Raw genomic sequence first — 56,967 nt, 5'->3', positions numbered from 1 at the left:
CGGCGCTTCGGCGGCGCATGCCCAGACGTCCGCGGCTTCGGCCGCGAAGGGCAAGACCGCCGATTTCACCGTGCGCAGCGAGACTTCGACGTCCCCGCAAGGGAACAAGTCGCTGAAGTGGGATACGCGCAAGGGGCGCTGGGGGGTCACGCTCAACCTCGAACAACGGGGCGAGCGCGACACCCAGTGGAACGACGTCGAGGCGGGAGCCTACTTCCGCGTGACGCCGAGCCTTCGGGTCGGCGGCGCCGTCGCGCTCGGCGAAAAGGAAGCGCCGGCCTACAAGAAGACGGAGCCGCAGGAATCCGCTCCGCGCGTCCGGCTCGAGACCGCCTTCAAGTTCTAATGGCCTCTACGGCCGCCAGACCGACCAGGCCCGCAGGCAACAGCCGGCGGGCTGTTTTGTCGTTGATCCCGCCCAGCGCATAGATCGGTCCGCCCGCGGCGCGAACCAGGCGCGCCAGCCGCAGGGGCCCGATCGGCGCCCCCGCCGAGGGACTGTTCGACGGAAAGATCGCCGAAACCACTACTGCATCGGCGCCGGCCGCCAGTCCGCGCCGCGCCGCCGACAGGCTGTGCGCCGCCGCGGTGACGATCCAGCCCGGGCGCTTCAGCCGTCGGGCGCGCGCCGCCATCCGTTCCGGCAGGTGGACGCCGCCGGCCCCGACCCGTGCTGCCAGACCGGCGTCGGCCCCGATCAGCAGCACCAGGCCGCGTTTGGCCGCGATCTGCGCCAGACGCCGGGCGCGGGCCTCGGCGTCCGGGGCGCCGAACGCGCGGTAGACGATCGCCGATCCGCGCGGCAGCCGCCGGGCCGCCGCCTCGATGTCGGGGGTGCGGGCCGGGTCGGTGAAGAACAGAAGCGGCGGCAGCGGGGGGTTTCGCCCAGCCGCGCGGCGACCTATGGCTTGGGCCGCTCTCGTCACTGTCCAGAAGTTCGCCGCGATGACCGTTCCTCCCGCCCTCACCGACGTCCTATCCCGGATCGCGCGCGCGGCGAAGGCGTCCGGCCGGGCGGGCGCCGACGTCACCCTCGTGGCGGTCTCCAAGCAGCAGCCCTGGGAGAAGGTGGCGCCTATGCTGGCGGCCGGCCAGTCGGTGTTCGGCGAGAACCGGGTTCAGGAGGCGATGGAGCGCTGGGCTGGGCGCCATGAAGCGCTCGAACTGCGGCTGATCGGGCCGCTTCAGTCGAATAAGGCCAAGGAGGCGGTGGCGTTCTTCGAGGTGATCGAGAGCCTCGACCGCGAGAAGCTGGCCCGCGCCCTGGCCGACGAGATCCAGAAGCAGGGCCGCACGCCGCGGCTCTACGTCCAGGTCAACACCGGCGAGGAGCCGCAGAAGGCCGGCGTCGCGCCCGGCGAGGCTGACGCCTTCATCGCCGCCTGCCGGGCGACCTACGGCCTGCAGGTCGAGGGCCTGATGTGCATCCCGCCGGCCGCCGAGCCGCCGGGCCCGCATTTCGCGCTGCTGGCCAAGATCGCGGCCCGCAACGGGGTCGCGAAGCTCTCCATGGGCATGAGCGACGACTTCGAGACCGCCATCCGTTTCGGCGCGACCAGCGTGCGAGTCGGCTCGGCGCTGTTCGGCGCCCGCAGCTAGGCCTGCTCGATAGCCACCGCGTCGCCGAGCTTGGCCAGCGACAACAGTTCCAGCATATCTTCGCGCGACAGCGCCACACAGCCTTCGGTCGGCTCATAGCCGGGGCGGGCCAGGTGCATGAAGATCGCCGAGCCCAGGCCCGGAACCGGCGGGTCGTCGTTGTGGGCCAGGATGCAGACCAGATCGTAGACGTCGTCCTCGCGCCACATCTGCTCGGCGCTGGCCGGGTGCGGCAGCTTGACCGCCCGGTTGTAGGCCGGGTCGCCGGGCGCGTCGCACCAGCCGTCGTCGCGCTCCAGCGCCTTGGTCGGCAGCCGGGTCTCGGGGCGACCGCCCTTGTCGGGACGAAACAGCACCCGGCGGATCGCCCAGACGCCGAGCGGCGACTTGCCGTCGCCCTCGCGCTTGTCGGCGGCGGCGATCACGCCGCCTTTTCCCAAGGCGCAGCGGGTCGTACGACCGTCCAGCCGGAAGCTTCCATCTGACAACGCCGTGAAGATCATGACTTAAGGGAACTCCCGCGGTTGGCTCTTTCGCACGATACGGTGCATGTTCGGGTCCATGGCTCAACGCAAGACCCTGCTCGTCGTCGACGACAACGAAGAACTCCGCGGCGCGATCGCCGAACAACTCCAACTCTCCGAGGATTTCTCGGCCATCGAGGCGGCGACAGCCGGCGATGGGGTGAGGGCGGCGATCGAGAACCGCCCCGACCTCATCCTGCTCGACGTCGATCTACCGGACATGAACGGCCGCGAAGCCTGCCGTCAGATGCGTGAGAAGGGCGTCGTCGCCCCGATCATCATGCTGACCGCGGCCGCTGCCGACGACGACCAGATCTCCGGCCTGGAAGCCGGCGCCAACGACTATGTGACCAAGCCCTTCAAGTTCCAGGTTCTGCTCGCCCGCATCCGCGCCCAGCTGCGCAGCGCCGAACAGTCCGAAGGCGCGGTGTTCCACCTCGGCGCCTACGAGTTCCGTCCGTCCGCCAAGATGCTAGTCGACGCCAACCAGAAGAAGATCCGGCTCACCGAGAAAGAGACCAACATCCTCAAGTACCTCTATCGCGCCGGCGAAAAGCCGGTCTCGCGCGAGGAGCTGCTGGCCGAGGTCTGGGGCTACAACGCCGGCGTCACCACCCACACCCTGGAAACCCACGTCTATCGCCTGCGCCAGAAGATCGAGCCCGATCCGGGCAACGCCCGCTTGCTGCTGACCGAGGCCGGCGGCTATCGGTTGGCTCCGTAAAACGGACCCCCGGGGCGAGGCGTGGCGAAGAAGAAGTGGACGATCGCGCGCGCCTTTCCGCTGATGCTGATGGGCGCGGTGGGGGTGGGCGTGATCGTCCTGGCAGTCGGCAATCACCTGCGCCGCGCTACGATCATCGAGCAGTCCACGGCCAACCTTCCGGCCGGAGCGATGGAAGGCGAGCCGTGCGCGGTGATGACCAAGGCCGAGTACGAGGCGCGCGGCGCCAAGGCCGCGCACGCCTTCATCACCAACGACATCCGCTATGAGCGCCGCTACGGACATGCCGACTGCAGCATCGTCAAGGCCGGCGGGGCGGGGAACGACTTCGTCCCGGTCTGCCAGTTCAGTGGCCCGGCGCAGGTGGTGGTGACCACGGACAAGGGCGCCTTCTACTTCGCGCCGGGCGTCGGCCGTCCGGCGACCGTCGCCACGCGCGACGGCGTGCCGACCTGCGTGATCCCGAAGGTTCCGCCGAAGTTCTAGACCGCGAAGTCGGCGCTGACCGGCGCGTGGTCGCTGGGCCGCTCCCACTCGCGCACGTCGTCATGCACGCGCGAGGCGGCCTTCCCAGTGTGGAACGCTGCGTCCCTCAGGCCCGGGGTCACCAGGATATGGTCCAGCCGCAGCCCGCGGTTGGACTTCCGGAAATCGGCGGCGCGGTAGCTCCACCACGAGAACAGCTTCTCCGGCTCCGGGATCGCCTCGCGCGGCAGGTCGATGAAGTCGAGGCTGGCCTTCAGCTTGGCGAAGGCCTCCAGCTCGATCGGCGTGTGGCTGACGATCTTCGACATCTGCTTGTGGCTCCAGACGTCGAACTCGCCGGGGGCGACGTTCAGGTCGCCGACGATCGCCAGCGGCGCTTTCGGATCGCGGCGCGCCATCTCGGCGGTCAGTTTCTCGAAGAAGTCGAGCTTGTGGTCGAACTTCGGATTGAGCTCGCGGTCGGGAATGTCGCCGCCGGCCGGGATGTAGAAGTTCTGGATCTCGACCCCGGCCACCTTGCCGCCGACGCAGCGGGCGTGCTTCTCGCGGCAGACGTCCAGCGGCGCGGCGTCCTCGATCGGCAGCCGCGAGGCGATCGCCACCCCGTGCCACCCCTTCTGGCCGGCGATCTTGATGTACGGCAGGCCGGCGGCCTCGAATGCGGCGCGCGGAAACTCGCCCTCCTGGCACTTGATCTCCTGCATGCACAGCACGTCGGGCGCCTGCTCGTCGACGAAGCGGGCCACTTGCTCGGCCCGCAGGCGCACGGAGTTGACGTTCCAGGTCGAGAGGCGAAGGCGCATGGGGCGATGTCTAAGGGGGTTCGGGCAAAAAGAAACGCCCGGGCACTGGAGAAGCCCGGGCGTAAAGTGTGTCTCTCATGCCGCCGCCGGGAGGGGATAGGGTCCGGCACGGAAAGGGGTCGCGATCGCGCGATCCCAATAGTGTCATTAATGCCACTGGCGACGAGAAAAAGTCAATCACAAATCACACGGCATATTGCCTGTTGTGAATGTGTCACATTTTGGAACGGCCGACGTTCTTCGGCCTCGGGTCCTTCAGCACGAATAGCGACGGGGCAAGGCCGCTGGTCTTGGTCAGGCTGGTCAGGCGGATTCGGGTAGAGGACCCCTGCGCGTCGGTGACCGTCCAGCCGACCAGCGCCATTGGATTGTCGGAGAAGGTCAGGGTGATCTGGCCCTCGGCCTGCTTCTTGCCGTCGCGGGCGGTGATCGAGAAGCCGTCAGCCAGCCGCGCCACTCGGGTGACGTTGATGCCGCGGTCGAGGCGGATCTTGCGAGCCAGGAAGATCGACAGCGGCGTGGCCATCAGAGGGTACGCGTCGAAGGTCTTCAGCCGCGAGTCCGCGATCGAGACGTTGCCGCCGTCGGACACCACCAGCAGGCCGGAGGGCTTGTCGTATTCGAAACGGGCCTTGCCCGGCCGCTTCAGATAGAGCGAACCCTGGGTCATCGCGCCGCGGGCGTCGGTTTGCACGAACCGCCCCTTGGCCTCGGTCAGTCCCTCCAGGTAGGCCGCGGCGCGGTCGACCAACGCCTTGTCCGCGGGTGACAGCGGCGCGGCGGGCGCGCGCTGAGCAAGAGCGGGGAGGGGCAGGGCGGCCAGGCCCAGCGCCAGGGCGCGGCGGGTCAGTCGGGTCATGCGAGGGCGAACTCCAGTTTCGGCGACGTATATAAGGCGCCGTGGGCCTCATTAGGGCGCAAGAACGGCGAAGCTCGCCCTTAGTTGCGAAGCGCCGTTCGCCAGCCATCCGCAGACCCCAGCACGATGGAGCGGCCGACAGCGGGCGCCGCGCCACGCGATCGTTAAGCAAAACTTACCCCTGACGGGCGGCGTTTCACCCCCTGAGGGGCGATTCCGCAGTGCAGCAAGCTTGTGCGCGTCAAAAATCGTACATATCACCGGGCCGTCGACCGTCTGAGAGACCCCGACAGAGGGCTTCCGCGGCTGGCATGACGCGTGGGTAACATAAGGGGCGCAGCCTGATGGGCTTGGCCATTCCGGGTCTCGACGAGGCCCCTACCAAACATGCCGGACTTCTGGCCTGGGTACGTGAAGTCGCTGAACTCACCCAACCCGACCGGGTCCACTGGTGCGACGGTTCCGATGCGGAGTGGAACGTCCTGACCGCCGATTTGGTGAAGTCGGGCACCCTGAAGCCGCTCAATCCGCAGAAGAGGCCCAATAGCTTCTATGCGGCCTCCGATCCGCGCGACGTCGCCCGGGTCGAGAGCCGGACCTTCATCTGCTCGCAGGACCCGGCGGACGCCGGGCCGACCAACAACTGGCTCGACCCGCAGGAAATGCGGACCAAGCTGCAGGGTCTGTTCAAGGGCGCCATGCGCGGCCGCACCATGTACGTCGTGCCCTTCTGCATGGGTCCGCTCGGGTCGAAGATCTCCGCCCTGGGCGTTGAGATCACCGACAGCGCCTATGTCGCCATCTCCATGCGGGTGATGACCCGCATGGGCCAGGGCGCCCTGGACATGCTTGGCGACGACGGTTTCTTCGTCCCGGCTCTGCACACCGTCGGCGCGCCGCTGGAAGCGGGCCAAGCCGACGTGCCGTGGCCGTGCAACGAAGAGAAGTACATCGTCCACTTCCCTGAGAGCCGCGAGATCTGGTCCTACGGCTCGGGCTACGGCGGCAACGCCCTGCTGGGCAAGAAGTGCTACGCCCTGCGCATCGCCTCGGTGATGGCCCGCGACGAAGGCTGGCTGGCCGAGCATATGCTGATCCTCAAGCTGACCTCGCCGCAGGGCGCGGTCCGCTATGTCGCCGCCGCCTTCCCGAGCGCTTGCGGCAAGACCAACATGGCGATGCTGCAGCCGACCATTCCTGGCTGGAAGGCCGAGACCGTCGGCGACGATATCTGCTGGATGCGCTTCGGCGACGACGGCCGGCTGTATGCGATCAACCCCGAGGCCGGCTTCTTCGGCGTCGCGCCGGGCACCGGCATTGCGACCAATAAGAACGCGGTCGACGCCCTGCACGCCAACACCGTCTTCACAAACGTCGCCCTGACCGCCGACGGGGACGTCTGGTGGGAAGGCCTGACCGACGAGCCGCCGGAAGGGCTGACGGACTGGAAGGGCCGGCCCTGGTCGCCGGAGATGGGCGAACCCGCCGCGCACCCGAACGCGCGCTTCGCCGTGCCGGCCGACCAGTGCCCGGTGATCGCCGACGAGTGGGACGACCCGGCCGGCGTGCCGATCTCGGCCATCCTGTTCGGCGGCCGCCGCGCCAGCGCCGTGCCGCTGGTGACCGAAGCCTTCGACTGGGAACACGGCGTGTTCCTGGCCGCCAACGTCGCCTCGGAAGGCACCGCCGCGGCCGAGAACAAGGTCGGCGAGCTGCGCCGCGACCCGTTCGCGATGCTGCCGTTCTGCGGCTACAACATGGGCGACTACTTTGGCCACTGGCTGAAGGTCGGCGCGGGCGCCGACGCCGCTAAGCTGCCGCGCATCTACTTCGTCAACTGGTTCCGCAAGGGCGCCGACGGCAAGTTCCTGTGGCCGGGCTACGGCGAGAACGCCCGCGTCCTGAAGTGGATCTTCGGCCGGCTGGAAGGCGCCGCCGCCGCCGTCGACACCCCGATCGGCCGCGTACCGAGCAAGGAGTCGCTGGATCTCGACGGCGTGACAATCGACGCCGCGGCCCTCGACACCCTGCTCTCGGTCGACGCCGAGGTCTGGGCCGAGGAAGCCGCCCTGATCCCCGAGTTCTACAAGAAGTTCGGCGACCGCCTGCCAGCCGAGCTCTGGGACCAGCACGCCGCGCTCAGCCGCCGCCTCGGCGTCCAGGCTCAGGCCGCCGAATAACCCCGGCGCCAGGACCACGCGATCTTGGCCGGAGCGGCGAACCGCTCCGGCCTTTTTCTTTGGCCGTCTGACGAAGGCTGACGCGACGACAGGCTTGCGCCGCAAGCTCCGCCGTCCATCTGATCTGGAAACCGGACGGAGCGCGCCATGACCGACAGCCTCGACGCCCGCATAGACGACGTCATCGACCGCGCGCTGGCCGAGCGACGGATCGTCGGCACGGTGGTGCTGGTCGCCCGCGGAGGCGAGATCGTCTATGCCCGCGCCGCTGGCGACGCCGACCGCGAGCGCGGCCTGCCGATGGCGCAGAACACGGTCTTCCGTCTGGCGTCGGTGACCAAGCCGATCGTGGCCGCGGCCGCTCTGGCGATGATCGAGCGCGGTGACTTGGCCTTGGACGCGCCGGTGAGCCGCTGGCTGCCGGACTTCCGCCCTTCCGCCCCGGGAGGCGCGCCGGCCGAGATCGCCCGGCCAACTGCTGACCCATACCAGTGGGCTCAGCTATGGCTTCCTGCAGCCCGAGGGGGGCCCCTATCTGGAGGCGGGGGTCTCCGACGGTCTCGACCTGCCCGACCGCAGCATGGCCGACAACCTGGCGCGGCTCGGCCAGATCGAGCTGTTCTTCCCGCCGGGCGCGGCCTGGAACTATTCGGTCAGCCTCGACGTGCTGGGCGCGGCCATGGAGCAGGCGGCCGGCAAGCCGCTGCCGCAACTGATCGACGAGCTGATCCTACGCCCGCTGGGCATGGACGCCAGCGGCTTCTACGTCGCCAGCGCCGACCAGCTCGCCACCCCCTATATCGACGGCCAGCCCCCGCGCCCGATGCAGGATCCGGACGTCTCGCCATTCTTCGAGCTCTCGGGGATCCGCTATTCCCCGGCGCGGGCGACCCGGCCTGCCTCGTTCCCGTCCGGCGGCGCCGGCATGGTCGGCACGGCCGGCGACGTGCTGAAGCTGCTGGAGGCGGTGCGCACCGGCGGCGGGCCAATCCTGTCGCAGGCCTCGGCCGCTTCGATGCTCAGCAACCAGATCGGCGAGCTGGTGGTCACGACCCACGGTCCCGGCTGGGGCTTCGGCTATGCCGGCGCTGTCTTGAAGGATCCGGCCGTCGCCGGCTCGCCGCTGCGCCGGGGCACGGTGATGTGGGGCGGGGTCTACGGCCACTCCTGGCAGATCGTGCCGGATCGCGAGACCACGTTGGTCGCCCTGACCAACACCGCCATCGAGGGCATGAGCGGGGTGTTCCCCGGCGAGCTCGGCGCGGCGGTGGCCGCGGCGCTCGCCTAGGGCGCTGCGCCGACCAGCACTTCGCGCTTGCCGGCGTGGTTGGCGGGGCTGACCACGCCCTCGTTCTCCATGCGCTCGATCAGCGAGGCGGCGCGATTGTAGCCGATCTGCAGCCGGCGCTGGACGTAGCTGGTGGAGGCCTTTCGATCGCGGGTGACCACGGCCACGGCGCGGTCGTAGAGGTCGTCGCCTGAGCCGCCGCCCTCGTCGCCGAAGCTGTCGCCGCCGCCGTCCTCGTCATCGCCGCCGGCGGTGACGTCCTCAAGGTACTGCGGCTCGCCCTGGTCTCGCAGGAACTTGGCCACCGCCTCGACTTCGCCGTCCGACACGAACGGGCCGTGCAGGCGGGTGATGCGGCCGCCGCCGGCCATGTAGAGCATGTCGCCCTGCCCCAGCAGCTGCTCGGCGCCCTGCTCGCCCAGGATGGTGCGGCTGTCGATTTTCGAGGTGACCTGGAAGGAGATCCGGGTCGGGAAGTTGGCCTTGATGGTGCCGGTGATGACGTCGACCGACGGGCGCTGGGTGGCCATGACCAGGTGGATGCCGGCGGCGCGGGCCATCTGGGCCAGGCGCTGCACCGCGCCTTCCACGTCCTTGCCGGCGACCAGCATCAGGTCGGCGACCTCGTCGATGACCACCACCAGGTACGGCATCGGCTTGGGGTCGATCCGCTCGCTCTCGTAGATCGGCCGGCCGCTGTCGTCGAAGCCGGTCTGCACGGTGCGTTCGAAGTGCTCGCCCTTGGCGGCCGCCTCCTTGGCGCGTTCGTTGTACGAGGCGACGTTGCGCACCCCGATCTTCGACATCAGCCGATAACGGTCCTCCATCTCGCGGACCGTCCACTTCAGCGCGACGATGGCCTTCTTCGGGTCGGTGACCACCGGGGCCAGCAGGTGCGGGATGCCGTCATAGACCGACAGTTCCAGCATCTTCGGGTCGATCATGATGAACCGACACTGATCCGGCGGCAGCCGGTACAGGATCGACAGGATCATCGCGTTGACGCCGACCGACTTGCCCGAGCCGGTGGTGCCGGCGATCAGCAGGTGGGGCATCTTCGACAGGTCGGCGATGTAGGGCTCGCCGCCGATGTTTTCGCCCAGCGCCATCGGCAGGGCCTGGGTCGAGCGTTCGTACTCGGCGCTGGCCAGCAGGTCGCGCAGATAGACCGTCTCGCGCCGCGCGTTCGGCAGTTCGATGCCGATGGCGTTGCGGCCGGGCACCACGCTGACGCGACAGGCGGCGACCGACATCGAGCGGGCGATGTCGTCGGCCAGCGCCACGACCCGCGCCGATTTCACACCGGCGGCGGGAACCAGTTCGTAGAGGGTGACCACGGGACCCGGACGGATCTGGTCGATCGTGCCGCGCACGCCGAACTCGGCCAGCACGCTTTCCAGAAGCTGAGCGTTCTGGCGCAGGGCGCCTTCGTCGAACATCGAGGCGCGCGGCTTGGGCTTGGCCAGCATGGCCAGTTCGGGCAGGGCGAAACCGCCCGTCTTGACGAAGTCGAACGCGCCCTGGGCCTCGCGCTGCTCGCGGCCGGAGTCCTTGGGAGCCGGCTTCGGCTGCTTGATCGCCACCGGGCTGACGATGGTGTCGCCCGCCGCGTCTTCGTCGTCGTCTTGCTGGGCGTACGCGGCCGGTTCGACGGGGGGCGAGGGCGGGGCTTGGCGCTGCGGGGAGGTAGGGGCGGGCTCGGCGGCCTTCGCTCGGCGGGCGGCGGGAGCGCGCGCCGGCTTGGCCGGCTGGGCGGGCTCTTCGCGCATCTGCTGCAAGGTCGCACGCACCCACTCGATGCTGGCGGTCAGTTCGGAGCGACGCACGCCGATCGCAAAGCCCAGCCCGGCCGCGGCGCCGGCGAGCAACAGCAGCGCCGCGATCAGCACGCCGCCGGGAATGTGGGCGTAGGCGAAGAGGCCCGCGATCGCGTGCAGCAGCCCGTCGCCCCAGAAGCCGCCCAGGCCCTTGGCGAGCGGCCAGGAAGCGGGCGCCGGCGGGGCGCTCAGCAGGCCGGCCAGCGCCATCACGCCGAGCAGGCCGATGGCGGCGCGCAGGCGCACCTTGCGACGTGTCAGGTCCGGTTGCGGGGTGGTGGCGCGGCCGAGGCCGAACACCACCATCAGCAGGGCGCCGACGCCGGCGGCCAGGCCCAGCGACTGGATGCCGACATCCGCGGCGGTCGCCCCAGGCGCGCCCAGGGCGTTGGTCGGCGGCAGGGCCGAGGCTGCGTTCAGGCTGGGGTCGGCGGCGTTGTAGGTGGCGAGCGCGATGATCAAGGCGAGGCCCGCCGCCGCGACGATGCCGCCGCGCAGCCGCGCCGTCGCCGGATGCGACCAGGCCAGGCCGGCGATGTGAATCCCCAGCTCGACACCCGTCTTTCGCGCCGCCCGCGCCATTCCACGCTCCCGATTTCAGAGATCCCCTGTTTGCCCGGACGAGGGTTAAGAGGCGTTTACCAAGCCCGGCCTTAAGCGCGGCCGTACCCGCAAAATCCCGTTTCCGTTTTGGCCAAGCCCATCTAGGTTCGCCGCATGTGGAGCATGCCTCGAAGCGTCCTGCGGTTCGTCGCCGTCATTCTCGGTCTCTGCGCCGTGGGCGGGTTCATTCTCGGCGTGCGGGGCGCTCCGGAGCGCGCGCGGCTGCCCGGCGAAGCGGCAGGCGGCGGCGCCCCGCTCCAGGCCAGCGACGCCCGGCCGCTTGATGATCTGGTTCTGACCCCTTCCGAGCTGGCCCCCGAGCCGAAGAAGGAAGAGGAGGAAAAGCCCGCCGAGCCGACCGAGCAGGCGCCGCTCCCGATCGAAAAGGCGCCCGAACCCAAGGCCGCGCCCGCGCCCAAGGTTCCGACCACGCCGCCGCCTGAGGAAGACCGTGTCGGCGATCTGATCGACGGTCTCACTCCGCCGCCCGAACAGCCTCCCTACTAGGCCGCCGCCGCCCGCCGCAGGGTCAGGTTGATGCGCCCGCCGCCGGGGATCAGCCGCGACGATCCCGGCAGGATACGGTCGATCCCGTGGTGATAGAGCCGCGCCTCGCCGGCCAGCAGGCAGACGTCGCCCGATGACAGCCGCACCGAGGTCGTCGGATCGCTGCGCTTGAGGCCGCCGATGCGGAACACCGCCGTGTCGCCAAGCGAGACCGACAGGACTGGAAACCGGAAGTCGGCCTCGTCCTTGTCCTGGTGCAGGCCCATCTTCGCGTCGGCGTCATAAAAGTTGATCAGGCAGGCGTCGGGCGGAACCTCCGGGTCGGCGAGCTCGCGCCAGAGATCCGTCAGGATTGTGGGGATCTGCGGCCAGAACCTGCCGGTGATCGGGTGTCGCGGCTCGTAACGATAGCCCTTGGCGTCGGTGGTCCAGCCGAGGTCGCCGAAGCTGCTCATCGCCACGCTCATCAGCTTGCCGCCGGGGGTCGCCTGGCGGACCAGCGGCGCGTCGGCGAGGCCCGCCGCCACCTCTTCCAGCAGCGCGGCCTGGGCGGCGGGCGACAGCCGGCCGGGCAGCAGGCGAAATCCACTGGTCGTCGAAAGGCTCATCGATGCTCATATAGGCGCAATGACGTCCCGCGCCGCCAGCGACATGCGCATGCCGCCCCTGCGGGCGCGCCGGCTCACCGCCGGCGAGCACCACCTGTGCGCGCAGGTGTTCGGCGAGGATATCGACGCGGCGCGGGTGCGGATCCTCAGCCTCCCGGTCTGGCCGCGACCTTTCGTCCCGTCAGCCGGACTCGTGGTGTGGCCGGCGACCTCGGCCCTGGCCGACTTTTCGGTCGCCCCGCTCTGGTTGCGCTCGGTCCTGGTGCATGAGCTGGTGCACGTTTGGCAGGCGCAGCAAGGCGTTTTCCTGCCCTTCGCAAAGCTGCGCGCCGGCGACGGCCGGGCGACCTACGCATATGATTTGGCGGACGGTCGGTCATTTTCTCAGCTCAACATCGAGCAGCAGGCGATGGTCGTGCAGCACGCCTATCTGGCCGCTGGCGGCGGCGCGGCGCCTTACGACAGCACAGCTTATGCAGGGATTTTAGAGGCTTGGCCGCAGCCGCTGGGGCGAAGACCTCGCACGATCTAGGGTCATTACGCACTTGCGGCGGGTGTATGTGATCCCATATCGCGACTCGACGCTGGTTGCCCCATGGGTTAACCGGCCGAGCCCTTATTCGAACCGGGGATGCCGAGAAGAACCGGGGTGCTTCAAACGAAGGCCCTCAAACCGGCGTCCGCCATTCAGGAGCGAGCAAGACTCGATATGAGCAAGATCATCGGCATCGACCTGGGCACGACCAATTCGTGCGTGGCCATCATGGACGGCAAAGCGCCTAAAGTGATCGAGAACGCCGAAGGCGTACGGACCACTCCGTCGGTCGTCGCCATTCTCGACGACGGCGAGCGTCTCGTCGGCCAGCCGGCCAAGCGGCAGGCGGTCACCAACCCCGCCAACACCCTGTTCGCCATCAAGCGTCTGATCGGTCGCCAGTACAACGATCCGCTGGTGGAGAAGGACAAGGGCATGGTGCCCTACGAGATCGTCAAGGGTCCGAACGGCGACGCCTGGGTGAAGGCCCACGGCAAGGACTATTCGCCCCAACAGATCTCCGCCTTCATCCTGCAGAAGATGAAGGAAGCCGCCGAGCAGCACCTCGGCGAGAAGGTCGAGAAGGCGGTCATCACCGTCCCGGCCTACTTCAACGACGCGCAGCGTCAGGCGACGAAGGACGCCGGCAAGATCGCCGGCCTGGAAGTCCTGCGCATCATCAACGAACCGACCGCGGCGGCGCTCGCCTACGGTCTCGAGAAGAACGACGGCAAGAAGATCGCCGTCTACGACCTCGGCGGCGGCACCTTCGACGTCTCGATTCTGGAGATCGGCGACGGCGTGTTCGAGGTGAAGGCCACCAACGGCGACACCTTCCTCGGCGGTGAAGACTTCGACATGCGGGTGGTCGAGTACCTCGCCGACGAGTTCAAGAAGGAAACCGGCGTCGATCTGCGGAACGACAAGCTGGCCCTGCAGCGCCTGAAGGAAGAAGGCGAGAAAGCGAAGAAGGAGCTGTCCTCGGTCGCCCAGTACGAGGTCAACCTGCCCTTCATCTCGATGAACGCGTCGGGCCCGCTGCACCTGAACATCAAGCTGAGCCGCGCGAAGCTGGAAGCCCTGGTCGAAGACTTGGTCGCCCGCACCGTCGGCCCCTGCGAGCAGGCGCTGAAGGACGCCGGTCTGAAGAAGACCGATATCGACGAGGTGATCCTGGTCGGCGGCATGACCCGCATGCCCAAGGTCGTCGAGACCGTGAAGGAGTTCTTCGGCCGCGAGCCCCACAAGGGCGTGAACCCGGACGAAGTCGTCGCGCTCGGCGCGGCGGTGCAGGCCGGTGTTCTGCAGGGCGACGTCAAGGACGTGCTGCTTCTGGACGTAACCCCGCTGACCCTCGGCATCGAAACCCTGGGCGGCGTGTTCACCCCGCTGATCGAACGCAACACCACGATCCCGACCAAGCGCTCGCAGACCTTCTCGACCGCTGACGACAACCAATCGGCCGTGACGATCCGCGTGTTCCAGGGCGAACGCCCGATGGCGCACGACAACAAGATGCTGGGTCAGTTCGACCTGGTCGGCATTCCGCCGGCCCCGCGCGGCGTGCCGCAGGTCGAGGTCACCTTCGACATCGACGCCAACGGCATCGTCAACGTCTCGGCCCGCGACAAGGCGACCAGCAAGGAGCAGTCGATCCGCATCCAGGCCAACGGCGGCCTCTCGGACGCGGACATCGACAAGATGGTCCAGGAAGCCGAGGCCAACAAGGCCGAGGACGAAAAGCGCAAGGCGGCCGTCGAGGCGAAGAACCAAGCCGAGGCGGTGGTGCATTCCACCGAAAAGGCTCTCGCCGAGCACGGCGACAAGATCTCGGGCGACGACAAGACCGCCATCGAGACCGCGCTGGCCGATGTGAAGTCGGAACTTGAAGGGAACGACGCCGAGGCGATCTCGGCCAAGACCCAGACCCTCATCCAGGCTTCGATGAAGTTGGGCGAGGCGATGTATGCGGCCCAGCAAGGCGGCTCGGAAGAGCAGCCCCAGGGCGCGGCGGCGGCTGACGACGTGGTCGACGCCGAGTTCGAAGAAGTCTCCGACGACGACAAGAAGTCGGCGTGACGTTCCGCCCGATGGCGGTCATCCGCAAATTCTGCGAGACGACCGCCATCGGTTCGGGCGCCCCTCGGGAAAATCTCCGTCTGCTCCGGTTTGGAATAAGCCTTGCAGTCGGGCGGGGATCATCCCACCTCAATTCTCAGATCAATTTGAACCTCTGACATAGCATGCGGGATTATTACGAGATCCTCGGCGTGGAACGGAGCGCGGACGAAGCTGCGCTCAAGTCTTCGTTCCGTAAGCTCGCCATGGAGCACCACCCCGACCGCAATGGCGGGTGCGAGGAAGCGGCCGGCCGGTTCAAGGAGATCAACGAGGCTTACTCGGTCCTCTCCGATCCCCAGAAGCGCGCCGCCTATGACCGCTTCGGCCACGCCGGCGTCAACGGCGCTGCCGGCGGCGGCGGAGGGGCCCAGTTCCATGACGTGAACGACATCTTCAATGAGGTGTTCGGCGACGTCTTTGGCGACATGTTCGGCGGCCGCGGTCGCCAGCGCTCGGGCCCGGCCCGCGGCCAGGACCTGCGCTACGACCTGGAGATCACCCTCGAGCAGGCCTATGCCGGATCCGAGGTCGAGATCACCGTGCCGGCCTCGATCAACTGCGAAACCTGCGACGGCTCGGGCGCGCGTCCGGGCACCAGCCCGACCGTCTGCGGCGGTTGCGGCGGCGCCGGCCGCGTGCGCGCCAGCCAAGGCTTCTTCTCGATCGAGCGGGCCTGTCCGCGCTGCGGCGGCTCGGGCCGCCTGGTGCTCGACCCCTGCGAGGACTGCAGCGGCCATGGCCAGGTGCGCAGGCAGCGCACCCTGCAGGTCCGCATCCCGGCCGGCGTCGACGACGGCGCGCGCATCCGCCTGGCGGGCGAGGGCGACGCCGGCGCGCGCGGCGGGCCTCGTGGCGACCTCTACATCTTCCTCTCGGTGCGGCCGCACGACCTGTTCGACCGCGACGGCCTTGACCTGCTTTGCACCGTGCCGGTGCCGATGGCGGTGGCGGCGCTGGGCGGCGAGATCGAAGCCCCATGCCTGATGGGCGGCGACAACTGCGACGGCGAGTGCCGCATCGAGGTCAAGGTGCCGGAAGGCGCTCAGACGGGCCGCACCGTGCGGCTGAAGGGCAAGGGCATGCCGTCGCTGCGCTCGCGCGACCGCGGCGACTTGGTGGTCGAACTGTTCGTCGAGACCCCGACTAAGCTCACCGCCCGCCAGAAGGAGCTGATGCGCGAGTTCGCCGAAATCTGCGGAGAGCAACAGCATCCGAAATCGGCCACCTTCATCGGCAAGGCCAAACAGTTCTGGGACGACGTCACCGGCGGCTGACGCCGTCGCTGCGTCCCGCTCGGGCTATCAACGGCAGATGAGCGTCACAGTCGAAGCCATCGAGAAACGTGACGGCCGCCGCGAGCGGGCCGTCGCCAGCCGCGCGCGCATCCTCGAGGCGATGGTCGACCTGATCCAGGCCGGCGAGGTGCAGCCTTCGGCAGAGGCGGTGGCGGTCCGCGCCGGCGTCGGCGTGCGCACCGTCTTCCGCCTGTTCAACGACGTCGAAGGCCTGCACCGCGGTTTGCAACAGGTCATGGACGAGCGCCTGGCCCCGATCTACGACGAGCCGGTCCGCGGAACGCTGGCCGAGCGTCTCGACCAGTTGGTCGCCCGCCGGGCCGTGGTGTTTGAGAAGCTCGCCCGCCCTAAGGCCTTCGCCGACGCCAACCGCTCGCGTTCTCCCAGCCTCACGGCCGGCCATCAGGCCTTCGTCGCCCGGCAGCGCGAACTGTTGCTGCGACATCTGGATGGGCTCGGCCCGTTCGGCGGCGATCTGCTCGAAGCGCTCGACCTGGCGCTCAGCTTTGACGCCTGGCGACGCCTGCGGGAGGACCAGGGGCTGTCGGTGGAGGCCGCCCAGCGCGTCGTCGCCGCGATGGCCCGGGCCGTCGTTGCGACGATGGCCGACTAGCCGCCGGTCAGACTGCGGATGTCTGGCCAGCGATAGCTGACCTCGTGAGTGACGCCGCCCGGGCCCGGCTCGCGCCGCGGCGCGTCGGCCAGCCCGCCGAGGTGTTCGTAGAACCGCCGCGCGGGGATGTTGTCGCGCAGCACCGACAGCATCAGGCTGGTCGCCCCGTTGGCGGCGAACACCCGCGCCATGCCGGCCATCAGGCCGCGGCCGAGGCCATGCCCCTGGGCCGCCTTCAACACGTAGAGCGTCATCACCTCGGCTTCTCCTGGCCGCTGTGATCGGGACGGACCGCCTGAGGCGTAGCCGACCAGCCGCGATCGGTCGGCCGCGACCAGCGTCGCTTCCTGCTCGCGCGGACGCAGCAGTCCGGCCCGGAAGCGCCGCGTATAGACCGGGACGGACATGCGCGCGAGGTAGGAGTCCGGCAGCAGCCCGGGATAGGTCTCGCGCCAGGCGGCGATATGCACACGCGCCAGGTCCTCCGCGTCGTCCGGCCCAGCGGGGAAGATTACGTGCGGCAAGTGCGGCTCCTCACTTAGACACAGCTTGGAAGTCGCTGGCGGCGGTTCAAGGGTCTCTACGCGCCTGCCAGGGGTGACGGATCGCGCGGGCCTCACTCGCGCCACAGCCGAAAGTGGAAGCCGGTTTCGGCGACCGTCGCGCTCAAAATCTATGGATAAGAGCCCTTTCAGACACCTTGGGTGATTCCACCCAAGGCTAAAGGGCTCTAGCTTCCGCTGACCCATGAACGCCCCAACCTCCGCCATTCCCGACCCGACCGGCGCCACGCCGGTCATGGCCCAGTTTTTCGAGGCCAAGGCGCGCCAGCCGGACGCGCTGGTGTTCTTCCGCATGGGCGACTTCTACGAGCTGTTCTTCGAGGACGCCGAGAAGGCCGCCGCAGCCCTGAGCATCACCCTGACCGCGCGCGGCAACCACGGCGGCGCGCCGATCCCGATGTGCGGCGTGCCGGTGCACGCAGCCGAGGCCTATCTCGCCAAGCTCGTCCGCTCGGGCTTCAAGGTCGCGCTTTGCGAGCAGATGGAGGATCCCGCCGAGGCGAAGAAGCGCGGCTCCAAGTCTGTGGTTCGCCGCGACGTGGTGCGCGTGGTCACGCCCGGCACCCTGACGGAGGACGGGCTCCTGGACGCCCGCGGCGCCAACCGCCTGGCCGCGGTCGCCGTGCGCGCTGGAGCAGCGGCGGTGGCCAGCGTCGAGCTCTCCACCGGCGAGGTCGAGTGCATGGCGCTCTCGCGCGACAGCCTGGCCTCGGCCCTGGCCGCCCTCGGCCCGTCCGAGACCCTGGTGCCCGACCGCCTGTTCGCCGACGAAACCTTGGCGTCGACCTTTAAGTCGGCTGGCGGCCTGATCCAGCCGATGCCCTCGGCGCTGTCCGAGCCTTCGGCCTCCGAGGCGCGGCTGAAGAGGCTCTACGGCGTCGAGACTCTCGACGGCTTCGGCGAGCTGACCGGCGCCGAGATTTCGGCCCTCGGTCTGATCGCCGCGCACCTGGAAACCACCCAGGCCGGTCGGCTGCCGGCGCTTACCGCCCCGCGGCGCGCGGGCGAGGCCGACGTCATGGCCATCGATCCGGCCACCCGTTCCAGCCTCGAGATCGAAAAATCGACTTCCGGCTCGCGCGACGGCTCGCTGCTGGGCGCCATCGACCGCACGATCACCGCGCCCGGCGCGCGCCTGCTGGCCTCGCGCCTGGCCCGCCCGCTGCTCGATCCGGCCGCCATCGACGCGCGCCTCGACGCCATCCAGTGGTTCTGCGAGCGCCGTCCGTTGCGCGCCAAGCTGCGCGATCAGCTGCGGGGCATGGGCGACATGGCCCGCGCCTTGTCGCGGCTGGCGCTCGGCCGCGGCGGACCGCGCGATCTCGGCTCCCTGAAAGCCGGCCTTGCGGGGGGCGAAACGATCTTCGGCCTGTTCGCCGCGCCCGAGCCGCTGGATCCGGCCCCCGCAGAGATAGCCGGCGCCCTGGCCGCGTTGCATCCGAGCGCTGATCTGGACCTTGCCGAGTTCCGCCGCATGCTGGCCGACGGTCTGGGCGAGGACCTGCCCGCCCAGGCCCGCGACGGGGGCTTCGTCGCCGCCGGCGTCCGCGCCGAGCTCGATCAGGCCCGCGCTCTGCGCGATGACAGCCGCAAGGTGATCCTGCAGCTGGAAGCCAAGCTGGCGGCCGAGAGCGGCGTGGCGCTGAAGATCCGCCACAACGCCGTGCTCGGCTACTTCGTGGAGGCCACCGCCAAGGCGGCCGAGCCGTTGATGAGCGCGCCGCTCAACACCACCTTCATCCACCGCCAGACCCTGGCCAACCAAGTCCGCTTCACCACCGTCGAACTGGCCGAGCTGGACGCCCGCATCGCCCAGGCCGCCGAGCGTGCCCTGGCCATGGAGGTTGCGACGTTCGAGGCCTGGCGAGAGGCGGCGATCCGCGTCGCCCCGGCCATCCAGGCCGCGGCCGAGGGCGCCGCGCGCCTCGACGTCGCCGCGGGGCTGGCCGAATGGGCCGAAGACGTCGGCGCGGCCCGGCCGGTGGTCGACCGCTCGACGGTGTTCGAGGCCCAAGCCGCCCGCCACCCGGTCGTGGAGGCCGCGGTCAAGCGCGCCGGCGATCCCTATACGCCCAACGACTGCGCGCTGGATGGTGCGGGGGCGGCGGCGGCGCGGCTGTCCATCGTCACCGGCCCGAACATGGCCGGTAAATCGACCTTCCTGCGCCAGAACGCCCTGCTGGCGGTGCTGGCCCAGGCCGGCTGCTACGTCCCGGCCAAGGCGCTGCGCATCGGCGTCGTCGACCGGCTGTTCAGCCGCGTGGGCGCCGGCGACGACCTTGCGCGCGGCCGCTCGACCTTCATGGCCGAGATGGTCGAGACCGCTGCGATCCTCACTCAGGCGACGCCGCGCTCGCTGGTCATCCTCGACGAGATCGGCCGCGGCACCGCGACCTATGACGGCCTGGCGATCGCCTGGGCCTGCGCCGAGGCGCTGCACGAGACCAACCGCTGCCGCGGCCTGTTCGCCACCCACTATCACGAGCTGGCGGTGCTCGAGGATCGACTGGCGCACGTGTCCAACCTGTCGCTCAAGGCCAAGGAGTGGAACGGCGATCTGATCTTCCTGCACGAGGCCGGTCCCGGCCCGGCCGACCGCTCCTACGGCGTGCAGGTCGCCAAGCTTGCCGGCGTGCCGCCGGCGGTGGTGGTCCGTGCGCGTGAAGTCCTCGACCGGCTGGAGCGCGAGGCTGGCGCGCCGGCGCACCTCGAAGACCTGCCGCTGTTCGCCGCCCACGCGGCCGAGCCCGAGGCGCCCGCCTTCGGACCGAGCGAGGTGGAGGCGCAGCTCAAGACGCTCGACCTCGACGGCATGAGCCCTCGTGAGGCGATGGCCGCGCTCTACCGCCTGAAGGAACTGATGCGGTGAAGGCGCTGATGGTCGATGTGGACGGGGTTATCGTCGTGCATCCGGATCCGAAGGGCTGGTCGGCCAATCTGGAGCGCGATCTCGGCCTCAAGATCGAGGACCTCCAAGCTCAATTCTTCGAACCGAACTTTCACGACATCGTCCATGGCCGCGCGGCTCTGCGCGATCGGCTGGCTCCGGTGCTGGCGAGGATCGCCCCGCACCTCAGTTGCGACGAGCTCTGCGCCTATTGGTTCGAGCACGATAGCCACCTCGACCACGGCCTGCTGGACCAGCTGGCCGCTGTCCGCGCCCAGGGCTATGCGTTGCATCTGGCGACCGTGCAGGAGCACGAGCGCGCCGCCTATCTCTGGAACGAGATGGGCCTGAAGGATCGCTTCGACGCCATCCACTACGCGGCCGATCTCGGCCACGCCAAGCCGGCCGACGGGTTCTATGCGGCGATCGAGGCGCGCACCGGCTATGCGCCGGGCGAGCTCTTCTTCATCGACGACAAGGTCGCCAACGTGCAGGCCGCCCAGGCCCGCGGCTGGAAGGCCGCGCTCTGGACCGGCCGCGAGCGGCTGGCGGATCTGATGGCGGGCGCCTAGGCCGCGCGGCGGGCGGCGGCCGAGGCGCCGGTCGCCAGCCGGAACCGGCCGATCAGCTGCGACAGGATCTGGGCCTCGCGCGCCAGGTCGGCCGCCGCGTGCGCGGTCTCCAGCACCATGCCGGCATTCTGCTGGGTGACGCGGTCCATCTCATTGACGGCGCTGTTGACTTGGCCGAGGCCGACGGCCTGTTCCTGGGCCGAGCTGGAGATGTCGGCCACCAGGCCGTGCACCTCGGTCACGCGGCCGACGATGCGCCCCAAGGCCTGGCCGGTCTCGCCGACCAGATTGACCCCCTGGCTGACCTGCTCGCTCGAGGCGCTGATCAGGGTCTTGATCTCCTTGGCGGCGTCAGCCGAGCGTTGGGCCAGGGCCCGGACCTCGGAGGCGACGACGGCGAAGCCGCGCCCGGCCTCGCCCGCCCGGGCCGCCTCGACCCCGGCGTTCAGCGCCAGCAGGTTGGTCTGGAAGGCGATCTCGTCGATCACGCCGATGATCTGGCTGATCTGCTTGGAGGAGTCCTCGATCTGGCCCATGGCCGAGATCGCCGCCTCGACCACCGGGGCGCTGGTCTCAGCCTCCTTGTGGGCGTCGGCCACCGCGCCGGAAGTCTGGCGGGCGGTCTCGGCGGCGCGCTGGACGGTGACGGTGATCTCTTCGACCGCGGCGGCGGTCTCCTCCAGGCTGGCGGCCTGGTTTTCGGTGCGCCGCGCCAGGTCGTCGCCCGAGCTCTTCATCTGGCCGACCGTGGCGGTCACCGCCGAGACGGAGTCCACCACCGCGGCGATCGCGCCGTGCAGCTCGCCGACCGCGCCGTTGAAATCGTCGCGCAGCTGGGCGTAGTCGCCCGACAGCGGGGTCTCGATGCGGCTGGTCAGGTCGCCGCGGGCCAGACCCGACAGCGCCGCGGCCAGGCTGCGCACCACTGTCGCCTGCTCGGCGGCCGAGCGGGCCTTCTCGGCCTCGGCCTTGGCGCGGTCGGCCTCGGCGGCCTCGAAATAGACGTCCAGCACCAGGCTCATGTCGAGCATGGCGCCCTTGATCAGCGCCGACAGCGTTTCGGCCAGCTCTGCGTTCTTGGCCTTGGCGCCGAAGCCCTTGGCGCCCTTCTCGGCGACCACGGCGCGCACCAGCTGTTCCAGAACCAGCGCGTAGCCGCCGATGTACCAGCGCGGCTCAAGCCCGATGCGCGCGTGCACCGCGCCGATGGTCTGCACTGACTTGGCGTAGTCGGCGGTGAATTCTCCCGAGGCGATGCCCTGCCAATGGCGCAGCTGGGCGTTCTGGGCCTTGGTGATGTGGCCGTCGTCGCGGAAGTGCACCTTGGTTTCGGGCGTCGCGCGGACCTGGGCGTAGAAGTGGTCGAGCGCGCCGGGCAGCTTCTCGGAGATCAGCGACCGGGTCGCGCGCAGCGTCTTGCGGGTCTCCGGCGTCACCTGCATGAACTCCAGGCGCCCGTCCAGGCTCTTACCCGTCATAATCCGCTCCACCAAAACCCGCTGCCGCAGTCCTTGGGTGGCCGTGGTTAAGGATGGGTAAGCAGTTTCCCAATCAGCCCAAGTCTTCGCGAACTGAGACGAAAAACTGAATCGCGGACCCCGAATCCGCTGTGGTCGGGACGATTTTCAGGCGCCGCCGATATTCTCGCCGTCGGGTGCGGGTTCGGTTTGGCCCTGGTCTCGGCGCCGCTCAGAGGAGAGGATGCCGCAGCTACCGGAAGTGATTATATCCACGTCATGCCGCCCCGCCTCCGACCCACCCGCCTGGAATACGTCGTCGACGGCGTGCGCCTGCGCGCCCAGTTGTCCGCCGCCGCCCTCGACGCGGCCGGCGACGAACAGGAACAGCGCCGCCGGGCGCTCGACATCCTCAAGCAGGCCCTGTTCCGCGGCCGGATGATCGCCAAGGAGCGGCTTGAGAACGGCGCCGGCGGGATCGAGACCGCCCGGCTGCTGTCCGGGGTCACCGACGAGGTCGTCACCGCGCTTTACGATTTCACCACCGTCCACGTCTTCCGGGCCCGCAACCCGACCGAGGGCGAGCGCTTGGCGCTGATGGCGGTCGGCGGGTACGGCCGCGGGACGCTGGCCCCGTTTTCCGATCTCGATCTGCTGTTCCTTCGCCCTTACAAGCAGACCGCCCACACTGAGAGCGTGATCGAGTACATGCTCTACGCCCTCTGGGATCTCGGCTTCAAAGTCGGTCACGCCTCGCGCACGATCGAGGAGTGCCTGAAGCTCAGCCGCGAGGACTACACGATCCGCACTTCGATCCTGGAGGCGCGCCAGCTCAGCGGCGACGCCGCACTGGCCGATGAGCTGTTCCAGCGTTTCCGCGCCGAGGTCGTCAGGGGCACCGCCGCTCAGTTCGTCGCCGCCAAGCTCAAGGAGCGCGACATCCGCCAGGAGCGCGCCGGCGCCAGCCGTTATCTGGTCGAGCCGAACGTCAAGGAAGGGAAGGGGGGCCTGCGCGACCTCAACACCCTGTTCTGGATCGCCCAGTACCTGCACCCGGTCAGCCACGTCGACGGCTTCGTCCAGCTGGACATGTTCGACCGCAAGGAGGTCGCGGCCTTCATCAAGGCGTTCGACTTCCTCTGGGCCGTACGTTGTCATCTGCATTTCGCCACCGGCCGGCCCGAGGAGCGGCTGACCTTCGATCTGCAGCCCGAGATCGCCCGGCGGATGGGCTATGGCGACCGCGGCGACGCGCCGGCGGTCGAGCGGTTCATGCGCCGTTACTTCCTGATCGCGAAGGAGGTCGGGGCGCTCACCCGGGTGTTCGCCGCCAAGCTCGAGGCAGAGCAGATCAAGCAGCAGCCCAAGGGGCTGTCGCGGCTGATCCCCGGCCGCAGCAAGGCCAAGCGCAAGAAGCTGGATCCCGGCTTCCACGAGGAGGGCGGACGCCTCAACGTCGACGGCCCGCAGGTGTTCGAGCGCGATCCGGTGAACCTGCTGCGGCTGTTCCGGCTGGCCGACCAGCGCGACCTCGACCTGCACCCGGACGCCTTCACCGCCGCCAGCCGCTGCGCCAGCATCATCGGTTCCAAGGTCCGTCGCGATCCCGCCGCGGCCAAGGTGTTCCTCGACATCCTGGCCCATGGCCGCGATCCGCAGCGGGCGCTGTCGATGATGAACGACGCCGACGTGCTCGGCCGCTTCATCCCGGAGTGGGGGCGCATCGTCGCCCAGATGCAGTTCAACATGTACCACTCGTACACGGTGGACGAGCACACGCTGCGGGCGGTCGGCGTCATCGCCGACATCGCCAACGGCCGCTTCGCCGAGGACCACCCGCTCTCGACTGCGGTCATGCCCCTGATCGACGACCGCGAGGCGCTGTTCCTGGCCATGCTGCTGCACGATACGGGCAAGGGCGGGGCGGGGGGCCAGGAAAAGGCCGGGGCCCGCGCCGCGCGCTCGGCCTGCGAGCGGCTCGGCCTGGATCGCAAGCGCATCGAAATGGTCGCCTGGCTGGTCGAGCACCATCTGGTGATGAGCGATTACGCCCAGAAGCGCGACGTCTCCGACCCGCGCACCGTCGCGGACTTCGCCCGCATCGTGGAGACGCCCGAGCGGCTGCGCCTGCTGCTGGTCCTGACCGTCGCCGATATCCGCGCCGTCGGGCCGGGGGTCTGGAACGGCTGGAAAGGCCAGCTGATGCGCGAACTCTATGGCGCGACCGAAGCGGTGTTCCGCGGCGGCCGCGGCTCCGACGCCGCCGCCGCCATCCGCCGCTATCACGAGAACGCCGCCTACGACGCGCGCGTGCGCCTGATCGCCGCCGACCCCTCCGCCACCGACTGGGTGCAGGCGATGGAAGACGCCTACTTCACCTCGTTCTCCGACGCCGAGATCCTGGTCCACGCCGACCTCGCCCGTCGCGCCGCCGACCGCGGCGCGGCGGCGGAAGGCCACATTCGGCCGGGCCTCAATGCTTCCGAGGTGGTGATCGCCGCTCCTGACCGCTCGCGCCTGTTCGTCGACCTGGCCGCCGCGGTCACCGCAGCCGGCGCCAACATCGTCGGGGCTCGGGTGTTCACCTCCCGCCAGGGTCAGGCGCTCGACGTCTTCTACGTGCAGGACGCCACTGGCGCGGCCTATGGCGCCGACAATCCGCGCTCGCTGACCAAGCTGGCCGATGCGCTCGCCGCCGCCGGCCGCGGCGAGCTGACCAAGTCCGAGCCGCGGCGAGTGACCGACTTCGGCCGCGCGGCAGCGTTCACCATCACCCCGACTGTCATGCTCGACAACGAAGCGTCCGAGGTTTCGACCGTGGTCGAGGCGTCCGGCCGCGATCGCCCCGGCCTGCTCGTCGCCCTGGCGCGCAATCTCGCCGACGCTGGTCTCTCGATCCTCTCGGCCCACATCGACGGCTATGGCGAGCGGGCGGTCGACGCATTCTACGTGACCGAGCGCGACGGCGGAAAACTTACCGATCCGAAGCGGATGGCCGCGCTCAAGTCGCACCTGATGGCGGCGCTTGAGGAAGTGGAGGCCGCGGCGCCCAAACCGCGCGCCAATCTGCAGAAGGCGCGCGCTAGCGTCGCGCGCTGACGGGGCGGCTTGACCGGTGCGGCCGCATAAGCGCACACCAACCCCCGTGACCGCAGCCGCCACTCCTGCCGCCAAGAGCGGACTCATCCGTTCATCCCTGCTGCTGTCAGGCCTGACCCTGATCAGTCGGTTCATGGGGCTTGCGCGGGACCTGGTGTTGACGGCGCGCCTGGGCGCCAGCGCGACCATCGCCGCCGACGCCTACTACACGGCGCTGGCCTTCCCGAACCTGTTCCGGCGGATCTTCGCCGAGGGGGCGTTCTCCTCGGCGTTCATCCCGTCCTACACCAAGACCCTGACCGGCGAGGGCCAGGCCGAGGCCGACCGCATCGCCTCCGACGCGCTCGCCACGTTGGCGGCGGCGACCATCGCCATCACCCTGGCCGCGCAACTGGCCATGCCGTGGCTGATGTACGTGATCAACCCAGGCTACGCCTCGGATCCGGCCAAGTTCAAGCTGGCGATCGTGCTGACCCAGATCAGCATGCCGTACCTGCCGTGCATGGCGATCGGCGCGCTGCTGTCGGGCGTGCTCAACGCCCACCGCCGGTTCATCATCACCGGCGTCTTTCCGACCATTCTGAACCTGGTGATGCTGATCGCGGTGATCCCGCAGGACGATCCGATCCTGGCCGCCTACGCCGCTTCCATCGCCATTCCGATCGCCGGCGTCTTCCAGGCGGGCCTGCTGTGGTGGGGCGCGCGCAAGTGCGGCGCCCATATCCGCCTGCGTTGGCCGTCGCTTACGCCTGAAATCAAGGCGCTGATTGCGCTCGCGGTGCCCGGCGCGATCGCCGCGAGCGCCGTCCAGATCAACATCTTCATCTCCGGCATCCTCGCCTCTCAGGTGGCCGGCGGCCGCGCCTGGACCGAGGTCGCCGCCCGGCTCTACCAGCTGCCGCTCGGCCTGATCGGGGTGGCGGTGAGCGTGGCCCTGCTGCCGCGGCTCTCCAGCGCCATCCAGGCCAAGGACCATGACGACGCCCAGGCCGCCACCGACCAGGCGGTGATCTTCTCGCTGGCCCTGACCGCCCCGGCGGCGGCGGCGCTGATCGCCATGCCGTTCTTCCTGATCGACGGCCTGTTCACCCGCGGCGCCTTCACCGTTGAAGACGCCCGCCAGACCGGCTGGATCCTCCTCAACTACGGCTGGGGCGTGCCGGCCTTCGTGCTCGCCCGCGTGCTGCAGCCGGCCTTCTTTGCGAGGGCCGACACCAAGGCGCCGATGCGCTTTGGCCTGATCTCCGTGGCGGTGAACATCGTCCTCGGCCTGGCGCTGTTCCAGGTCATCGGGGTTAAGGGCATCGCTGCGGCGACCAGCGCGGCGGCCTGGATCAACGTCGCCCAGATGGTGCTGCTGCTGGCCAAGCGGGGCGACTATTCGCCGACCAAGGCCGCCTGGAGCCGCATCGGCCGCATTGTGGCGGCCAGCGCCGCCTTCGGCGCGCTGCTCGCCTTCGCCTCGCACGAGCGGGCCTGGCTCGAGGCGCCGCTGCGCGGCTTCCACGTCGTCGGGCTGGGGGCCAAGGAGATCGCGGTGCTCGCCGTCGCCGCCGTCGGGGTTGCGGTCTACGGCCTGCTGCTGCTGGCCTTCCGCGGAATCACGCCCAGCGAGATCAAGGCCGCCTTGCGCCGACGTCCGGGCGACGCTGCGGTCTCGGCCGACCTCTGACGGGCTTGCGGTCCGCCGCCCCAGGCCTTATTCGCTGGGACCATGGCTAGCGGACGAAACACGTGGCGATGGCGTAGCGCCTGATCCTCGCCTTTCCCGGCGCGATTCTGCGCGCCTGCCTGTCTACGCCCTTCGGAAGCCGATCCCATGACTGACCAAGCTCCCCCCGCCTACAGCGGTCCCCAACGCGTGCTGTCCGGCGTTCAGCCGTCCGGCGCTCTGCACCTTGGCAACTATCTCGGCGCGCTGGTGAAGTTCGCTCGACTGCAGCACGAGGTGGAGACCTTCATCTTCGTCGCCGACCTGCACGCCATCACCGTTTGGCAGGATCCGAAGCTGCTGGCAGGCCAGGTGCGCGAGATCACCGCCGCTTATCTCGCCTCGGGCCTGGATCCCAAGGTCGCGACGATCTTCCCGCAGTCGGCCGTGCCGCAGCACGCCGAGCTGGCCTGGATCTTCAACTGCGTCGCCCGCCTCGGCTGGCTCGACCGGATGACCCAGTTCAAGGAGAAGTCGGGCAAGCACAAGGAGCGCTCGAGCGTCGGCCTCTACACCTACCCGGTGCTGCAGGCCGCCGACATCCTGCTCTACAAGGCGACCCAGGTGCCGGTCGGCGACGACCAGCGCCAGCATCTCGAACTGACCCGCGATGTCGCCGCGAAGTTCAACCACGACTTCGAGGTCCCGGGTTACTTCCCGCTGCCCGACGCCCTGACCCAGGGGCCGGGCGCCCGGATCATGTCGCTGCGCGACGGTTCGGCGAAGATGAGCAAGTCCGATCCGTCGGACAACTCGCGGCTCAACCTGCTCGACGAGGCGGACGCCATCGCCCAGAAGGTCCGCAAGGCGAAGACCGATCCCGAGCCGCTGCCGGAAACCCTCGACGAGCTGAAGGCGCGTCCGGAGGCCGAGAATCTGGTCGGCATCTACGCCGCCCTCGACGGCCGCACTTCGGCGCAGGTGCTGGCCGAGTTCGCCGGACAGGGCTTCGGCGCCTTCAAGCCCAAGCTCGCCGATCTCGCGGTCGCCAAGCTGGGACCGGTCGGCGACGAAATGCGCCGCCTGATGGCCGACCCGGCCGAGATCGACCGCGTCCTGGCGGACGGCGCCGAGCGCGCCCGCGCTGCGGCCGCCCCGACCCTGGCCGAAGTCCGCAAGATCGTCGGTTTCTGGGGCGCCTGACCGACATTTCCTCAAGTGTCATCCCGCCAGCGCGGCGCGAAGGGGTCCCGGTCTTGCTTCGCAAACCGGGATGACACGCCGGGGATGTGCTTGCCGAATACGCGAGTCCGGGTCACCGTCCGCGCCATGAGCCAACGCAAGTTCCTCGTCATCGCCGACGACAGTCCGGAGTTTCAGGCCGCCCTGCGCTTCGCCTGCCGGCGCGCTCGCTCGACCGCCGGCCACGTGGCGCTGCTCCGGGTCATCGAGCCGGCCGTGTTCGAGCACTGGAGCGGCGTGCGCGAGGAGATCGAACGGCAGGCGCGTGAGGAGGCCGAGGCCGTGCTGCACAAGATGGCGGAGTTCGTCATCGCTGAAACGGGCATGCCGCCCGAATTCATCATCGTGAACGCAGAAAGCACCCGCGCGGCGCTGCGCAAGGTCATCTCCGAAGATCCCGACATCAAGATCCTGGTGCTGGCCGCTTCGGTCGGCGGCCGCGGCCCCGGTCCGCTGGTCTCGTCGATCGCCAAGGACGGGGTGAAGTGGGGAGCCCGCAAGTTGCCGGTCACGGTGGTGCCCGGCGACCTCACCGATGATGAGATCGCCGATCTGGCCTAGAACTGAGCGTGAACCCGGTTTGCGTGGCAAGACCGGGACCCAGGACATCAGATGGGATGTGTGAGGCTCGGCCCCGCTGCAGCAACCGCTTCCGACGCGAAATGGCCCCCGGTCTTAGCCTTTGGCGAAACCGGGGCGACCGATGGTGCTGAGAGGGAGGGAAAACTTGCGATTTCGCGTCCAAAGCGCCACATCTGGCGCATGTTCATCCAGACCGAAGCCACGCCGAACCCCGAGGTTCTGAAGTTCCTCCCCGGTCGCGAGGTCCTCGCCGAGGGCTCGCGCGATTTCCGGGACATGGACGAGGCCCAGGTTTCGCCGCTCGCCGCCGACCTGTTCGACATCGAGGGCGTCACGCGGGTGTTCTTCGGGGCCGACTTCGTCACCGTCGGCAAGGACGCCCACCATGACTGGCCGCACCTGAAGGCGCCGGTGCTGGCGGCGATCATGGACCACTTCACCTCCGGCCGGCCGCTGTTCGTCGAAAGCGCCGCCGAGGCCGGCGGTCATGACGACACGGCCTATGAAGGCGAGACCGCCCAGGTGGTCGCCGAGATCAAGGACCTGCTCGACACCCGCATTCGTCCGGCCGTGGCTCAGGACGGCGGCGACATCCTGTTCAACCGCTTCGACGCCGACACCGGCGTGGTCTGGCTGCACATGCGCGGCGCCTGCTCGGGCTGTCCGTCGTCGTCGGCCACCCTCAAGGCCGGGGTCGAGAACATGCTCAAGCACTATGTGCCCGAGGTCACCCGCGTCGAGCAGACGCTGTAGGGCGCATCGCGTGGGGGCGATCCGAAGCTTGATCCTGGCGCTGGCCGGGGCCGGCGTGCTGGCCGCGCCCGCCGCCGCCAGCGAAGACGATTGGCCGGTGCTCAAGGGCGTACGGCTCGAAGGTCTGCGCCCTTGGGGCGCTTTCGCCGTCTACCGCGCCGACCGCAGCGTCACTGGCGTTTCGCTCTATCTCCGTGAGGGCCAGACCATCGCCCGCCGGGTCGAGACCCGCGACGGTGCGGACGCCGTCGTCAGCTGGGCCGCGGCGCGGAGCTGCCCCGCACTGAACGCCGCCGTGGCCGGGCTGGAAAAGCTGCCGGCCCCGCGCATCGAGGTCCCCGGCGTCGGGCTCAGGCCGCCGGCCGCCGCCGCGTCGGCCAACGCCGACAGCTACCTGCTGTGGGCCGAGGACGCCCGTTTCGCGACCTCGGCCTATCCGGTGCAGCTGGAGGTCCGCGGCGAGGGCGGCTCGCCCATGGCCGCCTGGGTCGACGCGAGCCTGCGTCGCCTGGCGTCCTGCTGGAGCCCGGCCCAGCCGTGATGATCCTGGCGATCGACACCTGCCTGTTCGCCTGCTCGGCCGCCGTGGTTCAGGACGGCGCGGTGCGGGCCGGCCGTGTCGAGCCTATGAGCCGCGGCCACCAGGAGCGGCTGGCCCCGCTGGTCGCTGAAGTCATGGCCGAGGCCGGCGGCGTCGGCTTCGATCAGCTCGACCGCATCGCCGTCACTGTCGGCCCCGGGTCGTTCACCGGCCTGCGCGTCGGCCTGGCCTTCGCCAAGGGGCTGTCGGCGGCGCTGGCGATCCCCGCGGTGGGCGTCGGCTCGCTTGAGGCGTTGGCCCAGCCGCACAAGGGCCGGGTGTTCGCCGTGCTCGACGCCAAGCGAGGGCAGGTCTACCTGCAGGCCTTCGCCGACGGCGCGGCGGTCAGCGCCCCCGACGCCCTGCCGATCGAGACGGCCGCCGCTCGCGTGGCCGAGCTCGCTCCCGACATCCTGGTCGGGACCGGCGCGGCGCTGCTGGCGCAGATGCGTCCTTCGGCCCAGGCGATCGCCGTCGACCATGCCGATCCCGCCGCGATCGCCGCACTCGGCGCGAGCCGGAGCCCCGTTCCGCCGCGCCCGCTCTATCTGCGCGCGCCGGACGCCAAGCTGCCCGGCGGCAAGAGCCTTTCCGAATGAAGCTGCGCGGGGCCTGGGGGCACGAGGCGCAGGCCCTGGCGCAGCTCCACGCCGCCGCCTTCGACCACGCCTGGTCGGCCGACGAGATCGCCCAACTGCTGGACGGGCCCGGCGGATTCGCGCTGCTGGTGGAGAACGAATCCCCGTTGGCCTTCATCCTCTGTCGCGCGGTCGCCGGCGAGGCCGAGATCCTGACCCTGGCCGTCGACCCGGCCGCCCGCCGCCGCGGCCTGGCCCGCGCCCTCGTCGACGCCGCCGCCGGCGCGGCGCGCATGGCGGGGGCCGACGTCATGTTTCTGGAGGTCGCGCACGACAACCTGCCGGCCCTCGGCCTTTATGAGGCGGCGGGCTTCGCGCGGGCCGGATTGCGTCGGGGATACTATGATCGCGGCGCCGCCGGATCGGCCGACGCGGTTGTTATGCGTCTCGACCTTGGCCGCGCGACTTAGTCGCCCTATCCTTGCGGCGAGTTGAATACCGAGGAGACTATCGTGGATCGGATCGAAAGCCTCTGCGTCGAGAAGGGCATGCGTATGACCGAACAGCGCCGCGTCATCGCGCGCGTGCTGTCGGCTGCACATGACCACCCCGATGTGGAAGAGCTGTACCGCCGTGCGCACGAGGTCGACCCGCACATTTCGATCGCCACCGTGTACCGCACGGTGCGCCTGTTCGAGGAAGCCGGCATCATCGCCCGCCACGACTTCCGCGACGGCCGATCGCGCTACGAGGAAGCCACCGAGGTCCACCACGACCACCTGATCGACATGAAGACCGGCAAGGTGGTCGAGTTCGTCGACGAGGAGATCGAGGCCCTGCAGGAGGCCATCGCCCGCAAGCTTGGCTACAAGCTGGTCGATCACCGGCTCGAACTCTACGGCATGCCGCTCGACGATTGAGTCGCGATCCGCGCCGCCCCTGCGTCAGGTGGAAAACTTGCGCGGGGGCGTTCGCAACCCCATAACGCCGGCATGACCGGTTCTGCGCCTACCAAGCGCCTCTTCATCAAGACCTACGGCTGTCAGATGAACGTCTATGACAGCGAGCGCATGGCCGACGTGCTGGCGCCGCTGGGCTATGGCGTGACCTCGACGCCGGAGGACGCCGATCTCGTCGTCCTCAACACCTGCCATATCCGCGAGAAGGCCACCGAGAAGGTTTATTCCGAACTCGGCCAGATCAAGCTGATGAAGCAGGCCCGCGCGCAGGCCGGCGGCAAGATGACCATCGCCGTAGCCGGCTGCGTGGCCCAGGCAGAGGGCGAGCAGATCATGCTGCGTCAGCCGGCCGTCGACCTGGTCGTCGGGCCGCAGGCCTATCACCAGCTGCCCGAGTTGATCGCCCGCGCGCACCGCGCGCGCGGCGAGCGCCTCGCCGCCGACTTCGCCGCCGACGAAAAGTTCGACGCTTTGCCCGTCGCGCGCAATCCGGACGGCGTCACCGCGTTCCTGACCGTGCAGGAAGGCTGCGATAAGTTCTGCACCTTCTGCGTCGTGCCATACACGCGCGGCGGCGAGTGGTCGCGACCGGTCGAAACGATCCTGGCCGAGGCCCGCGACCTCGCCGCCAAGGGCGTGCGCGAGGTCACCCTGCTCGGCCAGAACGTCAACGCCTATGCCGGCGAGGGCGGGCTTGCCGGACTGGCTCGCCAGCTGGCGCAGATCGAGGGCCTGGACCGCATCCGCTACACGACCAGCCACCCTGCCGACATGGACGATGCGCTGATCGAAGCCCACGCCGAACTGCCGCAGCTGATGCCGTATCTGCATCTGCCGGTGCAGGCCGGGTCCGACAAGATCCTCAAGGCGATGAACCGCGCGCATACGGCTGAGAGCTATCTGCGCTTGGTCGAGAAGATTCGCGCCGCGCGGCCCGACATCGCCATGTCCGGCGACTTCATCGTCGGCTTCCCGGGCGAGCGCGACGCCGACTTCGAGGCGACGCTCAGCCTGGTGCGCGAGGTAGGCTACGCCGCCTCTTTCACCTTCAAGTATTCGCGCCGTCCCGGCACGCCGGCCGCCGCCCTCCCGGGCCAGGTGGAGGAGGCGGTCAAGGACGAGCGCCTGGCGCGCCTCAACGCCCTGATCGACGAGCAGCAGCGCGCCTTCAACGCCGCCCAGGTCGGCAAGGTGCTGCCGGTGCTGTTCGAAAAGCCCGGCCGCCATCCCGGCCAGCTATCCGGCCGCAGCCCCTACCTCCAGGCCGTCCATGTCGAAGGTCCCGAGCGCCTGATCGGCCAGATCGTGCCGGTCCGCATCGAGACCGCCCACAAGATGAGCCTGGCTGGCGTCCTCGAGATGGAGTCCGCGTGAGCCGGCCTGAGTACATCCCGCTTTCGGACGAGGCCGCCCGCGCGGTGGCCGGTCCCGCCAGCCGCCATGCGGCTCTGATCGAGGACGCCTTCAACGTCCTGATGGAAACGCCGGGCGGCGGGGTCTCCATCGACGGCGACGCCAAGTCGCGCGCCGGCGCCAAGCAGGCGGTCTCCGCCCTGGCCGCCCAGGCCGACTCCGGCCGCGAGGTCACCGAGGCCGACGTGCGGGTCGCCATCGGCAATGCCCGCGCGGGAACCGGCAAGGCGCCGGCCGGCGGTCTGCCCAGCGGCCGGCGCGGCCAGGTCGCGCCGCGTACTCCGGGCCAGGCGCGCTATCTCGACGCCCTCACCAAGTGCGATCTGGTGTTCGGTCTCGGCCCGGCCGGCACCGGCAAGACCTTCCTCGCCGTCGCCCACGGGGCGGGCCTCCTGCTGCGCGGCGAGGTCGACCGCCTGATCGTCAGCCGCCCGGCGGTGGAGGCGGGCGAGCGGCTCGGCTTTCTGCCGGGCGACATGAACGAAAAGGTCGATCCCTACATGGCGCCGGTATGGGAGGCGCTGACCGACATCCTCGGGGCCGAGCAGCTGCGCCGCCGCCGCGAGAAGGGCGAGATCGAGGTTGCGCCGATCGCCTTCCTGCGCGGGCGCACGCTCAGCCACGCCTTCATCATCATCGACGAGGCGCAGAACACCACCCGCCTGCAGATGAAGATGGTTCTGACCCGTATCGGCGAAGGCTCACGCATGGCGGTGACGGGCGACCCCAGCCAGATCGACCTGGTCAACGCCGCCGATTCCGGCCTCGCCCACGCGGTCGGCCTGCTGGAGGGCGTCGAGGGCGTCGGGGTCAATCGCTTCACGGCGCAGGATATCGTGCGCCACCCGATGGTCGAACGCATCGTCCGCGCCTACGACGCCGACGCCGCCAAGAGCGGGCGCGCGATTTGATCGACATCGAGATCGAGGACGAGGCCTGGGTCGCCGCCGCGCCGCAGGCGCAGCATCTCGTCGAGGCCGCCGCGGCCGCCGCCCTGCGCCACGCAGAGTTCGACGTCGACGCCGTGACCATCCTGCTGACCGACGACGAGAGCGTGCGCGACCTCAACGACCGCTTCCGCGGCAAGGACTATGCGACCAACGTCCTGTCCTTCCCGGCCCCGGAAAATCCGGAAGGGCATCTGGGCGACATCGCGCTGGCGTTCGGCGTCTGCGCGCGCGAAGCAACCGAACAGGGTAAGCCGCTCGGCCACCACCTGCAGCATCTGGTGGCGCATGGCGTGCTGCATCTTTTAGGATACGATCACGAAACCGACGCCGAGGCCGAACACATGGAAGGTCTAGAGCGCGTCATCCTGGCCGGACTCGGGGTTCCAGACCCCTACGCGGCTGAGCAGGGAGACCATGGCTAACTCTTCGGACGGGATATCCAGTCCGCCCGAACCCCCTAGTCGAAGCAGGGGGATTCGGGCGTTCTTTCGCAAACTTCGCGCCGGCCGGGCCGAAGCGCCGCCGCCGGGCCCGACCTCGGGATCTAACGGCCTCGTAGAGCAGGCGGCCGCGTTCCAGACCCTCCGGGTCTCCGACGTGATGACGCCCCGGGTCGACATCGTCGCCGTCGAGCTTTCCACGCCCTTCGCCGAGGTGGTCGAGCTGTTCGCGGAATCCGAACACAGCCGCATGCCGATCTACCGCGAGACGCTGGACGATCCGGTCGGGGTGATCCACGTCAAGGATATCTTCAAGCTGCTGGCCGGCCGCGGCCGCCGGCCTGGCCCTTCCGATCTGGTGCTCCAGAAGCTGCGCCGCGACGCGCTCTACGTGCCCGGCTCGATGCGCGCCGCCGACCTGCTGCTGCGCATGCAGGCCGAACGCACCCACATGGCCATGGTCATCGACGAGTTCGGCGGCACCGACGGCCTGGTGACCATGGAGGACCTGGTCGAGGCGGTGGTCGGCGACATCGACGACGAGCACGACGAGGCGGCCGTATCGTCCATCACGCCGCGCGCCGGCGGCGTCTACGAGGTCGACGCCCGCGCGCCGCTGGAAAAGCTGGAAGCTGCGCTCGGCGAGCACCTGGCGCCTGGCGAACTGGACGAAGAAATCGACACGGTCGGCGGCCTGGTCTCGGCCCTGGCCGGCCGCGTGCCGCAACGCGGCGAGGTCATCGCCCATCCGGCCGGCTTCGAAATCCAGGTGCTTGATTCCGACGCCCGGCGTGTGAAGCGGGTGAGGTTCGCGCCGATGACGGCGCCCGCCGGCGAAGAGGTCTGATCTGAAGACGCCGTCTCCCTGGCTCGCGCGGCTGCTGGCGCTCGCCGCCGGCGTCGCGGCCGGGCTCGCCCACCCGCCGTTCGGCCTGCTGCCCGGCTTGCTCGGCTACGCCCTGATGATGCGGATGGCGGAGACGACGGGTCCGCGCCCGCGGCGCTCGGCCTTCTTCCGCGGCTGGCTGGCCGGGGTCGGCTACTTCGCGGTCGGGGTGTGGTGGATCACCGAGGCGTTCCTGGTGGACGCCGCCGCTCATGGCTGGATGGCGCCCTTCGCGCTGCTGCTGATGGCCGGGGGACTCGCCTTGTTCTGGGGTCTGGCGGCGCTGGCCTACCGGCTCGCCGACGTGCGGGGCCCTGCCCGGATGCTGGTCTTCGCCGGGGCCCTGGCCCTGCTCGAATGGGTCCGTTCGCACATATTCACCGGTTTCCCCTGGAACCTCCCGGGCGAGAGCTGGCCCGCAGGCGGGGCGGTGTCGCAGTTCGCTTCGGTGATCGGCCCCTACGGGCTCAGCTGGCTGACGGTGGCGCTCGCCGCCAGCTTCGCCCTGGTGCTGGACGCCGGCTCGCCGCGCCGGCGTTTCGCCGGCCCGGCGCTGGCGATCCTGACGCTGGCCGGTATGGTCGCCTTCGGGATGGCGCGGCTCGCCGGCGCCCCGCCGGCCCGGGCGGACGCGCCGCTGGTCCGCATCGTCCAGGCCGATATCGACCAGAAGGACAAGTGGAAGCCGGAAAACCTCGACGCCATCGTCGATTCCTATGTGGAGCTTTCCGGCGGCCGTCCCGGCGATCCGGTCCCGCAGATCATCGTCTGGCCTGAGGGCGCGCTGCCCGCTGTCATCGACGACCTTCTGGCGCCCGGCAGCCCCTATCTCGGCCGCTTCGCCCAGGCGGTGGCGCCGGGCCAGACGCTGCTGCTCGGCGCCAACCGGGTGCAGTTCGACGCCCAGGGTCAGGCCGACTACTTCAACAGCCTGGTGGCCCTGCGCGGCCTGCCCGGCGGCCTCAAGGTGACCGGCGTCTACGACAAGCATCGGCTGGTGCCCTTCGGCGAGTTCCTGCCCTTCGGCGACTTGGCGACCAAGCTCGGCATCCGCAGCCTGGTCCACATGCCGGAGGACTTCACCGCCGGCCCGCCGCCCAAGCCGATCTCGCCGCAGGGCCTGCCGCCGCTGCAGCCGCTGATCTGCTACGAGGCGCTGTTCCCGCGCTTCGCCGAAAACGCCGCGGCCCGCGCCGGAGCGCGGCCGCAGTGGCTGCTGAACGTCTCCAACGACGCCTGGTTCGGCGCGACCAGCGGCCCCTGGCAGCACCTGAACATCGCGAGCTATCGCGCCATCGAGAGCGGCCTGCCGATCGTTCGGGCGACGCCCACCGGCGTCTCGGCGGTCATCGACGCCCAGGGCCGGATCGTTCCAGGCGCTGAGTTGGGACTCGGGAAATCGGGCGTAATCGACGCTCGGTTGCCCGCTCCACGGGCCCGGACAATCTACAGTTTCATCAGCGAAGCAGGCTTCGCCATGATGTTGCTCCTTTCGCTGGCCATGGTCGGATTTCGACAGTTAGATCGGCGAAGAGAGCGCAATTGACGAGTTGGTCAGGTTTTTGACGCGTCAGTGGAGGCTCGTTTAGGGTGAGCCAATGTCCAAGGACCTCGACAGCGTACCAAACCCGATCGACGTGCATGTCGGTCTCCGCATCAGACTTCGTCGCAAGGAACTAGGGGTCAGCCAGGAGAAGCTGGCCGAAGCGATCGGCCTGACCTTCCAGCAGGTCCAGAAGTACGAGCGGGCGGCCAACCGGGTGTCGGCCTCCAAGCTCTACGAGATGGCGCGCGCGCTCGAGACGTCCACCGCCTACTTCTTTGAAGGCCTCGCCGACACCGCCACCATCGGCGCCGACGGTTCCCCTGGCGGCCAAGCCCATCTGCAGGCCTTCCTGCTCACGCCTGAGGGCGTCGAACTAGCCAGCGCCTTCCCGCGCATCACCCCGCCGCGGGTGCGCCGCCGCATCCTCGATCTGGTCCGCGCCATGGTCGAAGAAGACCCCGCCATCCTCGACGACTGACGCCGGCCGACGTTCGTGACCCTGCCTGACCGGATCCGGGCGGCGCAGAATTGTCAGGCGAAATGCCACTTAAAATAGTCAACTCGACCGATGCCATATTAGGCGTTAGTTCACGTTTACGCTGCGACAGTCCCCCGCGCCGTGCTCCCGGTGGAGGCGTGCGTAGGCCCGCCAGTCCCCCCAGGCCGGCCGCCAGTGGGTGCAGTCATGTCGCGTTCGTACAGCGTGCTTTCCCAGTCCCGTCGGATGGGGCTTTGCCTAACCGTTTCGGCCCTGGCGCTCGGCGCCGCCGCTTGGTCCCCAACCCAGGCCGCGACCTTCACCGCCGGGACGGAACAGCAACTTCGCGACGCCCTTGCCGCCGCCGCCGCCAGTCCGGATGCGCAGTCGACGATCACCTTGACGGCGGGCTTCGCCGTGACGGCTCCGATGACCTTGCCCAACAAGCAGATTCTATTGGATCCGGGTGGCTTTACGCTGACGGGCCTGACCTTCAACGGCACGTCAGGCAGCTTCGTGATCACCGGCGGCGGGATCTTACCATTGGTTGGGTCCAGCATGGCGGCGCAATTCAGTGCGAGCGGCGGCGAGGTGCGCCTGGAAGGCGGCGCCAAGCTCACCGCCAGCGGAACGGCCTTCGTGAGCTCGGGCGGAACGCTGATCGTCGACGGCGTCGGCAGCGTCCTTACAGCTAATGCGTTGGAAGCGGCCAACGGCGGCGCGGCGACGATCCGGATCCGTAACGGCGGGGTCGTCCATGCCCTGACCACCGCCGCCATCGCCATGGCCCCTAACAATACGCTCGACCTCACGGTCAGCGGCGCCGGCTCGAAGCTGATCTTTGATCAGGCCGTTTCCCTAGGTACGATCAACAACGGGTCTAACGCGACCTGGACGATCTCAGATCAAGGCGTGGCCAGCGTCGGGCAGAACCTGATCGTCGGTTCACAGAACTCGGCCCAGCCGACCGCGCCGCGAATCACGGTGACCGGCAGCGGTTCCACGCTCGGCGTGGGTTCGCTGACCTTCTACCGCGGCGAAGTGAGCGTGCTGGATAGCGCAGCTCTCACCACAGGGACGCTCAGCGTCGGGCCGCGAATCAACAACGGGTCGGCCACCCTGCTGGTCGCGGACGCAGGCTCGCGCCTTACCGCGAACGGCGCGGTGACGCTGGGCGCCAGTCCCGGCCCGGGCATTGTCACCCTGGCCCGAGGCGGCGTGCTGGAGGCCAACAGTTCGTTCACGGTCGGCGCCGCCACGGCCGTCGGCGTGCTCAACATCGGCGGCGGCGAGGCGGCTGCCGCAGTTGATGCCGGCGTGCTTGACACGGCGACGGTGACGCTAGGAGCAGCTGGCCGCCTCAACTTCAACCACACCGGGACTGACTACGCGTTCGCGCCGACCATCGCCGGCGCTGGGACGATCAAGGTTGCGGCCGGGACGACCCGGCTGACCGGCGACAGCTCGAGCTTCACGGGAACGACGTCCCTGGCTGGCGGCCGGCTCGATGTCGACGGCAAGCTGGGCGGGAACCTGACCGTGGCGGCTGGGACCACCCTCGGCGGCTCGGGGACCCTCGGCGGAGACGTTACGGTCACCGCCGGCTCCATCGCGCCTGGGAACAGCCCGGGCACGCTGACCATCGCCGGGGACCTGAGCCTCGATCCGGCCTCGATGCTCGAGATCGAGTTCGGGGAATCAAACGTGGTCGGCGGGCCGATGAACGACCTGATCAAGGTCGGCGGCGACCTGCGCTTGGACGGCACGGTCAATGTTACGGTGACCGCCGGAGGGGTGTTCGACGCCGGCCTCTACCGGATCGCCTCCTACGGCGGAGCTCTGGACAATCAGGGCCTGACCATCGGCGCGACGCCGCCCGGCTCGACGGTCTCGGTCCAGACCGTGATCCCGGGTCAGGTCAACCTGATCAACACCGGCGGCATGCCGGTCAACTTCTGGGATGGCGACGGCGGCGCCAGCGCCAACAACGGCCGCGTCGACGGCGGGGCCGGGACCTGGACCAGCGCCAGTCTCAACTGGACCACCGGAACCGGCGCGGTCAACACCGCGTACACGGCCGCGGACCTCCTGATTTTCGCCGGCGCGCCGGGCGCGGTCGGTGTGGGTACGGTTACGACTAACGGCGGCGTGCAGTTCGCCGTGGACGGCTATCGGCTTAGCGGGGGCGCCATCACGCTGTCGGGTGCGGGGCGGATCTTCCGGGTCGGCGACGGCACGGCCGACGGCAAGAATTTCGTGGCGACCATCGACTCGCCTTTGGTGGGCGCCAGCGCTGGCATCACCAAGACCGATCTGGGGACGCTGATCCTGAACGGCGCCAACACCTATGGCTTCGTCACCAACGTCAACGCCGGGACCCTGCTGATCAATGGCTCGGTGGCGGGCGGCGGATCGGCGCTGGTCGTCGGCGTCAATGGGACCATCGGAGGAACCGGCACGTCCCGCGGCGGCGTCGTCAACGGGACCCTGGCGCCCGGCGGGCTGACCGCGCCCGGCGCTCTGACCATCAACGGTCCCCTCACCCTCGGGGCCAGTTCGATTCTGCGCTATCGCCTGGGCCAGGCCGACACGGTCGGGGGATCGCTCAACGACCTCACGGTGGTGAACGGCGCCCTGACCCTGAACGGCACGCTCAACGTCACCCAGAGCACGGGCGGCAATTTCCTTAAGGGCGTCTACCGCCTGATCGACTACACCGGCGTCCTGACCGACAACGTCCTCGACGTCGGCACGCTGCCGGCCGGGTTCACCGGGGTGATCCAGACCTCGATCGCCAACCAGGTGAACCTGATCGCCTCAGGCGCGCCCCCGGCCGGGCCTGGCGGCGGCGGCGAGCCGCCGGCTCCGCCCCCGACCTTCAACTTCTGGGACGGCGCGGGCGGCGCGGACGGTGCGATCACTGGCGGCGACGGCGTCTGGAGCGCCAGTCCCGCCAACTGGACCACCGCCAGCGGCGCGGCCAACGGCGCCTACACTGCCGACGCCTTCGCGATCTTCGCCGGAACCGCCGGCACGGTCACGGTCGATGGCTCGGAAGGTCCGATCACGGTCACCGGCCTGCAGTTCGCTTCGGACGGCTATCGCCTGACCGGCGACGCGGTGACCCTGTCGGCTGGCGACAATGTCGTCCGCGTCGGCGACGGCACGACCGTGGGCGCGACATTCGTCGCCGACATCGCCTCGGAGCTGACTGGCGCTGGCCTGCTCAACAAGGAGGACGGCGGCATGCTGATCCTCACGGGCGAGAACAGCTATTCGGGCGGCACCACGGTCAGCGGCGGCGTGCTGCAGATCGGCGACGGCGGCGCGAGCGGCTCGATCCGGGGCGACGTGAGCAACGACGGGACCCTGGCCTTCAAGCGTTCGGACGACGTCAGCTTCGGCGGCGTGGTCTCGGGAACCGGGATCTTGGCGCAGCTGGGCGCCGGCGTGCTCAGCCTGACGGGCGACAGCTCGGCCTTCGCGGGCGTCACCGAGATCCGCGCCGGGACGCTGGCCATCGACGGCCAGCTGGGCGGGGTGACCAACGTGCTCCCGGGCGCGCGGCTGATCGGTTCCGGCCAACTCGGAGGGCTGGTCAACCAGGCGGGCGGCGTGGTTTCGCCGGGCCGGGGCGGCGTCGGGGTGCTGACCCTCACCGGCGACTACGCCGGGGCCGGCGGCGTGCTGGAGCTGGACGCGACCCTGGCGGGCGACAACGCCCCGGCCGACCGGCTGGTGGTGCGCGGCGCGACCTCGGGAGTCACCCCGGTCAAGATCAACCGCCTGGCGGGCGGGACCGGCGCCCTGACCGAAGACGGCATCCTGCTGGTGCAGGTGGACGGCGCCTCGGCGCCGGGCGCTTTTGCGCTGGCGCAGGGCGACTATCGCCGCGGCGACGAGCACGTGCTGGTGGCCGGGGCCTATGGCTATGTCATGCGCCGCGATGCGGTGGGCGGTGACTGGCGTCTGCGTTCCAACCTGGAGCCGAGCGAGATTCCGGGCTCGCCGGCCGACGCGCCGCTCTACCAGCCCGGCGTGCCGATCTACGAAGCCTATCCGCAGGCGCTGCAATTGCTGAACGGCCTGGGCACGATGCGCGAGCGCACCGGCGCTCGGCAGTGGTCGGGCCAAGCGGGCGTCGGCGTCTGGGGTCGGATGGAGGGCGGCCGCACCAAGCTCGCGCCCGACGCCAGCACCACCCGCGCCGACCTCAAAGCCGACCGCTGGAAGCTGCAGTTCGGGGTCGAGCCGCTGGCGGGTGAAACGGGCGGCGGCGTGATCAGCGCTGGTCTGACCGGCTATCTCGGCGGAGCCAAGACCAAGGTCGCCTCGCCCTATGGCGGCGGCGACATCGAGACCAAGGCTTATGGGGTCGGCGCCAACCTGACCTGGATCGCGGCCGGCGGCGGCTATGTCGACGCCCAGGTCCAGGCGAGCTGGTTCGACAGCGATCTGAGCTCCAGCCTGCTCGGACGCCGCGCCGACGGCCTCTCTGGCGAGGGCCTGGCGGCTGCGCTGGAGGCCGGCCATGGCTTTACGGTCGGCGGTCTGCGGCTGACCCCGCAGGCGCAGCTCAGCTACGCCAAGGTCGACTTCGACAGCTTCACCGACGGCTTTGGCGCGTTGGTGGCGAACGACAAGTCCGAGAGCCTGATCGCGCGGGCGGGCCTAGGCCTCGACTATGCCATGGCCGCGGGTGGAGGCCTCTACGCCGTGGCCGATCTCAGCCACGAGTTCCTGGACGGGAGCGCCGTCGACGTCTCCGGCGTGCCGGTGTTCAGCCGCCTGGAGAGGGCTTGGGTCGGCCTGACCGCGGGTGGGACCTACGCCTGGGGCGAGGGGCGCTACACGCTCTACGGCGAAGTCTCCGGCGACACCTCGCTGTCCGGCTTCGGCGACAGCTACGACGTCGCCGGGACCGCGGGTTTCCGGGTCCGCTTCTAGGATCGAGGGCGCAGGCGGTCCTCCGCCCGCACCCTTTCGCCCGCGACTTGCTATCGCGTGTGGAGCGACGCGGCTTGCGGGATATAAAGATTTCCTTATAGGTTCCCGCGACGTCCAAATGGGGCCGCCCTGCGCCGCGGCCTGCCCGTTACCGGAGCTACCTCTTGAGCCGTTCCTCCTACATCTTCACCAGCGAAAGCGTGTCCGAAGGCCATCCGGACAAGGTCGCCGACCGCATTTCCGATACCGTGGTCGACGCGTTCCTGTCGGTGGAGCCCGAGGCCCGGGTGGCCTGCGAAACCCTCGTGACCACCAACCGCATCGTGCTGGCTGGCGAAGTCCGCGCGGGCAAGCCGGGCGCCTCCAAGGCCGAAAACAAGGCCATGACCAAGGAGATCCTGGCCGGCCTGGAGCCCAAGGTTCGCGCTGCGGTGAAGGATATCGGCTACGCCCAGAAGGGCTTCCACTGGGAAAAGGCCAAGTTCGCCAACTACCTGCACCCGCAGTCCGCAGACATCGCCGTCGGCGTCGACTCGACCGAAAAGAAGGAAGAGGGCGCGGGCGACCAGGGGATCATGTTCGGCTACGCCTGCGACGAAACCCCGTCGCTGATGCCGGCCACCCTGCAGTATTCGCACGACATCCTGCACAAGCTGGCCGAGGTCCGTCATTCGGGCGAGGCCGACTACCTCGAGCCGGACGCCAAGAGCCAGGTCACCGTGCTCTACCAGGACGGCCGCCCGGTCGAGATTCTGAAGATCGTCGTCTCGACCCAGCACAAGAAGAAGATCGGCGACCACACGGTCAATTCGAAGCGCCTGGCCGCGGCCATCAAGCCCTACGTCGAAAGCGTTCTGCCGAGCGGCCTGGTCACCAAGAAGACCAAGTGGCACGTCAACCCGACCGGCCGCTTCCTGATCGGCGGTCCGGACGGCGACGCCGGCCTGACCGGCCGCAAGATCATCGTCGACACCTACGGCGGCGCGGCTCCGCACGGCGGCGGCGCGTTCTCCGGCAAGGACCCGACCAAGGTCGACCGCTCGGCCGCCTACGCCTGCCGCTACCTGGCCAAGAACGTCGTGGCCGCGGGCCTGGCGCGCAAGTGCACCATTCAGATCAGCTATGCGATCGGCGTCTCCGATCCGCTCAGCTTCTACGTCGACCTGCACGGCACCGGCCAGGTCGACCCGGCGAAGCTGGAGCTGGCCCTGCCGCAGATGATCGGCGGCGCCACGCCGCGCGCCATCCGCGAGCACCTCAGCCTCAACCGTCCGATCTACGCCCGCACCGCCGCCTACGGCCATTTCGGGCGCCAGCCGGACAACGAGGGCGGCTTCTCGTGGGAAAAGACCGATCTGGTCGACCAGCTGAAGAGCCTGGCCTGATCCACATCGGGTTTGGAATATCCGAAGGCCGTCGCGCACTCGCGCGGCGGCCTTCGTCGTTGTAGAGCGCGCGCATGGAAGACAACCAACACCCGCTGATGCGGTCCTATGGCCGGATCAAGTCGCGGCCGATCAAGCCGCGCCAGGCCGCGCTGGTCGACGAGTTGCTGCCGTCGCTGCGGCCGCCGGAAGGCCCGTTTGATCCGCGGACTCTGATGGACGGGACGCGCGAGGCTTGGCTGGAGATCGGCTTCGGCGGCGGCGAGCACATGGCCAGTCAGGCCGCCCGCGCGCCCGACGTGCTCATCGTCGGCTGCGAACCGTTTTTGAACGGGGTGGCCAGCGCTGTGCGGCATGTGGCCGAGCAGGAACTGAAAAACGTCCGCATCCATGACGGTGACGCCCGCGAACTGGCTGCGCGCCTGCCGGACGCCAGTCTCGATCGGGTGTTCATTCTGTTCCCGGATCCCTGGCCCAAGGCGCGGCATCACAAGCGCCGGATCGTCCAGCCCGAGATGGTCGCGGAGCTGGCCCGGGTGCTGAAGCCGGGTGGGCGGCTGCGCTTCGCCACCGACGTGGCGGGCTATGCGGATTGGGCGCTGGAGCGGATCCTGGCCTCGCCGGACTTCGACTGGCCGGCGCAGAAGGCCGACGACTGGCGCGTCGCGCCTTCCGACCACATCACCACGCGCTATGAGGAAAAGCGCTTGGGCGACTGCGAGCCCGTCTTCTTCGACTTCATCAGAAGGTAGGTGGAAGGCCGCCGTCTAAACCTGCCGACGGCGGCCTCTATCGTCACGTTCCTGGCTGGCCCTTGCCCGCCGCCTTGGCGCGCTCGATGCCTTGGCGGATCAGGTCGCCGGTCTCTTCCGGATCGGCCCAGCGCACGATCTCGACGCTCTTGCCCTTCTCCAAGTCTTTGTAATGCTGGAAGAAGTGGGCGATCTGTTCGGTCAGGATGGCCGGCAGCCCGCGCCATGAATCCACGCCGGCATAGAACGGGTGCAGCTTGTCGACGGGCACCGCGAGAATCTTCTCGTCCCCGCCCGCCTCGTCGACCATCATCAGCGTCCCGATCGGCCGCACGCGGATCACCGCGCCCGGAACCACCGGGGTCGGGCCGACCACCAGCACGTCCATCGGGTCGCCGTCGTCCGACAGGGTGTGCGGGATGAAGCCGTAGTTGCCCGGGTAGTACATCGCGGTGTGGAGGAAACGGTCGACCATGATGGCCCCGCTGTCCTTGTCGAGCTCGTATTTCACCGGCTCACCGCCCTGCGGGATCTCGATGATGGCGTTGACGTCGTAGGGCGGGTTTACGCCCGTGGGGATCTTGGAGATGTCCATAGGAAGGGAGGACCTTGGCGACACAAGAGTTAAGGGCGCCGTCTGTGGACCATTCAGGCCCTGTCGAAAAGGGGCCGCGCGCTGTTTGCCGCCGGAAAACCGTAAAAGACATGGAATCGGGGCCTGAGCGGCAAGGGGCTGACAAAGCAATGGCCACGCGCTATATAGGCGTCACATCGTCCGTTAGCGCTGGATAGCGTATACGAGCGGCAGGCTTCGGCCCGGCCGCTTTTTTGTTGCCGGAGAGCAGCCAAGCTTATGCGTGGCAAGACCGCTGAAGACCGTCGGCTCCTGGAGCTTCTCGACCCCGTCGCGGAGGCTGCGGGCTATGAGATCGTCCGCCTGCGCCTGATGGGCGGCGAGGAAGCGCGCCGCCTGCAGATCATGGCCGAGACACCGGAAGGCGACATGGTCGTCGAGGACTGCGCCCGGCTGTCGCGCGCGATTTCAGAGATCATGGACGCCGCCGACCCGATCGCCGGCGAGTACACGCTCGAGGTCTCCTCCCCCGGCGTCGATCGGCCGCTGACCCGGCTGAAGGATTTCGAAAACTACGACGGCTTCGAAGCGCGCATCGAACTCGACCGCGTCGCGGAAGGCCGCAAGCGTTTCCGGGGCGTGCTGGCCGGCGTCGAAGGCGACGCCATCGGCATCGACCTGGAAGGCGAAGACTCCACGGCCATGATCCCGTTTGAATGGATCGTGGACGCCAAACTCATCCTGACCGACGCGCTGATGAAGCGCGGCGCGGACGAACGCGCCGCCCGCCTCAGCGCCGAGGCCGACCAAGACACCCCTGAGTAAGAGGACGCAAACCGATGAGCCTGACCGGCATTTCCGCCAACCGGCTTGAGTTGTTGCAGATCGCCGAGGCCGTGGCCCGCGAGAAGTCGATCGACAAGGAAGTCGTGATCGAGGCGATCGAGGAAGCGATCCAGAAGGGCGCCCGCGCCCGATACGGCGCCGAGCACGACATCCGCGTGCGCATCGACCCGAAGACCGGCGAGACCACGGTCAAGCGCGTGATCACCGTCATCGACGACGAGGCGGTGTTCGAGAGCGAGGACGGCGTTCCGGAAGAGCCGGTCGGCGTGCGTCGCTTGGCTGACGCGCTGCGCAGCGACAAGGACGCCTTCGTCGGCAAGACCTACGAAGAAATCCTGCCGCCGTTCGAGTTCGGCCGCGTGCAGACCCAGATGGCCCGCCAGGTCGTGACCGGCAAGGTCCGCGAGGCCGAGCGCGAGCGTCAGTACGAAGAGTTCAAGGATCGCGTCGGCGAGATCGTCAACGGCGTGGTCAAGCGCGTCGAGTACGGCAACACCGTCGTCGATCTGGGCCGCGGCGAAGGCATCATGCGCCGCGACCAGTCGATCCCGCGCGAGAACTTCAACATCGGCGACCGCATCCGCTGCTACATCTACGACGTACGCCGTGAGACCAAGGGTCCGCAGATTCTGCTGTCGCGCGCTCACGGCGGCTTCATGGCCAAGCTGTTCGCGCAGGAAGTGCCTGAAGTCTATGACGGCGTCATCGAGATCCGCGCCGTCGCCCGCGACCCGGGTTCGCGCGCCAAGATGGCCGTGGTTTCGAACGATTCCTCGATCGATCCGGTCGGCGCCTGCGTCGGTATGCGCGGTTCGCGCGTCCAGGCCGTCGTCGCCGAGCTGCAGGGCGAGAAGATCGACATCATCCAGTGGAGTCCGGACGAGGCGACCTTCATCGTCAACGGCCTGGCCCCGGCCGAAGTCTCCAAGGTCGTCATGGACGAGGAGGATGAGCGCGTCGAAGTGGTGGTGCCGGACGAGCAACTGTCGCTGGCCATCGGCCGCCGCGGCCAGAACGTTCGCCTCGCCAGCCAGCTGACCGGCTGGCAGATCGACATCATGACCGAGAGCCAGGAGAGCGAGCGCCGTCAGCGCGAGTTCACCGAGCGCACCGCCCTGTTCCAGGAGGCCCTGGACGTCGACGAGGTCATCGCCCAACTGCTGGTCACCGAAGGCTTCGCCTCGGTCGAGGACGTGGCCTATGTCGACGCGTCGGAAGTCGCGGCGATCGAAGGCTTCGACGAGGACACCGCCGACGAAATCCAGACCCGCGCCCGCGAGTACCTGGACAAGGAAGCGGCCGAGTACGACGCCAAGCGCAAGGCGCTGGGCGTCGAGGACGGCCTGCTCGAGATCGACGGCGTCACCCTGCCGATGGCCGTGGCGCTGGGCGAGGGCGACGTGAAGAGCGTCGAGGACCTGGCCGGCCTGATCCCGGACGACCTGCGCGGCTGGTTCGAGAACCGTGATGGCGAGCGCGTGCGCGAGCCTGGCATTCTCGAAAGCTTCAATCTCGACGCCGCCGAGGCCGAGGCCCTGATCATGCGCGCGCGCATCGTTATGGGCTGGGTCGAGGCTCCGCCGGAGCCGGAAGTCGAGGAAGACTACGCCGACGAAGCCGAGACTGAAGTCGAGGCTGAGGCCCTTGCGGCCGAAGAAACGCCGGAGGCCTAATCCCAGGTGAGCGCGTCCGCTTCCATCGCGGCCGGGACGACGGCCCCTCGAACCCTCGCGCAAGCCGCGCGGGAGCGACGGGACATCGTCTCGGGCCAAGTGATGGGCGAGGCCGCGCTCGTGCGGTTCGTCGCCGGTCCCGGCGGTCTGGTGGTTCCCGACCTGGCGCGCAAGCTGCCGGGCCGCGGACTCTGGGTCGCCGCCGACCGGGCTTCTGTCGAGACGGCGGTGAAGAGGGGGGCCTTTTCCCGCGCCGCCAAGGCCAAGCTCTCGGCGCCGGCCGACCTCGCCGATCAGGTCGAAACGCTGCTGCGGCGCCGGATCTTAGACGGTCTTGGGCTTGCGAAACGGGCCGGCGAGCTTATCTCGGGGTTCGAGAAGGTCGCTTCGACCCTGAACGCAGGCAAGGCCGCGTGGTTGATCGAGGCGTCCGACGGCGCCGCGGACGGCCGCCGCAAGATCCTGAATGTGGCCCGCAAGTCACCCAAACCGCCGCAGCTTTGCGGACTCTTCGACGCTGAGGAATTGGGTTTGGCCTTGGGGGCCGAGAATGTGATACACACCGCCTTCCTTGCGGGGCGCGGAGCCGATCGCTGGACGAATGACGTCCGGAGACTATCTGGCTTCCGCCCGCTCCTTCCCGAGAGTTGGCGCGAGGAAAAGCCTCCTGAGGCGGGCGGAACCTGAACCGGTTTCGCGCGCCTAGAGCTATTGGAATGTCCGTGGTCGGGACCGTCCCGGCCGATATGTAAAGCGAGCGCATGAGCGACGAGAACGACAACGGCCGGGCCCCTGGCGGGCGAGCTCCCCTGACCCTCAAGCCCCGTGGGGCTGGATCGGTCAGCGCGGGCACGGTGAAGCAGAGCTTCAGCCACGGTCGCTCCAAGACTGTGGTCGTGGAGACCAAGCGCCAGCGCACGCATGCCGCGCCGACGGGGAACCTTGCTGCGCCGTCTTCGGCGGAGAAGCGGGCCTACTCGCCGCAGCCGTCTTCACCGCGTCCGTCTCAGGGCGGATCGTCGAATGACGGTTCAGGGCTGTCGGCTGACGAACAACGCGCCCGGCAACGCGCCATCGAACTGGCCCGCGAGCATCAGGCTCGCCAAGCCGCCGAGCAGCGCGCCCGCGAGGAACGCGCCCGGGCCGACGCCGAGGCCGCCCGCGCCGCAGCGGCTGCTGCGGCCGCCGCCGCTGCGAAGCCTGCCGAAGCGGCCGCGCCAGCCGCCCCCGTGACGCCGGCTCCTGAAGCGCCGCGCGCTGAGGCGCCCGCCGCCCCCACCCCGGCGCCTACGCCGCAGGCGACCGCTGCGCCGCAGCCCCCCGCTGCGCCGAAGGCTCCCGTCGCGCGCTCGGAGGCTCCGCGCCACGACGGCGCCCGGTCTGACGCGCCGCGTTCGGACAGCCATCGTAGCGCGCCGGGTCAGACCCGCACCTACGAGCCGTCGCGTGAGCGACGCGACGATCGCCCGACGACCACGACCTATCGTCCGGAGCGTGCGCCGGGCCGCTACGAAAACATGAACTTCGGCCAGCGCGCTCCGCGCGCCGACGCGCCGCGTCCGCCGCGCGACGACCGCGGCCCGCGTCCGCAGGGCGACCGCCCGCACGGCAATCGCCCGCAGGGTGATCGTCCGCAGGGCGACCGTCCGCGTCCTAGCGGCGAGCCCGTCCGCTACTCTGCCCTCGCTCCGCGTCCCGCGCCGGGCGCCGGTCGTCCCGGTGATCGTCCTGGCGGCCCGCGCCCGCCGCGCGGCGCGGCGCCGAACGCCCCGCCCGCCACGCCGGAAATCCAGCGCGCCGCTCGCCAGGCCCCGCGCCCGGGTGAAGCCGGTCGCCGGCCAGACGACGACGAGGATACGCGCCGCAAGGCCGCGGCGAACGCTCCGAACAAGGCGATCAGCCGTGTGAAGGGCGCCGCGCAACGTCGTGAAGGCCGCCTCACCATCCAGGCCGTGGCCGGTGACGATGAGGGCGCCGTCGAACGGATGCGTTCGCTGGCCTCGGTTCGCCGAGCTCGCGAACGGGAGCGCGAGAAGCGCAAGGGCGGAGCCCAGGAGCAGGCGCGCGTCGCCCGCGAAGTGGTCATCCCGGACGTCATCACCGTGGCGGAACTCGCCAACCGGATGGCGACCCGCGGCGTCGAAATCATCAAGTTCCTGATGCGTCAGGGCGTGATGCTGAAGATCAACGATGTCATCGACAATGACACCGCCGAGCTGGTGGCCACCGAATTCGGCCACACCGTGAGGCGCGTCTCGGAAGCCGACGTCGAAGAGGGCTTCATCGGCGAAGAGGACATCGACGACAACCTGGTCCCGCGCCCGCCGGTTGTGGCGGTCATGGGTCACGTCGACCACGGCAAGACCTCGTTGCTGGACGCGCTGCGTTCCGCCGACGTCGCCGGCGGCGAACATGGCGGCATCACCCAGCACATCGGCGCCTATCAGGTGCGTCTGGCCGATGGCCAGGCGGTTACTTTCCTCGACACCCCTGGCCACGCCGCCTTCTCGGCGATGCGGGCCCGAGGCGCGGACGTCACCGACATCGTGGTGCTGGTCGTGGCCGCGGATGACGGCGTCATGCCGCAGACGGCCGAAGCCATCCAGCACGCCAAGGCGGCTGGCGCTCCGATCATCGTGGCGATCAACAAGATCGATAAGCCCGACGCCAATCCGCAGCGGGTGATCAACGAACTGCTGCAGCACGAAATCGTGGTCGAAAGCCTTGGCGGCGACACGCAGGTGATCGAAGTCTCGGCCCTGAAGAAGACCGGCCTGGAGAACCTCATCGAGGCGATCCTGGTGCAGGCCGAGATGATGGACCTGAAGGCCAACCCGGAGCGCACCGCGGACGGTACGGTCATTGAGGCGAAGCTCGATCGCGGCCGCGGCGCGGTTTCCACCGTCCTGGTCAAGCGCGGCACCCTGAAGCGCGGCGACATCGTCGTGGCCGGGGCCAACTTCGGCCGCGTCCGCGCGCTGCTGAACGAGCGCGACGAACAGCTCGACTCGGCCGGGCCTTCGGTGCCGGTGGAGATCCTCGGCCTCGACGGCACGCCGGGTCCCGGCGAGCCCTTCGCCGTGGTCGAGAACGAAGCCCGCGCTCGTGAACTGACCGAGTACCGCACCCGGGTGAAGCGCGAGAAGGCCGGTTCGCCGGTCGCTGGCGGCGTGACCATGGCCGACTTCATGGCCAAGCTTCAGGACAAGAAGATCTCGGAGCTGCCGGTTATCATCAAGGCGGACGTCCAAGGGTCGGCCGAAGCCATTGTCGGCTCGCTGGACAAGCTCGCCACGGACGAGGTCCGCGCGCGGATCATCCTCCAGGGCGCCGGCGCGATCAGCGAAAGCGACGTCATGCTGGCCAAGGGCTCGGGCGCGCCGATCATCGGCTTCAACGTCCGCGCCTCGAAGCAGGCCCAGACCCTGGCGGAGCGTGAGGGCGTCGAGATCCGCTACTACGCGATCATCTACGACCTGATCGACGACATCAAAGGCGTGCTCTCTGGCATGCTGGCGCCGGAACAACGCGAAACCTTCCTCGGCAACGCGCGTGTCCTGCAGGTGTTCGACATCACCAAGGTCGGCCGGGTCGCCGGCTGCCGGGTCACCGAAGGCGTGGTTCGTCGTGGCGCTCGCGTCCGGATCATCCGCGAGGACATCGTCGTCCTCGAACTGGGCACCCTCAAGACGCTCAAGCGCTTCAAGGACGAAGTCACCGAGGTCGGGTCGGGCGTCGAGTGCGGGATGTTCTTCGAGGGCTTCCAGGACATCAAGGAAGGCGACGTCATCGAGTGCTTCAGCCTCGAAGAGGTCGCGCGCAGCCTCTAGGCGTTCCGCATCCAAGTCATCAGGCCCCCGGGAAACCGGGGGCCTTTTGCGTTTCGGAGCCATTCGCGGCGAGGGGCATTCCCACAGAGGAACACAACCCAGGAGCCGCAATGCGTCCGTTTCTCGCCGTCGCCCTCGGTGCGCTTGTCATCGCCGCCTGCGTGGGCGGTCCGGTCGGCAACAGCGAGGTTCCCGAGCCGGCCAAGCCGGTCGAGTTGAGCCGCTACCTCGGCCTCTGGTACGAGTTCGCCCGCTATGAGAACCGGTTCGAGCGTGGGTGCGAGGCGGTGACCGCAGAGTACGCGATCCTTCCTGGCGGCGGGTTGTCGGTGAAGAACACCTGTCGTGAAGGCTCGGTCCGGGGCCCGATCAAAGTGTCGGAGGGAAAGGCGCGGCCTGCGGGCGATGACCTTGGGGCCAAGTTCAAGGTGTCATTCTTTGGCCCCGCTCTGCTGACCAACTACTGGGTGCTCGACCGCGGCGACGATTATGAGTGGGCGATCGTCGGTGAGGGCTCGGGCCGTTTCCTCTGGTTGCTGACCCGCAACCCCCGGCCGTCGCAGGCCGAACGCGACGCGCTGTTGGCGCAGGTGAAGGCCCTGGGATACGACACCGACATGCTGCGCTACACCCAACATATGGCGACCCCCTGATGAGAGTTCTGATCCTGGCGTTGGCCACGCTAATCCTGTCTGCTTGCGCCACCGCCCAGCGGTACGACGCGGCGGCGGATGTCCACGCCCTGCTCGTTTCAATCCGCGACAACGACCAAGCGGCTTTCGAGGCCCACGTCGACCGCCCGGCGCTCAAGCGTCAGATCGAAAGCCGGATGATGGCCGAGACGCGCAAGTCAGGGGCCAACGACGGCCTCGCCGCCCTGGGCGCGCTGATCGCCCCGACGCTGGCCGACCTCGCCGGCGAGGCGCTAATCCAACCGAACGTGTTCCGCTCCGTCGCCGCCTACTACGGCTATGACGCCGCCAGGCCGCTGCCCGGCGCGATGGTGATCGGCGGTCAGCTCAAGACGGTCGGAGACGGGCAGGTCTGCGTCCCGCGGAAGAAGGACGGCCCCTGTCTGCTGACCTTCACCGAACAGCAGGGCGTCTGGCGGTTGTCCGGCTTCGAGGGCGATCTTTCCATGCTGCGTACCAAGGCACGGTAGGGATAAGCTCACCTCGCCGAACGACGTTAGGGGAGGCTGAGGTGGGCTACGAGGCAGCACTGGCTCAATACGAGAAGTTCGCCTTCAACGACGGGCGCTGGACCCGCAGCGTCTACAAGCGAGGCTCTGGACCGGCGGTCATCGTCATCCACGAAATGCCCGGCCTGCATCCGCTGGTCGTGCGTTTCGCAGACCGCATCGCGGCGGCCGGCATGACGGTCTATTGCCCGCACCTGTTCGGCGAGCCGGGGCGGCCGGCCGACCATCCGCTCAGCGCCCTCACCCTGCTCGGCGGAATCTGCATCCGACGCGAGTTCAATGTCTGGGCGTCCGACAAGTCGAGCCCGATCGTCGAGTGGCTGAAAGCCTTGTCGCGAAAAGCTCACGCCGAGTGTGGGGGCAACGGCGTTGGGGCGGTCGGCATGTGCTTCACCGGCGGCTTCGCCCTGGCGATGATGACCGAACCGTCGGTCGTCGCCCCGGTGCTCTCACAGCCCTCTTTGCCGTTGGGCGCCAGCAACCCGAAGCGCGCCGCCGGGATCGGCGCTTCACCGGCCGAGGTTAGCTGCGCCCGCAAACGGTTCGAGGAGGAGGGGCTGTCGATGATCGGACTGCGCTTTCATGGCGACCCGTTCGTGCCGGACTCGCGGTTCGACCGCTACAAGCGCGAATTCGGCGACAAGTTTGAGGCGATCGAGATCGACCCCAGGCACGCCGCGCCCGGCGGCCTGAAGCATCCGCACTCGGTGCTGACCATCAATCTGGCCGAAGAGGGGCCCACCAAGGAGGCCGAGACCCGGGTCCTTGCGTTCTTCAGGGAGCGGACCGGAGCGGTCTAAGGCCTGGACTTCTTGAGCTCGCGCGCCTAGAAGCGCGCCCTTCTCCTGAGACGCCGCGTCCGATCCGCGCGCCAGGTCGTTAGAGGCAAGCCCATGAAACGCTCTTCCCCCAAGGGCCGCGCCGCCCCGGCGGGTCCGTCCCAGCGCCAGCTACGCGCCGGCGAACTGATGCGCCACGCCCTGGTCGAAATCCTTCGCGAGGAGGATTTCAACGATGAGGCCCTCACCGGGGTGTCGGTGACCGTGACCGAGGTGCGGATGAGCCCCGATCTGCGACATGCGGTCTGCTTCGTCGAGCCGCTCGGCGGCGAGAACGCCGACGTCGTGGTCAAGGCGCTGAACCGTCACGCCAAGTTCCTGCGCGGCCGGCTGGGTCGGTTGATCGACATGAAATTCACGCCGGATCTGAAATTCCTTCACGACCAGAGCTTCGACGAGGCCGCCCGCATCGGCGCACTGTTCGACGATCCGCGCGTCGCCCAGGACCTGACGCCCCAGCCGCCGTCGGACTCCTGGAAGGACGAAGACTGATGGCTCGTCGCAAGAAGGGCGACGCGATCTCCGGCTGGGTCAATCTCGACAAGCCGTATGACTTCGGCTCGACCCAGGCGGTCGGACGGGTTCGGCGGATCTTCAACGCCCAAAAGGCCGGCCACGCCGGCACGCTGGACCCGCTGGCCACAGGCATCCTGCCGATCGCCCTGGGCGAGGCGACGAAGACTGTCTCGTTCCTGATGGACGCCGACAAGGCCTACCGTTTCACCATTGAATGGGGCCGTACGACCGCCAGCTTCGACCGCGAGGGCGCGACGACCGCGACCTCCGACGTGCGTCCGACGCCGGAGCAGGTGGCCGCCGTGCTGCCTGAATTCATTGGTGACATCCTGCAGGTCCCGCCGGCCTTCTCGGCGGTGAAGGTCGACGGCGAGCGCGCCTACGACCTGGCCCGCGCCGGCGAGGCCGTCGAGCTCAAGGCGCGCAAGGTTTCCATCTACGACGCCCGGGTGATCGACGTCCCGGACGCCGACCACATCGAGATCGCGGTCGAGTGCGGCAAGGGCACCTATGTCCGGGCGATCGTTCGTGACATCGCCGAGCGGCTCGGCGCCTGCGCCCACGTCAGCGCCCTGCGCCGGACCCGCGTCGGCCCGTTCGACGAGGACTCCGCGATAACGCTGGAATTGTTGGAAGATTTGGGCCATAAGGCCCGCTGCTTGGAGGCATTGCTTCCGGTCGAGACCGCCCTGGACGACATCCCGGAGCTGGCCGTGACCACCGAAGACGCATTCAAGCTCAAGCAGGGACGGCCGATCGTTCTCGTTCCCCGACAGGTTGAAGTGCTGAAGGCCCGGCTAAGCCCCGGGACCCGAACCGTTTCAGCCATGGAGGGTGGATCGATCGTGGCGCTCTGCGAGATGCGTGCGGGCAAGCTCGAGCCCTCGCGGGTCTTTCATCTGGAAAAGAGCGGAGACTAACCGATGTCGATCACGATTGAGCGTAAAGCTGAGCTCATCAAGACCCACGGCCGCACCGAAGGCGACACCGGCAGCGCCGAGGTCCAGGTGGCCATTCTCTCGGAACGGATTTCGAACCTGACCGAGCACTTCAAGACCCACAAGAAAGACAATCACTCGCGTCGCGGCCTGCTGAAGCTGGTCTCCGCGCGTCGTTCGCTGCTCGACCACCTGAAGAAGTCCGACGAGGGCCGCTATCAGGCGCTGATCGAAAAGCTGGGCCTGCGCCGCTAAAGGACCGAGAGGTCGGCCCCCGGGAAACCGGGGGCTTTGCGTATCAGGTCATATGTACTGCGCCGCTTCCTTCGCGACAGGCCGAAGGGAACAAAGCGGCGATCCGGGCGGTCCAAGTCAGGGGCGCCCGCTACACGCCGAGGGTTCCACAGCAATCCTCATCGCCTGATCGTCTGGAGAGGATTTCGGAACCCCGACCCTGTCCGCCCCCGTTGGGAATACGCCCGCGGGATGAGAAAGAAGCAAAATGTTCGATATCAAGCGCAAGACCATTGAGTGGGGCGGCAAGACGCTGACCCTCGAAACCGGCCGCATGGCCCGTCAGGCCGACGGTGCGGTGCTGGCCACCTACGGCGAGACCATGGTGCTGGCCACCGCCGTCTTCGCCAAGAGCGCCAAGCCGGGTCAAGATTTCTTCCCCCTGACCGTCAACTACCAGGAAAAATTCTACGCCGCGGGCAAGATCCCCGGCTCCTTCCCCCGTCGAGAAGGCGCGCCGAGCCAGAAGGAAACGCTCACCTCGCGTCTGATCGACCGTCCGATCCGCCCGCTGTTCGCCAAGGGCTTCAAGAACGAAGTGCAGGTCGTGACGACCGTGCTGGCGCATGACCTCGAGAACGATCCGGACATCGTCGCCATGGTCGCCGCCTCGGCCGCTCTGGTGATCTCCGGCGCCCCGTTCATGGGCCCGATCGGCGCCGCGCGCGTGGGCTACATCAACGGCGAGTACGTCCTGAACCCGACGCTCGACGAGATGAAGGAATCGGCCATGGACCTAGTCGTCGCTTCGACGAGCGACGCGGTCATGATGGTGGAATCCGAGATCCAGGAGCTCAGCGAAGACGAGGTCCTGAAGGGCGTCATGTTCGCCCACAACGGCATCCAACCGGTGATCGACGCGATCATCGAACTGGCCGAACACTCGGCCAAGGAGCCCTTCGAGTTCACCCCCGACGACACCGACGCCATCAAGGCTGAAGTGAAGAAGCTGATCGGCGAGGATCTGGCCGCGGCCTACAAGATCGTCGCCAAGGGCCAACGTCACGACGCGGTCTCGGCCGCCAAGGCCAAGGCCGTTGAAGCTTTCGGCAAGTCGGACACGAATCCGGCCGGCGTCGATCCCGCCAAGCTGGGCGGCGTGTTCAAGGAACTGGAAGCCGACGTCGTCCGCCGCAACATCCTGGACACCGGCATCCGCATCGACGGCCGTACCGTCGACAAGGTCCGCCAGATCGTCTCGGAAGTCGGCGTGCTGCCGCGCGCTCACGGCTCTGCCCTGTTCACTCGCGGGGAAACCCAGGCCCTGGTGGTCGCCACGCTGGGCACCGGCGACGACGAGCAGCTGATCGACGCGCTGGAAGGCAAGTACTACGAGAAGTTCATGCTGCACTATAACTTCCCGCCGTTCTCGGTCGGGGAGACGGGCCGCATGGGCGCTCCGGGCCGTCGTGAAGTCGGCCATGGCAAGCTGGCTTGGCGGGCGATCCGCCCGATGCTGCCGAAGAACGAGGACTTCCCCTACACGATCCGCTTGGTCTCCGAGATTCTCGAGTCCAACGGTTCGTCGTCGATGGCCTCGGTCTGCGGTTCGTCGCTGGCCCTGATGGACGCTGGCGTCCCGCTGAAGAAGCCGGTTTCCGGCATCGCCATGGGCCTGATCCTGGAATCGGACGGCTTCGCGGTCCTGTCGGACATCCTGGGTGACGAAGATCACCTGGGCGATATGGACTTCAAGGTCGCCGGCACCGAGGACGGCATCACCTCGCTGCAGATGGACATCAAGATCGCCGGCATCACCGAAGCGATCATGAAGCAGGCGCTGGAGCAGGCGAAGGGTGGCCGCAAGCACATCCTCGACGAAATGGCCAAGGCCATGGAAGCCCCGCGCGCCGAGCTGGGCGAGTTCGCTCCGAAGATCGAAACCATGAAGATCGCGGTCGACAAGATCCGTGAAGTCATCGGTTCGGGCGGCAAGGTCATCCGCGAGATCGTCGAAAAGACCGGCGCGAAGGT

The 56,967-nt window shown here is 68.8% G+C and carries 51 protein-coding genes and 1 pseudogene (2 of these 52 cut by a window edge); 43 read left to right on the top strand and 9 right to left on the bottom strand.

The genetic code is table 11. The annotated features are described in order from the left end of the window. On the top strand, window positions 1-346 hold the 3' portion of the coding sequence (locus GGQ61_RS16965) for an NtrZ family periplasmic regulatory protein (protein WP_183775409.1). 26 nt of this gene lie to the left of the window's left edge; the window shows 346 of its 372 coding nt (coding positions 27-372); the start codon falls outside the window, past its left edge; its stop codon occupies window positions 344-346. Here the strand turns inward: GGQ61_RS16965 and GGQ61_RS16960 are convergent. Beyond that, window positions 336-926, bottom strand: a complete 591-nt coding sequence (locus GGQ61_RS16960) for a thiamine phosphate synthase (RefSeq protein ID WP_343056166.1) — start codon at window positions 924-926, stop codon at window positions 336-338. The genes GGQ61_RS16965 and GGQ61_RS16960 overlap by 11 nt on opposite strands. 19 nt (window positions 927-945) lie before the next feature. On the opposite strand from GGQ61_RS16960, the gene GGQ61_RS16955 reads away from it, so the two are divergent. After that, a complete protein-coding gene (locus GGQ61_RS16955) occupies window positions 946-1,599 on the top strand; it encodes a YggS family pyridoxal phosphate-dependent enzyme (protein ID WP_183775407.1) in 654 nt (217 codons plus the stop codon). Here the strand turns inward: GGQ61_RS16955 and GGQ61_RS16950 are convergent. After that, on the bottom strand, window positions 1,596-2,102 hold the full coding sequence (locus tag GGQ61_RS16950) for a L,D-transpeptidase family protein (RefSeq protein WP_183775405.1): 507 nt from the start codon (window positions 2,100-2,102) through the stop codon (window positions 1,596-1,598). The genes GGQ61_RS16955 and GGQ61_RS16950 overlap by 4 nt on opposite strands. A gap of 58 nt (window positions 2,103-2,160) precedes the next feature. Between GGQ61_RS16950 and GGQ61_RS16945 the strand changes: the two genes are divergently transcribed. Then, the gene (locus GGQ61_RS16945; protein ID WP_183775692.1) at window positions 2,161-2,847 is read left to right on the top strand and encodes a response regulator transcription factor; all 687 of its coding nucleotides are present in this window, start codon (window positions 2,161-2,163) and stop codon (window positions 2,845-2,847) included. 21 nt (window positions 2,848-2,868) lie between these two features. Beyond that, window positions 2,869-3,333 (top strand): hypothetical protein, encoded by a 465-nt coding sequence (locus tag GGQ61_RS16940; RefSeq protein WP_183775403.1) that lies wholly within the window; start codon window positions 2,869-2,871, stop codon window positions 3,331-3,333. Here the strand turns inward: GGQ61_RS16940 and GGQ61_RS16935 are convergent. Continuing rightward, window positions 3,330-4,136: an exodeoxyribonuclease III gene (locus GGQ61_RS16935; RefSeq protein WP_183775402.1), complete on the bottom strand. Its 807-nt coding sequence runs from the start codon at window positions 4,134-4,136 to the stop codon at window positions 3,330-3,332. The two genes, GGQ61_RS16940 and GGQ61_RS16935, sit on opposite strands and share 4 nt — an antisense overlap. 214 nt (window positions 4,137-4,350) lie before the next feature. After that, on the bottom strand, window positions 4,351-4,995 hold the full coding sequence (locus GGQ61_RS16930) for a LolA family protein (protein WP_183775400.1): 645 nt from the start codon (window positions 4,993-4,995) through the stop codon (window positions 4,351-4,353). Window positions 4,996-5,339: 344 nt separating this feature from the next. On the opposite strand from GGQ61_RS16930, the gene GGQ61_RS16925 reads away from it, so the two are divergent. The 3 genes and pseudogenes from GGQ61_RS16925 (at window position 5,340) to GGQ61_RS16920 (ending at window position 8,463) form a co-directional block, all read left to right on the top strand. Then, window positions 5,340-7,175 (top strand): phosphoenolpyruvate carboxykinase (GTP), encoded by a 1,836-nt coding sequence (locus tag GGQ61_RS16925; protein ID WP_183775398.1) that lies wholly within the window; start codon window positions 5,340-5,342, stop codon window positions 7,173-7,175. Window positions 7,176-7,322: 147 nt separating this feature from the next. Beyond that, window positions 7,323-7,559: pseudogene (locus tag GGQ61_RS22735) on the top strand (serine hydrolase domain-containing protein); the annotation flags it as partial. Window positions 7,560-7,650: 91 nt separating this feature from the next. Next, window positions 7,651-8,463, top strand: a complete 813-nt coding sequence (locus GGQ61_RS16920; RefSeq protein ID WP_221221105.1) for a serine hydrolase domain-containing protein — start codon at window positions 7,651-7,653, stop codon at window positions 8,461-8,463. Here GGQ61_RS16920 and GGQ61_RS16915 read toward each other — a convergent pair. Then, complete coding sequence (locus GGQ61_RS16915; RefSeq protein WP_183775396.1) at window positions 8,460-10,862, bottom strand: FtsK/SpoIIIE family DNA translocase; 2,403 nt, start codon at window positions 10,860-10,862, stop codon at window positions 8,460-8,462. The two genes, GGQ61_RS16920 and GGQ61_RS16915, sit on opposite strands and share 4 nt — an antisense overlap. A gap of 144 nt (window positions 10,863-11,006) precedes the next feature. Here GGQ61_RS16915 and GGQ61_RS16910 point away from each other — a divergent pair, with 144 nt between their 5' ends. Next, window positions 11,007-11,390, top strand: coding sequence for a hypothetical protein (locus tag GGQ61_RS16910; protein ID WP_183775389.1), 384 nt, complete (start codon window positions 11,007-11,009; stop codon window positions 11,388-11,390). On the opposite strand, the gene GGQ61_RS16905 is transcribed toward GGQ61_RS16910, so the two are convergent. Next, window positions 11,387-11,998 (bottom strand): alpha-ketoglutarate-dependent dioxygenase AlkB, encoded by a 612-nt coding sequence (locus tag GGQ61_RS16905; RefSeq protein ID WP_183775387.1) that lies wholly within the window; start codon window positions 11,996-11,998, stop codon window positions 11,387-11,389. The genes GGQ61_RS16910 and GGQ61_RS16905 overlap by 4 nt on opposite strands. 19 nt (window positions 11,999-12,017) lie before the next feature. Between GGQ61_RS16905 and GGQ61_RS16900 the strand changes: the two genes are divergently transcribed. The 4 genes from GGQ61_RS16900 to GGQ61_RS16885 all read left to right on the top strand — a co-directional run bounded on the left by GGQ61_RS16900 (window position 12,018) and on the right by GGQ61_RS16885 (window position 16,562). After that, window positions 12,018-12,530 carry a hypothetical protein gene (locus GGQ61_RS16900; RefSeq protein ID WP_246371001.1) on the top strand — a complete coding sequence of 171 codons (513 nt, stop codon included), beginning with the start codon at window positions 12,018-12,020 and terminating at the stop codon, window positions 12,528-12,530. A 177-nt stretch (window positions 12,531-12,707) separates the two neighbouring features. After that, on the top strand, window positions 12,708-14,612 hold the full coding sequence (dnaK, locus tag GGQ61_RS16895) for a molecular chaperone DnaK (protein ID WP_183775385.1): 1,905 nt from the start codon (window positions 12,708-12,710) through the stop codon (window positions 14,610-14,612). 164 nt (window positions 14,613-14,776) lie between these two features. Beyond that, on the top strand, window positions 14,777-15,928 hold the full coding sequence (gene dnaJ, locus GGQ61_RS16890; protein WP_183775375.1) for a molecular chaperone DnaJ: 1,152 nt from the start codon (window positions 14,777-14,779) through the stop codon (window positions 15,926-15,928). Between the two features lie 37 nt (window positions 15,929-15,965). Then, window positions 15,966-16,562 (top strand): TetR/AcrR family transcriptional regulator, encoded by a 597-nt coding sequence (locus tag GGQ61_RS16885; protein WP_183775373.1) that lies wholly within the window; start codon window positions 15,966-15,968, stop codon window positions 16,560-16,562. Here the strand turns inward: GGQ61_RS16885 and GGQ61_RS16880 are convergent. Beyond that, entirely contained in the window at window positions 16,559-17,086 is a 528-nt protein-coding gene (locus tag GGQ61_RS16880; protein WP_183775371.1) for a GNAT family N-acetyltransferase, read from the bottom strand. The two genes, GGQ61_RS16885 and GGQ61_RS16880, sit on opposite strands and share 4 nt — an antisense overlap. A 223-nt stretch (window positions 17,087-17,309) precedes the next feature. Here GGQ61_RS16880 and mutS point away from each other — a divergent pair, with 223 nt between their 5' ends. Both mutS and GGQ61_RS16870 read left to right on the top strand, forming a co-directional pair. Further along, the gene (gene mutS / locus GGQ61_RS16875) at window positions 17,310-19,994 is read left to right on the top strand and encodes a DNA mismatch repair protein MutS (RefSeq protein ID WP_183775367.1); all 2,685 of its coding nucleotides are present in this window, start codon (window positions 17,310-17,312) and stop codon (window positions 19,992-19,994) included. After that, entirely contained in the window at window positions 19,991-20,584 is a 594-nt protein-coding gene (locus GGQ61_RS16870) for an HAD-IA family hydrolase (protein ID WP_183775365.1), read from the top strand. Before mutS ends, GGQ61_RS16870 begins: the two co-directional genes overlap by 4 nt. Here GGQ61_RS16870 and GGQ61_RS16865 read toward each other — a convergent pair. Then, entirely contained in the window at window positions 20,581-22,062 is a 1,482-nt protein-coding gene (locus GGQ61_RS16865) for a methyl-accepting chemotaxis protein (RefSeq protein ID WP_183775364.1), read from the bottom strand. The genes GGQ61_RS16870 and GGQ61_RS16865 overlap by 4 nt on opposite strands. Before the next feature lie 258 nt (window positions 22,063-22,320). Here GGQ61_RS16865 and GGQ61_RS16860 point away from each other — a divergent pair, with 258 nt between their 5' ends. The 18 genes from GGQ61_RS16860 (at window position 22,321) to trmB (ending at window position 44,282) form a co-directional block, all read left to right on the top strand. Then, entirely contained in the window at window positions 22,321-25,140 is a 2,820-nt protein-coding gene (locus GGQ61_RS16860) for a [protein-PII] uridylyltransferase (protein WP_183775362.1), read from the top strand. Window positions 25,141-25,186: 46 nt separating this feature from the next. Continuing rightward, the gene (gene murJ / locus GGQ61_RS16855) at window positions 25,187-26,812 is read left to right on the top strand and encodes a murein biosynthesis integral membrane protein MurJ (protein WP_343056164.1); all 1,626 of its coding nucleotides are present in this window, start codon (window positions 25,187-25,189) and stop codon (window positions 26,810-26,812) included. Window positions 26,813-26,959: 147 nt separating this feature from the next. Beyond that, the gene (gene trpS, locus GGQ61_RS16850) at window positions 26,960-27,994 is read left to right on the top strand and encodes a tryptophan--tRNA ligase (RefSeq protein ID WP_183775360.1); all 1,035 of its coding nucleotides are present in this window, start codon (window positions 26,960-26,962) and stop codon (window positions 27,992-27,994) included. A 90-nt stretch (window positions 27,995-28,084) separates the two neighbouring features. Further along, entirely contained in the window at window positions 28,085-28,594 is a 510-nt protein-coding gene (locus GGQ61_RS16845; RefSeq protein ID WP_246371000.1) for a universal stress protein, read from the top strand. Window positions 28,595-28,795: 201 nt separating this feature from the next. Continuing rightward, window positions 28,796-29,368, top strand: a complete 573-nt coding sequence (locus GGQ61_RS16840) for a NifU family protein (protein WP_183775358.1) — start codon at window positions 28,796-28,798, stop codon at window positions 29,366-29,368. A 10-nt stretch (window positions 29,369-29,378) separates the two neighbouring features. Beyond that, a complete protein-coding gene (locus GGQ61_RS16835; protein ID WP_183775356.1) occupies window positions 29,379-29,909 on the top strand; it encodes a hypothetical protein in 531 nt (176 codons plus the stop codon). Then, window positions 29,909-30,547, top strand: a complete 639-nt coding sequence (gene tsaB, locus GGQ61_RS16830) for a tRNA (adenosine(37)-N6)-threonylcarbamoyltransferase complex dimerization subunit type 1 TsaB (protein WP_183775353.1) — start codon at window positions 29,909-29,911, stop codon at window positions 30,545-30,547. The genes GGQ61_RS16835 and tsaB overlap by 1 nt, the downstream gene beginning before the upstream one ends. After that, window positions 30,544-30,996: a GNAT family N-acetyltransferase gene (locus GGQ61_RS16825; RefSeq protein ID WP_183775352.1), complete on the top strand. Its 453-nt coding sequence runs from the start codon at window positions 30,544-30,546 to the stop codon at window positions 30,994-30,996. The genes tsaB and GGQ61_RS16825 overlap by 4 nt, the downstream gene beginning before the upstream one ends. 42 nt (window positions 30,997-31,038) lie before the next feature. Next, on the top strand, window positions 31,039-31,446 hold the full coding sequence (locus GGQ61_RS16820; protein ID WP_183775350.1) for a transcriptional repressor: 408 nt from the start codon (window positions 31,039-31,041) through the stop codon (window positions 31,444-31,446). Between the two features lie 72 nt (window positions 31,447-31,518). Further along, a complete protein-coding gene (miaB, locus tag GGQ61_RS16815; protein ID WP_183775348.1) occupies window positions 31,519-32,859 on the top strand; it encodes a tRNA (N6-isopentenyl adenosine(37)-C2)-methylthiotransferase MiaB in 1,341 nt (446 codons plus the stop codon). Then, window positions 32,856-33,809 carry a PhoH family protein gene (locus GGQ61_RS16810; protein ID WP_183775346.1) on the top strand — a complete coding sequence of 318 codons (954 nt, stop codon included), beginning with the start codon at window positions 32,856-32,858 and terminating at the stop codon, window positions 33,807-33,809. Before miaB ends, GGQ61_RS16810 begins: the two co-directional genes overlap by 4 nt. Continuing rightward, window positions 33,806-34,270: an rRNA maturation RNase YbeY gene (gene ybeY, locus GGQ61_RS16805; RefSeq protein ID WP_221221083.1), complete on the top strand. Its 465-nt coding sequence runs from the start codon at window positions 33,806-33,808 to the stop codon at window positions 34,268-34,270. Before GGQ61_RS16810 ends, ybeY begins: the two co-directional genes overlap by 4 nt. After that, the gene (locus tag GGQ61_RS16800) at window positions 34,263-35,135 is read left to right on the top strand and encodes a hemolysin family protein (protein ID WP_183775344.1); all 873 of its coding nucleotides are present in this window, start codon (window positions 34,263-34,265) and stop codon (window positions 35,133-35,135) included. The genes ybeY and GGQ61_RS16800 overlap by 8 nt, the downstream gene beginning before the upstream one ends. Window position 35,136: 1 nt before the next feature. Then, complete coding sequence (gene lnt / locus GGQ61_RS16795) at window positions 35,137-36,720, top strand: apolipoprotein N-acyltransferase (RefSeq protein WP_183775662.1); 1,584 nt, start codon at window positions 35,137-35,139, stop codon at window positions 36,718-36,720. Between the two features lie 52 nt (window positions 36,721-36,772). Further along, on the top strand, window positions 36,773-37,198 hold the full coding sequence (locus GGQ61_RS16790; RefSeq protein WP_183775342.1) for a helix-turn-helix domain-containing protein: 426 nt from the start codon (window positions 36,773-36,775) through the stop codon (window positions 37,196-37,198). Window positions 37,199-37,405: 207 nt separating this feature from the next. Further along, a complete protein-coding gene (locus GGQ61_RS16785; RefSeq protein ID WP_183775340.1) occupies window positions 37,406-42,145 on the top strand; it encodes an autotransporter outer membrane beta-barrel domain-containing protein in 4,740 nt (1,579 codons plus the stop codon). Window positions 42,146-42,309: 164 nt separating this feature from the next. Continuing rightward, on the top strand, window positions 42,310-43,530 hold the full coding sequence (gene metK, locus GGQ61_RS16780; RefSeq protein ID WP_183775337.1) for a methionine adenosyltransferase: 1,221 nt from the start codon (window positions 42,310-42,312) through the stop codon (window positions 43,528-43,530). Window positions 43,531-43,604: 74 nt separating this feature from the next. Next, window positions 43,605-44,282, top strand: coding sequence for a tRNA (guanosine(46)-N7)-methyltransferase TrmB (gene trmB, locus GGQ61_RS16775; protein ID WP_183775336.1), 678 nt, complete (start codon window positions 43,605-43,607; stop codon window positions 44,280-44,282). A gap of 43 nt (window positions 44,283-44,325) precedes the next feature. On the opposite strand, the gene ppa is transcribed toward trmB, so the two are convergent. Continuing rightward, window positions 44,326-44,877, bottom strand: coding sequence for an inorganic diphosphatase (ppa, locus tag GGQ61_RS16770; protein ID WP_183775334.1), 552 nt, complete (start codon window positions 44,875-44,877; stop codon window positions 44,326-44,328). 258 nt (window positions 44,878-45,135) lie between these two features. Here ppa and rimP point away from each other — a divergent pair, with 258 nt between their 5' ends. The 11 genes from rimP to pnp all read left to right on the top strand — a co-directional run. Next, complete coding sequence (rimP, locus tag GGQ61_RS16765) at window positions 45,136-45,681, top strand: ribosome maturation factor RimP (RefSeq protein ID WP_183775332.1); 546 nt, start codon at window positions 45,136-45,138, stop codon at window positions 45,679-45,681. Between the two features lie 14 nt (window positions 45,682-45,695). Next, window positions 45,696-47,375 (top strand): transcription termination factor NusA, encoded by a 1,680-nt coding sequence (gene nusA / locus GGQ61_RS16760; RefSeq protein ID WP_183775330.1) that lies wholly within the window; start codon window positions 45,696-45,698, stop codon window positions 47,373-47,375. 24 nt (window positions 47,376-47,399) lie between these two features. Beyond that, window positions 47,400-48,062 (top strand): RNA-binding protein, encoded by a 663-nt coding sequence (locus tag GGQ61_RS16755; protein WP_343056181.1) that lies wholly within the window; start codon window positions 47,400-47,402, stop codon window positions 48,060-48,062. A 74-nt stretch (window positions 48,063-48,136) separates the two neighbouring features. Further along, window positions 48,137-51,205, top strand: a complete 3,069-nt coding sequence (gene infB, locus GGQ61_RS16750) for a translation initiation factor IF-2 (RefSeq protein WP_183775326.1) — start codon at window positions 48,137-48,139, stop codon at window positions 51,203-51,205. Between the two features lie 110 nt (window positions 51,206-51,315). Beyond that, window positions 51,316-51,858: a lipocalin family protein gene (locus tag GGQ61_RS16745; RefSeq protein ID WP_183775324.1), complete on the top strand. Its 543-nt coding sequence runs from the start codon at window positions 51,316-51,318 to the stop codon at window positions 51,856-51,858. Next, entirely contained in the window at window positions 51,858-52,367 is a 510-nt protein-coding gene (locus tag GGQ61_RS16740; RefSeq protein WP_183775322.1) for a DUF2939 domain-containing protein, read from the top strand. Before GGQ61_RS16745 ends, GGQ61_RS16740 begins: the two co-directional genes overlap by 1 nt. Before the next feature lie 41 nt (window positions 52,368-52,408). Further along, a complete protein-coding gene (locus GGQ61_RS16735) occupies window positions 52,409-53,206 on the top strand; it encodes a dienelactone hydrolase family protein (protein ID WP_183775320.1) in 798 nt (265 codons plus the stop codon). A 93-nt stretch (window positions 53,207-53,299) separates the two neighbouring features. Then, a complete protein-coding gene (rbfA, locus tag GGQ61_RS16730; protein WP_183775318.1) occupies window positions 53,300-53,737 on the top strand; it encodes a 30S ribosome-binding factor RbfA in 438 nt (145 codons plus the stop codon). Next, window positions 53,737-54,681 carry a tRNA pseudouridine(55) synthase TruB gene (truB, locus tag GGQ61_RS16725; protein ID WP_183775316.1) on the top strand — a complete coding sequence of 315 codons (945 nt, stop codon included), beginning with the start codon at window positions 53,737-53,739 and terminating at the stop codon, window positions 54,679-54,681. The genes rbfA and truB overlap by 1 nt, the downstream gene beginning before the upstream one ends. A 3-nt stretch (window positions 54,682-54,684) precedes the next feature. Next, window positions 54,685-54,954 carry a 30S ribosomal protein S15 gene (rpsO, locus tag GGQ61_RS16720; protein ID WP_183775314.1) on the top strand — a complete coding sequence of 90 codons (270 nt, stop codon included), beginning with the start codon at window positions 54,685-54,687 and terminating at the stop codon, window positions 54,952-54,954. 247 nt (window positions 54,955-55,201) lie between these two features. Beyond that, window positions 55,202-56,967, top strand: partial view of a polyribonucleotide nucleotidyltransferase gene (gene pnp, locus GGQ61_RS16715; RefSeq protein WP_183775306.1) — the 5' portion only. It continues 379 nt past the right edge of the window; only the first 1,766 of its 2,145 coding nucleotides appear in the window; it begins with the start codon at window positions 55,202-55,204; the stop codon falls past the right edge of the window.

This window comes from Phenylobacterium haematophilum, assembly GCF_014196295.1.
GTDB classification, from domain to species: domain Bacteria; phylum Pseudomonadota; class Alphaproteobacteria; order Caulobacterales; family Caulobacteraceae; genus Phenylobacterium; species Phenylobacterium haematophilum.
The sequence above is the reverse complement of the archived record's forward strand: the minus strand, read 5'-3'. Positions and strand labels throughout refer to the sequence as shown.

Bases quoted from the DNA above. Each gene is read 5' to 3' on its own strand.
- GGQ61_RS16955 (WP_183775407.1), top strand. From the start codon at position 946: ATGACCGTTCCTCCCGCCCTCACCGACGTCCTATCCCGGATCGCGCGC.
- GGQ61_RS16950 (WP_183775405.1), bottom strand. From the start codon at position 2,102: ATGATCTTCACGGCGTTGTCAGATGGAAGCTTCCGGCTGGACGGTCGT.
- GGQ61_RS16945 (WP_183775692.1), top strand. From the start codon at position 2,161: ATGGCTCAACGCAAGACCCTGCTCGTCGTCGACGACAACGAAGAACTC.
- GGQ61_RS16935 (WP_183775402.1), bottom strand. From the start codon at position 4,136: ATGCGCCTTCGCCTCTCGACCTGGAACGTCAACTCCGTGCGCCTGCGG.
- GGQ61_RS16930 (WP_183775400.1), bottom strand. From the start codon at position 4,995: ATGACCCGACTGACCCGCCGCGCCCTGGCGCTGGGCCTGGCCGCCCTG.
- GGQ61_RS16925 (WP_183775398.1), top strand. From the start codon at position 5,340: ATGGGCTTGGCCATTCCGGGTCTCGACGAGGCCCCTACCAAACATGCC.
- GGQ61_RS16915 (WP_183775396.1), bottom strand. From the start codon at position 10,862: ATGGCGCGGGCGGCGCGAAAGACGGGTGTCGAGCTGGGGATTCACATC.
- GGQ61_RS16910 (WP_183775389.1), top strand. From the start codon at position 11,007: ATGCCTCGAAGCGTCCTGCGGTTCGTCGCCGTCATTCTCGGTCTCTGC.
- GGQ61_RS16905 (WP_183775387.1), bottom strand. From the start codon at position 11,998: ATGAGCCTTTCGACGACCAGTGGATTTCGCCTGCTGCCCGGCCGGCTG.
- GGQ61_RS16900 (WP_246371001.1), top strand. From the start codon at position 12,018: ATGACGTCCCGCGCCGCCAGCGACATGCGCATGCCGCCCCTGCGGGCG.
- dnaK (WP_183775385.1), top strand. From the start codon at position 12,708: ATGAGCAAGATCATCGGCATCGACCTGGGCACGACCAATTCGTGCGTG.
- dnaJ (WP_183775375.1), top strand. From the start codon at position 14,777: ATGCGGGATTATTACGAGATCCTCGGCGTGGAACGGAGCGCGGACGAA.
- GGQ61_RS16885 (WP_183775373.1), top strand. From the start codon at position 15,966: ATGAGCGTCACAGTCGAAGCCATCGAGAAACGTGACGGCCGCCGCGAG.
- mutS (WP_183775367.1), top strand. From the start codon at position 17,310: ATGAACGCCCCAACCTCCGCCATTCCCGACCCGACCGGCGCCACGCCG.
- GGQ61_RS16865 (WP_183775364.1), bottom strand. From the start codon at position 22,062: ATGACGGGTAAGAGCCTGGACGGGCGCCTGGAGTTCATGCAGGTGACG.
- GGQ61_RS16860 (WP_183775362.1), top strand. From the start codon at position 22,321: ATGCCGCCCCGCCTCCGACCCACCCGCCTGGAATACGTCGTCGACGGC.
- trpS (WP_183775360.1), top strand. From the start codon at position 26,960: ATGACTGACCAAGCTCCCCCCGCCTACAGCGGTCCCCAACGCGTGCTG.
- GGQ61_RS16840 (WP_183775358.1), top strand. From the start codon at position 28,796: ATGTTCATCCAGACCGAAGCCACGCCGAACCCCGAGGTTCTGAAGTTC.
- tsaB (WP_183775353.1), top strand. From the start codon at position 29,909: ATGATCCTGGCGATCGACACCTGCCTGTTCGCCTGCTCGGCCGCCGTG.
- GGQ61_RS16825 (WP_183775352.1), top strand. From the start codon at position 30,544: ATGAAGCTGCGCGGGGCCTGGGGGCACGAGGCGCAGGCCCTGGCGCAG.
- miaB (WP_183775348.1), top strand. From the start codon at position 31,519: ATGACCGGTTCTGCGCCTACCAAGCGCCTCTTCATCAAGACCTACGGC.
- GGQ61_RS16800 (WP_183775344.1), top strand. From the start codon at position 34,263: ATGGCTAACTCTTCGGACGGGATATCCAGTCCGCCCGAACCCCCTAGT.
- GGQ61_RS16790 (WP_183775342.1), top strand. From the start codon at position 36,773: ATGTCCAAGGACCTCGACAGCGTACCAAACCCGATCGACGTGCATGTC.
- GGQ61_RS16785 (WP_183775340.1), top strand. From the start codon at position 37,406: ATGTCGCGTTCGTACAGCGTGCTTTCCCAGTCCCGTCGGATGGGGCTT.
- trmB (WP_183775336.1), top strand. From the start codon at position 43,605: ATGGAAGACAACCAACACCCGCTGATGCGGTCCTATGGCCGGATCAAG.
- ppa (WP_183775334.1), bottom strand. From the start codon at position 44,877: ATGGACATCTCCAAGATCCCCACGGGCGTAAACCCGCCCTACGACGTC.
- rimP (WP_183775332.1), top strand. From the start codon at position 45,136: ATGCGTGGCAAGACCGCTGAAGACCGTCGGCTCCTGGAGCTTCTCGAC.
- nusA (WP_183775330.1), top strand. From the start codon at position 45,696: ATGAGCCTGACCGGCATTTCCGCCAACCGGCTTGAGTTGTTGCAGATC.
- infB (WP_183775326.1), top strand. From the start codon at position 48,137: ATGAGCGACGAGAACGACAACGGCCGGGCCCCTGGCGGGCGAGCTCCC.
- GGQ61_RS16745 (WP_183775324.1), top strand. From the start codon at position 51,316: ATGCGTCCGTTTCTCGCCGTCGCCCTCGGTGCGCTTGTCATCGCCGCC.
- GGQ61_RS16740 (WP_183775322.1), top strand. From the start codon at position 51,858: ATGAGAGTTCTGATCCTGGCGTTGGCCACGCTAATCCTGTCTGCTTGC.
- rbfA (WP_183775318.1), top strand. From the start codon at position 53,300: ATGAAACGCTCTTCCCCCAAGGGCCGCGCCGCCCCGGCGGGTCCGTCC.
- truB (WP_183775316.1), top strand. From the start codon at position 53,737: ATGGCTCGTCGCAAGAAGGGCGACGCGATCTCCGGCTGGGTCAATCTC.
- rpsO (WP_183775314.1), top strand. From the start codon at position 54,685: ATGTCGATCACGATTGAGCGTAAAGCTGAGCTCATCAAGACCCACGGC.